We start from the raw sequence: 54,773 nt of genomic DNA, 5'->3' as shown, positions 1-54,773 counted from the left end.
CGGCAGAAGGGTCACACCGAGCTGTATCGCGGTGCGGAGTATGTGGTGGATTTCCTGCCCAAGGTGAAGATCGATGTCGCCATTGACGACAAGGATCTTGACCGGGTTATCGAGGCGATAACCAAGGCCGCCAACACCGGCAAGATCGGTGACGGCAAGATCTTCGTGGTCAATCTGGAACAGGCTATTCGCATCCGTACCGGCGAAACCGATACCGACGCAATCTAAGCCGCCAAACCCAACGCCCCAGGAGAAAACAATATGACTCTGCGTAAATTCGCAGGGCTAGGAGCCCTTTTGTCCCTCGTAATGCCTGGCCTGGCCATGGCGGCAGACGAAGTGGCGGCTCCAGTCCTCAATTCCGGCGACACCGCCTGGATGCTGACTTCCACAGCCTTGGTGCTGTTCATGACCATTCCTGGCCTGGCGCTGTTCTACGGCGGCATGGTGCGGTCGAAAAACATTCTTTCGGTGCTGATGCAGTGCTTTGCCATTACCGGCCTGATCAGCATTCTGTGGGTCATCTATGGCTACAGCATTGCGTTCGACACGACGGGCATGGAACAGGGCGTCGTCAACTTCAACTCCTTCTTCGGTGGCATGGGCAAGGCCTTCCTGGCGGGCGTGACCCCAGCCAGCGTAACCGGCCCAGCGGCGCTGTTCCCTGAAGCGGTGTTCATCACCTTCCAGATGACTTTCGCCATCATCACTCCGGCGTTGATTGTCGGTGCCTTCGCCGAGCGGATGAAGTTCTCCGCCATGCTGATCTTCATGGGCGTCTGGTTCACCCTGGTGTATGCACCGATCGCGCACATGGTCTGGTCCGGCAACGGCGGCCTGATGTGGGACTGGGGCGTGCTGGATTTCGCCGGCGGCACCGTGGTCCACATCAATGCCGGTATCGCAGGCCTGGTGGCGTGCCTGGTACTGGGCAAGCGCAAAGGCTTCCCTACCACGCCGATGGCTCCCCACAACCTGGGCTATACCCTGATGGGCGCGGCCATGCTGTGGGTCGGTTGGTTCGGCTTTAACGCCGGTTCCGCCGCTGCGGCCAACGGTACTGCCGGCATGGCCATGCTGGTGACGCAGATCGCTACTGCCGCCGCGGCCCTGGGCTGGATGTTTGCCGAGTGGATCACCCACGGCAAGCCAAGCGCGCTGGGTATCGCTTCGGGCGTGGTCGCCGGCCTGGTAGCCATCACTCCGGCAGCGGGCACCGTTGGCCCGATGGGCGCCCTGATCATCGGCCTGGCCGCTGGCGTGGTGTGCTTCTTCTGTGCCACCAGCCTCAAGCGCAAGCTGGGTTATGACGACTCCCTGGATGCCTTCGGCGTTCACGGCATCGGCGGTATTCTTGGCGCGATCCTCACCGGTGTGTTCGCCGCTCCATCTCTGGGCGGCTTCGGCACCGTGACCGACATCGCCGCGCAAGTCTGGATTCAGTGCAAAGGTGTGGGCTTTACCGTGATCTACACCGCGATCGTGACCTACATCATTCTCAAGGTCCTGGATGCCATCATCGGGCTTCGGGTTACCGAGGAAGAAGAAGCGGTCGGCCTCGATCTGGCACAACACAACGAGCGGGGTTACAACCTGTAATCGCGCCTGAAAAAACGCCCGGCTCCGGCCGGGCATTTTTTTGCCTGGCATTTGTCATTGAGAAAGGCTGAATGGATTTACTGACAAGCATTGGCGTGTATGCCGTGGCGATTTCCAGCAGGACAAATGCTTACACTAAAGCAGGATTATTCGGCGCTTTGTTTTTTCCCTGAGCGCGCTAGAATGCGCGCCGAAGCGTGGAGATCGGTATGTGGCAACAGACCCTGATTACCCTGCGGGCCAGGCCCCGGGGCTTTCATCTGGTGACGGACGAGTTGCTCGCCGGCCTGCCTGAGTTGAGGGCATGTCGGGTTGGTCTGCTGCATTTATGGCTGCAACATACCTCGGCCTCGTTGACCATCAACGAGAACGCCGATCCGGCGGTACGGCGTGACTTCGAGCGTTTCTTCAACACCCTGGTGCCTCAAGGCATGGCCGGGTACGAACATGACGACGAGGGCGCGGACGACCTTCCGGCGCACTTCAAAGCCAGTTTGCTAGGCTGTCAGCTGACTTTGCCGGTAGCGGCGGGGCGCTTGGCGCTAGGCACCTGGCAAGGTGTTTATCTGGGCGAGCATCGCGATCACGGCGGTGCTCGCAAAGTCCTTGCCACCCTGCAGGGTGATCGGGCATAAGCCGCTGAGTATCAGTGGACGTTGATTTTTTTCCGGCAGCCTTCGACAGTCGGCGCAGCTGGGCTATAACTAATCTGCTTTTCGCAAGTCATGAGGTAGAACATGAGCGACGATGATCTGGAAAACGACGACCTCGAAGTAGGTGACGAAGACGAAACCGAAGAAGGTCTTGAAGCGGCCGCCGACGATGTGGCGGAAGACGACGGCAGTGATGTTCCTGCTCCGACCGCCAAAGGCAAGGCCAAGGCCGCCGTCTCGGTAGACGAGCTGCCGAGTGTCGAAGCCAAGAACAAGGAGCGTGATGCACTGGCGCGTGCCATGGAAGAGTTCCTGGCCCGTGGCGGTAAAGTGCAGGAAGTCGAGGCCAATGTGGTCGCCGATCCGCCCAAGAAGCCTGATAACAAGTACGGCAGCCGGCCTATCTGAGCCTTGTTACTTGCTTGCTGAAAAAGCCCGCCGTCGCTGCGGGCTTTTTCATGGGCGCGTGCCGGGTAAATGGCGCCGCGTGGCGGCGATCGCGAGCAAGCTCGCTCCTACAGAACGAGCCGCATCAACTGCCGCTGTGCCAGCGACCCAGCAGTGCTGGCAGTTCTTTGAGGCTGCGAATCTCGGCATCAGGGGCGCGCTCGGCTTCCCAGGCCTTGCCCGCAGGATTGAACCAGATGGCCCGCAGGCCCGCCTGCTGGGCGCCGGCAATGTCGTCGCCCGGGTGATCGCCGATATGCACGGCGGTTTCGGCCGTTGCGCCACCGCGTTGCAGGGCTTCATGGAACAGCCGGGCATCCGGCTTGGCGACCCCGATGTCTTCGGCGCACAGGGCGAACTTGAAGTAGTCCGCCAGACCCAGGCGACGCACGTCGGCATTGCCGTTGGTGACGACCCCTAGGGCGAAATGATTGGCCAGGGCCTCCAGGGTCGGCTGAACCTCGGGGAAGATGTCCAGCTGATGCCTGGCATGCAGGAACACTTCGAAGCTCTGGTCGGCTAGCTGGCTGGCTTGGCTGTGCTCATACCCGGCCTCTTCCAGGGCATGGAACAGCACCCGGCGGCGCAGGGCGCTGATCCGGTACTTGAGCGTCGGCTCGTCCTGCAGCACCCGTTCGCGAATGGCCCACAGATGCTCCACCGGCACGCCGCCGAGATTCGGTGCGTGCTCGGTCAGCCACTGGCGCAGGGTGGCTTCGGCGCTGACGATCACCGGCGCGGTATCCCACAGGGTGTCGTCGAGGTCGAAGGTGATCAGCTTGATGGTCATTACTCACCGCCTTTGTTGCGTTTGGCCCGTGGATGGGCGCTGTCGTAGACCGCTGCCAGGTGCTGGAAGTCCAGGTGGGTATAGATCTGTGTGGTCTTGATGTCCGAATGCCCCAGCAACTCTTGCACGGCTCGCAGGTCCTGGGAGGACTCCAGCAAATGGCTGGCAAAGGAATGGCGCAGCATGTGCGGGTGCAGGTTCTGTCCCAGTTCCCGCTCGCCGGCGGCCTTGACCCGCAACTGAATGGCTCGTGGCCCCAGGCGGCGCCCCTTCTGGCTGACGAACAGGGCGCCGTCCGGCGGGTTGCTCAGGGCTCGCAGCGGCAGCCACAGCGTCAGGGCTTCCCGGGCCTTCTTGCCCACCGGCAGCACACGGGTCTTGCTGCCTTTGCCCAGCACCTGCACCAGGCCGTCGGCCAGATCCAGCTGTTCGAGGTTCAGGCTGGTCAGCTCGGAGAGACGCAAGCCGCAGGAGTAGAACAGTTCCAGGATCGCCTGGTCGCGATGGGCCAGGAAGTCGTCTTCTACCGCGCCGTCGAGCAGTTGCAGGGCGCGGTCGGTATCCAGGGTCTTGGGCAGGCGACGTTCGCCCTTTGGCGGTGCCAGGCCGTTGGCCGGGTCGTGATCGCACAGCCCTTCGCGGTTCAGGTAGTGATAGAGCCCGCGCACGGCGGACAGAAGGCGTGCCAGGCTGCGTGATGACTGACCTTGCTGGTGCAGGCGGGCAATCATGCTGCGCAAGCCCTGGATATCCAGGTCGGTCCAGCTGCGCACCTGCTGCTTTTCACAGAATCCCAACACCTTGTCGAGATCGCGCCGGTAGGCCAGCAGGGTATGGGGCGACACCTGGCGCTCACTGCGCAGGTGTGCGCAGTAGGCATCCAGTTGCTGCTGCATGGTCAGCGTACCGAGCGCAGCGAGTGGGTGAAGCGCGGCAGCACGCGGCCGGTGACTTCAGCAATGTAATTGAGGAACAGGGTGCCTACCGAGCTCTTGTAGTGCTGCGGGTCACGGCTGGCGATGGCCAGTACACCGTGCATGCCCTGGTGCGCCAGGGCGACTACCGCAGTGGAGCCGATCTGCTTGCGCTGTTCTTCGCCGAAGAGAAAGTCCAGTTCGTGCTCGCGCAGGCTGCCACTGACACTCTTGCCTTCTGAAAGCAGGCCGCCGATGGCGCCCTGGGCTTCGGCGGCGGAGACCCAGCGGCCTACCGGCATGGGGCTGTCGCTGAACAGAATCAGGCTGACGAAGGGCACCTGGAAATCCTGGCGCAGGCTGTCTTCGACACTCATCACCACCTCTTCCAGGCTGGTGGCGTCCATCAGGGCCAGGATCAGGCGTCGGGTTTTGTCGAACAGCCGGTCGTTGTCCCGGGCCACGTCCATCAATTGCGACAGGCGATGGCGCATCTCGATGTTGCGCTCGCGCAGGATCTTCATCTGCCGCTCCACCAGCGATACGGTGTCGCCGCGCTGGTGCGGAATGCGCAAGGCCGGGAGCAACTCGTCGTGCTCGACGAAGAAGTCCGGATGGGCCTCCAGGTACGCGGCAACGGCTGCTGCGTCCAGGTCGGCAGAAGGCGTTGGGTCGGGCTTTGCGGCGGGAGCCTGCGGCTGATCAGTCATGGATTTCGCTCACTTAAAGACGCACCTGTCCTTCGTATACGCGCACTGCCGGACCGGTCATCATCACCGGTTGGCCAGGGCCTGCCCATTCAATGGACAGGCGCCCGCCCGGCAGGTCGATCAATAGGGGCGAATCCATCCACCCCTGGCTGATCGCGGCCACTGCGGCTGCGCAGGCGCCGGTACCGCAGGCCTGGGTTTCCCCGGCGCCACGTTCCCAGACCCGCAATTGCGCGCGTTGACGGTCCAGCACCTGGATAAAACCGACATTGACCCGCGCCGGGAAGCGCGGGTGATGCTCGATCTTCGGCCCCAGTTCGTGTACCGGCGCGCTGTTGATGTCATCCACCCGCAACACGGCGTGAGGGTTGCCCATGGACACGGCGGCCAGCTCGACCTGCAGGCCGTCGACGTCCAGCGTGTAGCTGTCGGCCTGGGCCGGGGCCTGGAACGGAATGTCCGCCGGCACCAGGCGCGGAGCCCCCATGTTGACGCTGATCTGTCCGTCGTTGCGTACATCCAGTTCGATGACGCCGCTCTTGGTCTCGACGCGGATCTGACGCTTGGTGGTCAGGCGCTTGTCCAGTACGAAACGGGCGAAGCAGCGGGCGCCGTTGCCGCACTGTTCCACTTCGGAGCCGTCGGAGTTGAAGATCCGGTAGCGGAAGTCCACGTCCGGGTTGCTCGGGGCCTCGACGATCAGCAGTTGATCGAAGCCGATTCCGGTATGGCGATCACCCCATTGTTTGGCGTGCTTGGGCAGAATATGCGCGTGCTGGCTGACCAGGTCGAGAACCATGAAGTCATTGCCCAGGCCATGCATCTTGGTAAAACGCAGCAGCATGGTCTTACTCCGGCAGCAGGCTTTCGCCAGCGAATAACTCGGCTACCGTCTCGCGGCGACGCACTTCAACAGCCTGGTCACCATCGACCAGTACTTCAGCGGCACGGCCGCGGGTGTTGTAGTTCGAGCTCATGACGAAACCATAGGCACCAGCAGAATGCACCGCCAGCAGATCGCCCTCGGCCAGGGCCAGGTTGCGTTCCTTGGCGAGGAAGTCGCCGGTTTCGCAGATCGGTCCGACGATGTCGTAGGTGCGGGGTTCGGCATCCCGCGGCTGGACGGCACTGACATCCATCCAGGCCTGGTACAGCGCTGGGCGGATCAGGTCGTTCATGGCGCCGTCGACGATGGCGAAATCCTTGTGTTCGGTGTGCTTGAGGTACTCGACACGGGTCAGCAGTACACCGGCGTTGGCCACGATGAAGCGGCCCGGTTCGAACACCAGGGCCAGGTCGCGGCCATCCAGGCGTTCACGCACGGCCTTGATGTAGTCGGCGGCCAGTGGCGGCTCTTCGTCGCGATAACGCACGCCCAGACCGCCACCCAGATCGATGTGGCGCAGGTAGATGCCGCATTCTCCAAGACGGTCCACCAGATCCAGCAGGCGGTCGAGGGCGTCGATGAAAGGGGCCAGGGTGGTGAGTTGCGAGCCGATGTGGCAGTCGACCCCGACGATATCCAGGTTCGGCAGCTGCGCGGCGCGGATGTACACGTCCTCGGCAGTCGCAATGTCGATGCCGAACTTGTTTTCCTTGAGCCCGGTGGAGATATACGGGTGAGTGCCGGCATCGACGTCGGGATTGACTCGCAGCGAGATTGGCGCGCGAACACCCAGTTCGGCGGCCACCAGCTGCAGGCGCTCAAGCTCTTCTGCGGACTCGACGTTGAAGCAATGGACGCCCACTTCCAGGGCTCGGCGCATGTCGTCACGGGTCTTGCCGACACCGGAAAAGACAATCTTGTCGGCTTGGCCGCCAGCCGCCAGGACGCGCTCCAGCTCGCCCCGGGAGACGATGTCGAAGCCTGCGCCCAAGCGCGCCAGGACATTCAGCACACCCAGGTTGGAGTTGGCTTTTACCGCGAAGCAGACCAGGTGCGGCATGCCGGCAAGCGCCTCGGCATAGGCCAGGTACTGGGCCTCGATGTGCGATCGGGAGTAGACGTAGGTCGGCGTGCCGAAACGCTCGGCAATGGCGGACAGGGCTACGCCTTCCGCGAACAGCTCACCGTCGCGGTAGTTGAAAGCGTCCATGGTGAGCCCTTAGTAGGTGTCGTGCTTGTGCGACTTCGACTGCGATTTCGCCTGTTCTTCTGGGGATTTGCTGTCATCGGGCAGATACAGCGGGCCTTTCTGGCCGCAGGCGGTAACAAGGCAGGCAACCGCGACGAGCGCAGCAAGGGAAGAGATCAGGCGCTTCATGGCGAAATCCTTGAGAATGCGTAAATTGCGCCCGAGTATACCGGCCACCCGGCAGCTTGCCTATGCAGCGTAACTCCCGTCCAGCGGGCCTTTGCCAGGGGCTGCTCAGAGGCTTTGGTCGGCTTCCGACACAATGGGCGTCGCATTTATCCACCTGTTCGGTATCCTTTGCATTCGCCGGGGAGCGTCCGTATCTTGCGGCGCTTGAGCGTGAGTAGACACTTTTTGAGGTTCCTGCAATGAGTTTGACCGAAGCCCGTTTTCACGACCTGGTGGACGCCACCCAGCAGACGCTGGAGGATATTTTCGATGAGAGCGACCTGGACATTGACCTGGAAAGCTCCGCCGGAGTGCTCACCGTCAAGTTCGACAACGGCAGCCAGGTGATCTTCAGTCGCCAGGAACCTTTGCGCCAGCTGTGGCTGGCCGCCCGCTCCGGTGGTTTCCACTTCGACTACGACGAGGAAAGCGAGCGCTGGATGTGCGACAAGAGTGAAGAGCAGCTGGGGGAGATGCTGGAACGCATCGTTCTCGAACAGGCGGATATCAAGCTCGATTTCGAAGGGCTCTGAGGTCGTGACTCAGCCCGCCGCAGCCCGACCGCCCAAGCCGCTCTACAGTAATGTCAGCCCGGCGGTCAGTTCGCCGTGCATCAGTCTGTGCCGTCTCGATGAGGAGAAGGTCTGCCGCGGCTGTTTCCGCCATGTGGAGGATATTCGCGAGTGGCGTTCGGCCGATGACGAGCGGCGGCGAGTGATCTGCGCACAAGCGCTGCAGCGCAAACAGAGCGGTACAGCCGGGGGACTTTAGGTTCGTACTGGTACGGTTTGTTTATTCAGTGTGCTGTGATAGTGTCCGACTTCGCCTCGCTACATCGAGGCCGGTGAGAACCCCGTCTTATTTGGCGGGGTTTTGCTTTTTTGTGCAGAAAAAATAGGAGTCAGCCAGGATCATGAGTACTGCACCATCCATCATCCTTACCCGCCTTGACGTGCAACGTCTGGAGCGCCTGATCGACAGCCTGGACGACTCGCTGCCAGGCGTCATTGCACTGCAAACCGAGTTGGATCGTGCCGAAACGCTGGTGGGTCACGATGAAGTACCGGCCGGTGTCGTAACCATGAACTCGCGTGTGCATTGCCGTGAGGAAAGCAGTGGCAAGGACTATCACCTGACCCTGGTTTATCCACAGGACGCCAACGCCGACGAAGGCAAGATTTCGATCCTTGCACCCGTGGGCAGTGCCTTGCTGGGCTTGCAGGTGGGTCAATACATCGACTGGCCGGCGCCGGGTGGCAAGACCCTGAAGCTGACTCTGCTGGAAGTGGAATACCAGCCGGAAGCCGCGGGCGACTACCACCTCTGATTTGCGGCTAGACCTGCTCGAGCGCGTCGTTCAGTGCGCGCTCCAGGCTGGCCTTGTAGCGCAGATACACAATGCTCGAACTTTGCATATCACCGAGCAGGCCGGACAGGTCCAGGTCGGTGATGTAGCAGCGATAGCGTTCCGGTTCACGGCGCTGTCCGACGATTTCCTGGGCCACCGCGCTGAATAGCTGGTTGCCATATTCCAGTTCGGAAAACTCCCGTTGATTGCAGTACAGCGAGACTTGCACCTGGCCAGGTGCAGCCTTGCCGATGATCGCCTGCACGTCATAAAAGGCCTTGTTCACCGGGGTCGCAGGTGCTGGTCGCGGCTCTACCCGGCGCGCCCGACCGGTGCCTGAGGGCAGTATCTGCAAGTAGAGTGTGTCCAAAGGTTTCTCGCCCTGGCTACTGTCCATCGACTGTAGCGCTTCACGGCGGTAGAGGATCGACTGCAGGAAGCGCTGCAGGGGCACCAGCAGGCTTTGTTCGTCGTGGTACGCCAGGGTCTGCTGCCACAGGGCGTTGTGCTCATCGAGGATATAGAGTTCGGCGTGCTGCTCGATGATCCGATAGAACACCTGAATGCAGTCTGGCTGGCCCATGGGCAGGATCAGCGCCAGGTCGTGATCTTCCAGGGCCATGGGATCGAGGTGCAGGGGGCTATAGCGGGCTTGCTCCTGGCTCAGGTATTCAAGCAGTGCGGCGGGTGTCGCCATGGCCCGATGCCGAACCTGGCCGGGTACCAGTTCGAGGACGTGAAAGTGCTGCTGGACCTGGATCAGGTAGCGGTAGTTGAGCTGACTGAGCAGGAGGTGGTGCGCGGTTTCGAACAGCTCCTCCACCCGCCGAGCGATGAACTGTGCGCGGTTGTGGCAGAAGCAGCGGACCCGCAACCGTGGTTGTGAGTCGGACGGCAGGTTGTTGAGGTAGTCCCGCAGGCATTCGAGCAAGGCATGTTCAGCGTCATAGCGCCCGACCATGACCTCGTTCCAGCTATTGAGGGTGACCTGATCCAGGGTCAGCACCAGGTTTTCCCGCACCCCGGCGTAGCTCAGGGAGTCGGTGCGCTCGGTGGTCATGAGAATGTTCAGGTCGCGGTGATGCTTGAGCGGGTCGACTCCGACGTTTACCAGGATCAGCACTTCGCCGGGTACGCTGGCATGCAGCAGCTGTTCTTCGTCGACGGTGGTCAGTGGCAGGGCCACCGTCTGTTGCAGGCTGCCAAGCAAGTTGAACAGCTCGAACTCGCTCAGGTCGCTGCTGCCAGGGTGCAGGGCCAGGCGCGTGCTGCTATCGATCACCCCATTGCGATGGCACCAGGTCAGTAGCTCAAGCAATTCACGGCTGCGCTTGATAGGCGCGAAGTGCTCCCACTCCAGGGCGGTCAGATTGCCGTTGTACAGGCCCCAATGAGTCTGCCCTGGTTCTTTCTTGTTCGGCGATTGCACCAGGGTCAGGGTGTCTTCCGCGAGGTCCGGGGCGATGCCGGGATTGATGAACTCGATTTTCCCCGCCTTGCGTTCGAATGCCGCGTACAGGCGTCGGCCCAGCACGTTCAAGTCGCGTTTATTGATCAGGCTGGCGGCCTGTTCGGTGCGGGCGAACTGGGTCAGGAAGCGGTAGCTGTAGTTGAGCTCGTTGACCAGCGCCCGGCGCTCGCTGCTGACTTGGCGCACTTTCCATTGGCTGCGACTGTCCAGCAGGGCCAACTGGCGCTGATCCCAGCCCCATTCGCTGGCCAGGCGCTCAAGCAGTGCCCGCTGCCAGCTCGGGCTGCGAGCGCCATTGCCGCTGGAAAGCTTGCGGTTGACCTTGAGGTACAGGCTGCGCCGTACCAGTTCCAGACGCTCGGGCTCGCCACGGGCCTTGAGGTATTCCTCGATGCGTCGGTAAACCACGATATAGGGGTCGAGCTCGTCCAGGTCCAGGCGGTTGGCGAACACCGCCTGCTTGAAGCGCAGGCTCAGGCACTGGACCCTGGGATGCTCACTGGCGTAGACCTCGATCAGCAGCAGCTTGAGTACTGATTTGTAGGGGGACTCGATGCCCTTGAACAGCTGCCAGAGTCCGGCTCCGATGAACTCGCCGGGCGGAATGCGTGCCATGTGGCCCAGGTCCAGATTCTCTTCGGCGGGTACGAAGCGCTTGGAGAGCAGGGTGTGGAGGTAGCGCTCGTAGCGGGACTCCTCGTACACCGGCACCAGCCACCACAACGGCGTGCGTCCGGCCAACCAGATGGCGGTGCGGTAGAACTCGTCGAGCAGCAGGTAGTGCTGGGTGGTGCCGCAATCATCCGAACTCAGCTGTGTATCCCGCTCACCGCGGACAAAGCGGTTGGGGTCGATCAGGAAAAAATGCGCCTCGGCGCCCTGGCCCGCGGCCCAGGCTTCCAGCAACTGGCATTTCTTCTGCAGTTCGGCCAGCTCGGTTTCGCTCAGGTCCGGCGCATGGCACACCCAGACATCCATGTCGCTCTGGTCCGCCTGGGCCAGGGTGCCCAGGCTGCCCATGAGAAACAGGCCGTGGATAGGACGAGGTGGATTGCCATGACGAGGCTTGTAGGAAAAGGAACGGGTCAGGCGCTGGGCTTCAGCCAGGGCTTGCGGGTCGGGCTCGTAGTTGGACAGTCCCGCCGGGGTAGCGCCGGAAACGTAGCCAGGCAGCAGGGGGTGATTGACGTGAAAGAACAGTGGCAGCAGGTTGAGGACCAGCTGCTGGCGTGCCGACAACCCTTCCATTGCCCGAGCCATGCGTCCGGCATTGAGGGTGAGAAAACGCGCGCGCAGTTGACTGAGAACCTTGCGATCGATTCCTTCATCCAGATCGGGACGGATTTCATGGGTATGGGGCATTTCAAGCTGAGCTCGAACGTGGCGGTTTGAGGACGGCAGCAGTTTATCGTCAGACAAGACCGAGCCTTAAGCTGATTTTGTTTTTTGACGCCAGATTTCTAGCGTATTGGCGGGAGGGTGCCTACGGAATCCGACAGACGGGAACCCCGCAGGCCGAGGAACGGTGTTCAGGCGGTTTCTTTGACGCTCAGGATGGTCAGCAGGCCTTGGGCATGTTCAGCAGCATCCCGGCCAAGGCTGGTCAGGTAGCCCCCATCGGGCTGGGTAATCAGTTCTTTGTCAAACAGGCGTTGGGCGGCGGCGATGGCAGAAGGGGCGGCGGTCTGATGGATTTTCAGGCCTTCCTGGGAGTTGTCCAGGTTGAAGAGTGCAAGGATTTCCAGTTCGGCAACCAACTCAGGGGTATACGACATAAGGACTCCAGACTTTCTAGGAATGAGAGGTCAGCGTTCTTAAGGTGACCGCAGAACGGCGGCGTGTCCAGCATTCGCTGAGGACTTTTGTACCTGGGGGCAGCGGTCTTTGGCCGCAGGGTGCCTGCAGTGTAGTCAGGTCGGGAGTGGCGTGCCGGAGCGTTGCTGCGGGCAGCGCTCCGGTGGTAGCGGCTTACTGCTTCTCTGGAGGCAGTTCCGGCAGGGCGCGCAGCGCGGCTTCGTACCATTGGGTATCGAAGGCGCGGTCTTCCTCGAGGATCGCATCGATCTCGACAGCCAGGACGTGGGCCATCAGGTTGAGGATTTCTTCCCGCTCGTAACCCACCAGAGTCAGCTTATTGAAGGTGGCCTTGGCTGCTGGCGGATTGTCGCTTTCGATCTGGTTCTCGATCGCTTCGATCAGGGTGTTTTCGGCGAACTCTTCTTCGTCGTTGTCGATATCGGTTGGCTCGCTCATGGCAGGCTCCTCAAGGAAAGGTCGCCAGTTTACTCGTATTCAGAGGCTGGATGCTGCTGGTCAGAAGTGGATTAACCTTCTATAAAAAGTCCTGCCGACCCCCTGCACGGCCTGGAGGCTATGGGATGTTCAAGCTTTATGGGTTCGCCATCAGCAACTACTACAACATGGTCAAACTGGCCCTGCTGGAAAAGGGCCTGCCCTTCGAGGAGGTGTTGTTCTACGCCGGCCAGAGCCCCGAGGCGCTGGCCATCAGTCCTCGGGGCAAGGTTCCGGTGCTGGAAGTGGAGCAGGGCTTTATCAGTGAAACCAGCGTGATTCTCGATTACCTGGAGCAGGTCCATCCCGAGCCGGCGTTGCTACCGGGAGATGCCTTCGAGAGGGCACAGGTGCTGGCACTGGCCAAGGAGATCGAACTCTATATCGAGCTGCCGGCCCGAGCCTGTTTCCCCGAAGTGTTCTTCGGTGCAACGCTGCCCGAGGCCATCAAGGAAAAGGCTGGAGTTGAATTGCTGCAGGGGTTTGCCGCATTGCGCCGGCATGCTCGGTTCGCGCCTTATGTGGCGGGTACCAGCCTGAGCGTGGCGGACCTGTATTTCCAGTACAGCGTGAACCTGGCCCTGGTCGTTGGGGACAAGCTGTTCGGGATCGATTTTCTGGCCGATATGCCAGAGGCCAGGGCCCTGTTGGAGCGCCTGGAGCAGACGCCCAACGCCAGGCGGATTGCCGCTGACAAGGCTGCGCTCATTACCGCCAGGCGATCGGGGCGCTAGCGTCGGGTAGCCCGCTTGTAGGGACCGGCAGAAGGGTTGCCGGCCCCTAAGGGCAGGGGCTTAGCGGCTGGCCAGCAACGCCTGGCCGCGAGCCACGGCAGCCCGGACCTGGGCTGGAGCGGTGCCGCCGATGTGATTACGGGCATTCACCGAACCTTCCAGGGTCAGCACGGCAAACACGTCCTGCTCGATCTGGTCGCTGAATTTGCGCAGTTCTTCCAGGCTCATTTCTGCCAGGTCCTTGCCGGTCTCCACACCGTACTTCACGGCGTGGCCGACGATTTCGTGGCAGTCACGGAACGGCAGGCCACGGCGCACCAGGTAGTCCGCCAGGTCGGTAGCGGTGGAGAAGCCACGCAGGGCCGCTTCACGCATGATGGCGTGCTTGGGCTTGATGGCCGGGATCATGTCGGCGAAGGCCCGCAGTGAGTCGCGCAGAGTGTCGGCGGCGTCGAACAGCGGTTCCTTGTCTTCCTGATTGTCCTTGTTGTACGCCAGGGGCTGGCCCTTCATCAGGGTCAGCAGGCCCATCAGTGCGCCAAACACTCGGCCGCTCTTGCCCCGCACCAGCTCTGGTACGTCGGGGTTTTTCTTTTGCGGCATGATCGAGCTGCCGGTGCAGAAGCGGTCCGGCAGATCGATGAACTGGAACTGCGCGCTGGTCCACAGCACCAGCTCTTCGGAGAAGCGCGACAGGTGCATCACTGCCACGCTGGCGGCGGCGCAGAATTCGATGGCGAAGTCACGGTCGGAGACGCTGTCCAGGGAGTTGCCACCCACGGCTTCGAAGCCCAGCAGCTGGCAGGTCAGCTCGCGGTCGATGGGGTAGGTGGTGCCGGCCAGCGCAGCGCTGCCCAGAGGCATGCGGTTGGTGCGCTTGCGGCAGTCCACCAGGCGCTCGTAGTCGCGGCTGAGCATTTCGAACCAGGCCAGCATGTGGTGCCCGAAGGTCACGGGCTGGGCGGTCTGCAGGTGAGTGAAGCCCGGCATGATGCTTTCGGCTTCGCGCTCGGCCAGCTCCAGCAGGCCTTTTTGCAGGCGGGTGATCTCGGCCAGGATCAGGTCGATTTCGTCCCGCAGCCACAGGCGGATGTCGGTGGCCACCTGATCATTGCGGCTGCGTCCGGTGTGCAGCTTCTTGCCGGTGATGCCGATGCGGTCGGTCAGGCGCGCTTCGATGTTCATGTGCACGTCTTCAAGGTCCACGCGCCAGTCGAAGCTGCCGGCCTCGATCTCGCCCTGGATGGTCTTCAGGCCGTCGATGATGCTGTCACGCTCGGCGTCAGTGAGCACGCCAACCTTGGCCAGCATGGTGGCATGAGCGATGGAGCCCATGATGTCGTGGCGATACAGGCGCTGGTCGAAAGTGACAGAGGCGGTGAAGCGGGCGACGAAGGCGTCGACGGGTTCACTGAAGCGGCCGCCCCAGGACTGATTGGTCTTGTCAGTGCTCATGAATTCGCTCGTGATCTGCTGAAGGAAGATGGCGTAAAAAACAGGCGCCGATAATAACAGGGTTGCCTGGGCTGTCGCTGGCACTGGTCGGCAGCTTTTTTCTCCGGGCCTGTCTGCGTGGCTTGTCGCCGGTCCCGAGGGCGCAGAGACTGAGGTCGGCACAATCCGGAGTGGATCAGGACAGGGGGGCTTGAGTGCGCAAGGTGATATCGATCAAACGATATTTATCGATTGAGCAATATCGTCTTGGCAACCGTCTACAGTTGGACAGGAGGACCGGCACAATTGCGTAACACCCCTCGCGTGTTCGCAGTGAGTCTGTCCATCGAGTTCACTCCGCGCAGGTCCATGCAACCCGCCCACGAAACGAGGCAGGTGCGGCCAGGGTGGACACCGACCACAGTAACGAGGGGGGCTTTGTGTTGAATACCAGCATTCCCTGCAACGCCGTCGCGCATCCACCGACCTTGGGCGGTATCGGGCAGGTCCGGGTAAATATTGGTGCCCGACTTGCGGCACTTTTTGGCCTTCGCACTAGTCTTATCGTGGATCGCCGTGACGGACGTCACTCCACCTGTCTACGCTATCCTTGTGCGAGACTCACGCAGGAATCCAGCGCAATATGAATGTCCTGATCGTTGATGACGAACCCCTAGCCCGCGAGCGCCTGAGCCGGATGGTCAGTGAGCTTGAGGGATACAGTGTCCTGGAGCCCAGCGCCACCAATGGCGAAGAGGCACTGAGCCTGATCGACAGCCTGAAGCCGGATATCGTCTTGCTCGATGTCCGCATGCCGGGTCTGGACGGTCTGCAGGTCGCCGGAAAATTGTGCGAACGCGAGACGCCTCCGGCGCTGGTGTTTTGCGCGGCCTCGGACGAATTCGCCTTAGAGGCCTTCGATGCCAGTGGGGTCGGGCACCTGGTCAAGCCCGTGCGCCCAGAACTGCTGCTGGAGGCGCTGAAAAAGGCCGAGAAGCCCAATCGTGTGCAGTTGGCGGCCCTGACCCGGCCGGCGGCGGAAAGCGGCAATGGCCCGCGTAGTCACATCAGCGCCCGCACCCGTAAGGGTATCGAGCTGATTCCTCTGGCTCAGGTGGTGTATTTCATTGCTGACCACAAGTATGTGACCTTGCGCCACGAAAGCGGCGAGGTGCTTCTGGATGAGCCATTGAAGGCATTGGAAGACGAATTTGGTGAGCGCTTTGTGCGTATTCATCGCAATGCGCTGGTGGCGCGAGAGCGGATCGAACGACTGCAGCGTACGCCCCTGGGACATTTCCAACTGTACCTCAAGGGGCTCAATGGTGATGCCCTGATCGTTAGCCGACGTCATGTGGCGGGTGTACGCAAGATGATGCAGCAGCTCTAGAACGCGACTCAAGGCCCACAAAAAGGCAAGCCTGGCGTCGGGAGGGCGCTGCGTTTCTGATACAAGTCAAAGCTGCTTTGGCTGAGCTGTTATTATCTGCCGTATCTATTCAGTACGGATTGATCCATGTCCTCTCGCGAAATCCGCATCGCTACCCGCAAAAGTGCACTGGCCTTGTGGCAGGCCGAATACGTCAAAGCCCGTCTGCAAGAGGCCCATCCGGGCCTCGTCGTGACCCTGGTGCCCATGGTCAGTCGCGGTGACAAACTGCTGGACTCGCCCCTGTCGAAAATCGGCGGCAAGGGCCTGTTCGTCAAAGAGCTGGAAACCGCACTGCTGGAAAACCAGGCCGACATCGCTGTGCATTCGATGAAAGATGTGCCCATGGACTTTCCCGAAGGCCTGGGGTTGTTCTGCATCTGCGAGCGTGAAGATCCACGTGACGCCTTTGTTTCCAATACCTACGCCAGCCTTGAGCAATTGCCGGAAGGCAGCGTGGTGGGTACCTCCAGCCTGCGCCGCCAGGCCCAACTGCTGACCCGTCGCCCTGACCTGCAGATTCGTTTTCTGCGGGGCAACGTCAATACTCGGCTGGCCAAGTTGGATGCCGGTGAGTACGACGCCATTATCCTGGCCGCCGCCGGCCTGATCCGTCTGGGCTTCGAAGACCGCATCAGTTCGTCCATCAGTGTCGATGAGAGTCTGCCCGCCGGTGGCCAAGGCGCAGTCGGCATCGAGTGCCGTAGTGCCGATACTGAAATTCACGCGTTGCTGGCGCCTCTGCATCATGCCGACACAGCCAGCCGGGTGACTGCCGAGCGAGCGCTGAACAAGCATTTGAACGGTGGCTGCCAGGTTCCGATTGCCTGCTACGCGGTGCTCGAAGGCGATCAGATCTGGCTGCGAGGCCTGGTCGGCGAGCCTAGCGGTGGCCTGTTGTTGAGCGCGCAAGCGCGTGGCCCGCGAGCGTCGGCCACTGAGCTGGGGGTGAAGGTGGCAGACGACCTGCTGGCCCAGGGCGCCGATGACATCCTGCGCGCGGTCTACGGCGAGGTGGGCGAAGAGTGATCGGGTGGCGCCTGCTGCTGACCCGGCCGAGCGAGGATAGTGCTGCATTGGCAGCGACCCTGGCCGAGGTCGGTGTCTTCAGCAGCAGCCTGCCGCTACTGGAGATTCAAGCCTTGCCTGTCAGCGATTCGCAGCGGGCGATCCTGCTGGAACTGGATCGTTACTGTGCGCTGATCGTGGTCAGCAAGCCTGCCGCGCACCTTGGCCTTGGCTTGCTGCGAGCCTATTGGCCTCAGCCTCCCGCTCAAAGCTGGTTCAGTGTCGGTGCCGGTACCGGGCAGATCCTTGCGGATGCCGGTTTGCAAGTTTTCTACCCTCAAACAGGTGATGACAGCGAAGCCTTGCTTGAGCTTCCCCAATTGCGCGAGGCTATCCGGCGACCTGAGCCACGGGTGCTGATCGTCCGCGGAGAGGGCGGTCGCGAGCTGCTCTCTGAGCGCTTGCGTGACCTAGGTGCTAGTGTCGATTATCTGGAACTCTACCGCCGGTGCCTGCCGCATTACGCCAAGGATGCGCTGCTTGAGCGGATTGAGGGGGAACGCTTGAACGGCCTGGTGGTCAGCAGTGGACAGGGTTTCAGCCACTTGCAGCAGTTGGCCGGCCCAGCCTGGTCGCAGTTGGCGAAGATGCCGTTGTTTGTTCCAAGTCCCCGGGTCGCCGAAATGGCACGTGCCGCCGGGGCGGAAAAAGTTGTGGATTGTCGCGGCGCCAGTGCCGCGGCTTTGCTAACGGCGTTACGGGAGCAACCCGTGCCCGTTCTCTAAACGCAAAGGATGGATACGTGAGCGAAACAGCCTTGCCTAAAGATGAAGTGCGGCCGGTGCCTGAAGCACCTGCCGAGCCCACGACCCCAACCGTTGAGCGTCGTGGCAACGGGTTGGCGATACTGGCCCTGCTGCTGGGGGCGGCGGGTGTCGCCGCTGGCGGTTGGGGGATCTGGCAGGTGCGCAGCCTGCAAGCCAACAACCAGCAGCAACTGAGCCAGCTGCAGGCCCTGGGGGATCAGGCGCAGAGTTTCAAACTCAGTGAACAGCGCCTGAGTGCACGCCTGGAACAACTGCCGGCAGCCGATGAGCTGGAGGACCGGCGGCGGCTGGTGGCCCAGTTGCAAGGTGATCAGCAGCGCTTGAGTCAGCGCTTGGAAACCGTGCTCGGCGCCAGCCGCAAGGACTGGCGCCTGGCCGAGGCCGAGCATCTGCTGCGTCTGGCCAGTCTGCGTCTGTCTGCACTGCAAGACATCAGCAGTGCTCAGGCACTGGTCCAGGGCGCAGACGATATCCTGCGGGAGCAGAACGACCCGGGCTCTTTCGCTGCACGCGAGCAGTTGGCCAAGAGCCTGGCGGCCTTGCGCAGTACCGAGCAACCAGATCGCACCGGCCTGTTCCTGCAACTGGGAGCCCTGCGTGATCAGGTCCTTGAGCTCAGCGCCGTGGCTCCGGAGTACAAGGACCGCGGCGAGTCACTGCTGGGGCTGACCGCCGACGGTGACGGCGCGAGCCGCTGGGCGCAGTGGTGGGATCAGATCTCCCGCTATTTCCGCATCGATTTCAATGCCGACAAGAACATCCGTCCGTTGCTGGCCGGCCAGGGGCTGACTCAGGTGCGCCTGGCCCTGAGCCTGACGTTGGAGCAGGCACAGTGGGCCGCCTTGAATGGTCAGGCGGCGGTCTATACCCAGGCACTGACCGAGGCACGTGATGTACTGACCAGCAACTTCAATCAGGACAATCCGCAAAGCAAGATCATGCTTGAGCGCTTGTCCGAACTGAGCAAGCAGCCCGTGACCGTTGTCACCCCGGATCTGGCCAAGACCCTGAGCACGGTCCAGGCCTATCTCGAGCGGCGCAATCTGAACGCTGAAGATTCAGTCAAGCCTCTGGCCAAACCTGCGGCGAGCACCGCCCAGGAGACGAGCCCATGAAGCGCGTCTATGTGATCGTTCTACTGCTCATCGCAGCCATCGGCCTGTTGGGGTTGGCCATTGCCGAGCATCCCGGGTACGTGCTGATCGCCTACAGCAACTTCCGCTACGAATCGAGCCTGTGGGCAACCCTGGCCCTGGTGGCGCTGATCTGGTTGGTGATCTGGGGTATCAAGCTGCTGATCGAATTGGTGATGGTCTCTGGTGGTGTGGTCAATCCCTGGTCGCGGCGCAATCGGAGTCGCCGGGTACAAATCGCCATCGAGCAGGGCCAGATGGACCTTGCCGAAGGTCGTTGGGCCAGCGCGCAAAAACACCTGCACCGTGCTGCAGAGGCCGAACGTCAACCACTGTTGTATTACCTCGGTGCGGCCCGCGCCGCCAACGAGCAAGGCCACTATGAGGAGTGCGACCAGTTGCTGGAGCGGGCACTGACTCGCCAGCCCCAGGCCGAGCTGGCGGTCGCCTTGAGTCATGCCCAGTTGCAGACCGACCGCGGTGATACCGAAGGTGCCCTGAGCACCCTGCAAGCGATGCATGAGCGCCATCCCCATAGCGTTCAGGTCCTGCGCCAGTTGCAGCGCCTGCATCAACAGCGTGGTGACTGGTCGGCGCTGATCCGTTTGCTGCCCGAGTTGCGCAAGGACAAGGCCCTGCCGGCCGGCGAGCTGCAGGAGCTGGAGCGTCGCGCCTGGGGTGAGAACCTGACCTTGGCGGCACGGCGCGAAGAGGATCAGGTGGCAGGCCTGCAGTCTCTCAATCGAGCCTGGCAGCAACTGACTTCGGCCCAACGCCAGGAGCCACAGCTGGTGCTGGCCTACGCCGAACAACTGCGTCAGTTGGGGGCAGGAGCCGAGGCTGAAGAGGCCCTGCGCACAGCCCTCAAGCGCAAATATGAAAGCCACCTGGTACGGCTCTACGGATTGGTGCGCGGCAGCGATCCATCGCGCCAGTTGCAGACTGCCGAGCATTGGTTGAAGGAGCATGCGGACGACCCGAGTTTGCTACTGACCCTGGGCCGTCTGTGTCTGCAGAACAGTCTGTGGGGCAAGGCCCGGGACTACCTGGAAAGCAGCCTGCGACTGCAGCGCAATCCTGAAGCCTGTGCCGAGCTGGCTCGTTTGCTGGCTCAGTTGGGCGATACCGAGCGCAGCAACCAGCTGTTCCAGGAAGGCCTGGGAATGCTCGACGAGCGCCTGCTGGCGTCACCGTTGCCGGTTCCGGTACGGATCTGAAGCGTCTTCAGGGCCGGTTGCCGGTTGCAGGCAACCGGCCTGTTTTTATTTGGGGTTGATGGCTCATTCACGGTTGATTGTCGATCCGCTGCGGCATAGCGCTTCTTGAAAGGAGCGAGCGCTTTCTCTACCTTGGCTGCCTGTTTCTCTCCGTTACGGATATCTCATGTCGCTGGCCGGCTCTCGCTTGCTGTTCTCCCTGGTGTTCCTGGTGGGGGCTTTTGCCTCGTGGGCGGCGTTCAACCTGCAATCCGGTGGTGGCCTGGAATCCTGCACCTTGTGGGGCGTGCAACGCTTGCTGCTGATGATGTTCGCTGGCGTCAATCTACTGGCTGTGGTGCAGGGGCCGGGGCGCATGGGACGAGCTGTCTACTGGGCGCTCAACCTGATACTGGGCCTGTTCGGAGTGATCACTGCCGGGCGTCATGTGTTGTTGCAGAACATTCCTTCCGAGCAACTCCTGGCCTGCCTGCCGGACATGCCGTTCATGCTGCGCAACCTGTCCTGGTGGCAGGCACTGCAATTGACCTTCGTGGGGACATCGGACTGCGCGGAGGTCACCTGGACCCTGCTCGACATGAGTCTGCCCGAGTGGAGCCTGCTGTTTTTCGTGATCATGCTGATCTTCAGCGGCTACCGTCTGCTGCGCCTGTCTCGAGCCAGTCGCAAGGCTGCAGCGTTGCCCTGAGTCATGGTTTGGTGGGAGGGCGCGGATTAAACGCTTGTATGAACTTTATCTCCTGCGTACCTTGATGCTGTTGTCGAGCGGGCATAATCTGGCCCGCACGCGTCACTGGAATTATGTTGCTCGATGCTGTTGCGCCTGACCGGATCCAGAGTCTCCAGAAGGGGGGCGGCGGGCAAGCGGCATGACCCATAAGGGAAGAGAGATCACCATGCTCGAAAGTTGTCAGAATGCTCAGGAACGCTGGGGTGGAGTGCATCTGCTGATCGACCGTTGGTTGCAGGAGCGTCACGAACTGGTTCGAGCCTATGATGCGTTGGGTGCCGAGCCCGAAGCCCTGAGCGAGAGCAAGAAATCGCTGCAGGAATTCTGCGGGATTCTGGTGGACTACGTTTCCGCCGGTCATTTTGAAATCTACGAGCAGCTCACCAGCGAGGCCAAGGCCTTTGGCGACAAGCGCGGGCTTGAGCTGGCCGATACCCTCTATCCGCGTATCGATGTGATCACTGAAAAGCTCCTGGCGTTCAACGACCTGTGTGATGCGGGTCAGTGTGTGGCGCAGAAGTTCAAGGAGCTGGGCGGCCTGTTGCACGAACGCTTCGAACTGGAAGATTGCCTGATCGAAGTGCTGCATAACGCCCACAAGCAGGACGCGGTGGCTCAGGCCTGAAAACAGGGCGGAGCAATACAGGAACGGCACGCCTTGGCGTGCCGTTTTTCGTTCCTGAGCCTTAGTCAGCAACGCCCAGCAGTTCGATCTCGAATACCAGGGGGGTGTAAGGCGCGATCAGGTCGCCTGCGCCTTCGGTGCCGTAGGCCTGATTCGAAGGAATCACCAGTCGCCATTTGGCGCCGGTGGGCATCTGCGACAAGGCGCTGCGCCAGCCTTCGATCACACTGTCCAGGCGAAACCACTGCGGTTGCTGGGTCTGGTCGAACACGGTGCCATCGGGCAGGCGTCCGGTGTAGCGCACCTGGACTGAACCGTTGGGGCGGGCCTTGTTGCCACTGCCAGGTGCCAGCTCGGTCAGGAGAATGCCATCGGCCAGTTGGCGCACGCCGGGCTTGGCCTTTTCCTGGTCGAGAAAACGTCGTTCGTTTTCCAGGGCCGCTTCAGTTTTCGACTGGCTCGACTGCTCGCTGATCCGTGCATCGTGCTGAGCCAGGATCTGTTCGATGCGTTCGGTTTTTAGGGTCAGTGGCTTGCCTTGATAAGCGGCTTTCAAACCCTCGACCAATGCCTGGATCTGCAGATCGGGCACTTCGTCACGCAGTCGTTCACCGAGGCTTGCGCCCAGGCTGTAGGCAAGGTCGTGAGCGTCATTGGGCGGCGCTTCGGCAGCAGCCTGAGCCAGTGGCAAGAACAGGCTCAGGGATAAAAACAGGTAACGCGACATGGGCACTCTCCGGCCTGAGTAGCGGTGGATTATGCCAGCGACAAAGCACGGGTTGGTGAGCAACTTCGATGACGGCGAAGAACATTTTCAATCCGCTGCAACGCCGGGCTTTCGATACTGTCAACATGCCCTAGCGGCGGTAGCAGCAGAGGTCTAGTATGAGCCGCAACTCACGTCAGCCAGGAGGTAAACCATGTCGGCCAATAAGAAGCCTGTAAATACTCCGTTGCATTTGCTCCAACAGCTGTCGGGCAGCCTGCTCGAACATTTGGAAAACGCTTGTTCCCAAGCCTTGGCTGATGCTGAAAAACTGCTCGCCAAGCTGGAAAAACAACGGGGTAAGGCGCAGGAAAAACTGCACAAATCGCGCACCAAATTGCAGGACGCTGCGGCGGCCGGCAAGGCCAAGGCACAAGCCAAGGCCAAGACCGCGGTGAAAGAACTCGAAGACTTGCTGGACGCATTGAAAGAGCGCCAGGCACAAACCCGCAGCTACATTCTGCAACTCAAGCGCGATGCCCAGGAAAGCCTGAAACTGGCTCAAGGCGTTGGTCGTGTGAAGGAAGCAGTGGCCAAGGCATTGAGCACTCGTGATGCCAAGCCGGTAGCTGTCGCAGCGAAGAAACCAGCGGCCAAGCCTGCAGCTAAAGCACCTGCCAAATCTGCCGCCAAACCAGTGGCGAAAAAAGCGTCTGCCAGCGCAGCTAAACCCGCGGCGAGCAAACCCGCAGCGGCTAAACCTGCCGCCAAGCCTGCGCCTGCCAAACCTGTTGCCGCCAAGACCGCTGCCGCCAAGCCAGCAGCCAAAGCCGCCGCAGCCAAGCCTGCCGCCGCCAAGCCAGTGGCCAAACCTGCCGCCAAATCTGTAGCAGCCAAACCTGCCGCTAAACCAGCAGCCAAGCCTGCGGCCAAACCCGCAGCGGCTAAAACAGCTGCCGCTAAACCTGTCGCAGCCAAATCCGCAGCCAAACCTGCCGCCGCAAAAGCGCCGGCCAAACCTGCTGCCAAACCCGCCAGCAAACCTGCAGTAGCTGCCAAGCCAGCAGCATCGTCGGCTGCTAAACCAGCAGCCAAGCCGGCCGCCAAACCGGCTGCGAAAAAGCCGGTGGCCAAGCCTGCAGCAGCCAAACCTGCTGTGGCCAAACCCGCCACTCCGGCAGCCAAGCCAGCGGCTCCAGCACCGGCTGCGGCCAAGCCAGCTGCACCCGCGCCAGCAGCCTCGCCAGCAGCGGCTGCGAGCACAGCTCCTGCCGCTCCCGCTCCGGTAACTGCCGGTACTCCTTCCAGCGCTTCTTAAGCGCCGGTCGCCGCGACGCGCAGCACCTGCAGCGCGTCGCGGTTGCGTTCGGCGGCTCCGGCCGCCAATCCTTCAAGCCAGTCTTCCAGGCTCTTCGCTTGAACCTCCGGCCATTCCCGTACCCGCTCCTGCAAACGCAACAGCAATTGCCGTTCGGCTTCCAGTTCCAGGGTCTTGACCTGTTCGCGCAAGGCGCTCAACTCAAGGTCTTCGCGGGCCGCATCGCGCCAGCCAATGCGCAAGTCGCGCAAGGGTTGAACCACGTCCCGGTGCCAGGGCGCCGCGAGCTCATTCAACTGCTCCAGGCGCTGGCTATCGCAGCGGACGCCACGCTGGCCAAGCCAGGCTCCACAGAGCAGCAGGCAGACATTGGCCCCTTCGTCCTGGAGTTGCAGGCAGGCTTCCTGCACGCCGGAAAGGGCATAAGTGGTCAGGGAAAAATTCCACAGGTCAGAGGACATAGTGCTACTCGCGCCAGTTGCGAGCGAAGCTGGTAGACTCCGCCGCCATTATGATTCGACTTCAGAACCTGACTTTACAGCGTGGCCCGCAACGTCTGCTAGAAGACGCCGAGCTGACCCTGCACGCCGGCCAGAAAGCCGGCCTGATCGGTGCCAACGGCGCCGGCAAATCCAGCCTGTTCGCCTTGCTGCGCGGCGAGTTGCATCCGGATTCGGGTGACTGCTTCCTGCCCGCCGATTGGCGCATTGCCCACATGCGTCAGGAGGTCGACACCCTCGAGCGCCTGGCCGTGGACTATGTGCTCGACGGCGACCTGCGTCTGCGCCAGGTGCAGCGTGAACTGGCCGCCGCCGAAGCGGCCCATGACGGTGGCGCGCAAGCGCGCCTGCATGCCGAGCTGGATAGCGCCGACGGCTACACCGCTGACGCGAGGGCGCGCAAGCTGCTGGCCGGACTGGGCTTCACCAACGAACAGATGGACCGCCAGGTCGGCGATTTCTCCGGGGGCTGGCGGATGCGCCTGAACCTGGCCCAGGCGCTGATGTGCCCGTCGGACCTCTTGCTGCTCGACGAACCCACCAACCACTTGGACCTCGATGCCATCATCTGGCTCGAAGACTGGCTCAAGGGTTATCCCGGCACCTTGCTGTTGATCTCCCACGATCGGGATTTCCTCGATGCCGTGGTCGATCACGTGGCTCACGTCGACCAGCGCAAGATCACCCTCTATCGCGGTGGCTACAGCGCCTTCGAGCGGGCCCGTGCCGAGCGACTGGCCCAGCAACAGCAGGCCTACGAGAAGCAGCAGGCGCAACGGGCGCACATGGAAAGCTACATTGCCCGCTTCAAGGCCCAGGCCACCAAGGCTCGCCAGGCCCAGAGCCGGATCAAGGCCCTGGAACGGATGGAAGAGCTGTCGGCGGCCCATGTGGACTCGCCGTTCGACTTCACCTTCCGCGAGTCGACGAAGATCTCCAGCCCGCTGATCGACCTCTCTGATGCCCGTCTGGGGTATGGCGAGCGCGCGGTGCTGGAGAAGGTCAAGCTGCAACTGACGCCGGGCGCACGGATCGGCCTTCTGGGCCCCAACGGCGCCGGCAAGTCGACCCTGATCAAGAACCTCTCCGGTGAGCTGCAGCCGTTGTCCGGCCGCCTGACCCGGGGCGAGAACACCGTTGTCGGCTACTTCGCCCAGCATCAGCTTGACTCCCTGGATTCCAAGGCCAGCCCCTTGCTGCACCTGCAGCGGCTGGCGCCCACCGAGCGCGAGCAGACCCTGCGCGACTTCCTCGGCGGTTTCGACTTCCGCGGCGCGCGGATCGACGAGCCGGTGCTGAATTTCTCCGGCGGTGAAAAGGCTCGCCTGGCCCTGGCCCTGATCGCCTGGGAGCGGCCGAACCTGTTGCTGCTCGACGAACCCACCAACCACCTGGACCTGGAGATGCGCCTGGCCCTGACCATGGCCCTGCAAGAGTTCAGCGGCGCGGTATTGGTGGTCTCCCACGATCGCCATCTGCTCAAGAGCACCACGGACAACTTCTTCCTGGTGGCCGACGGCAAGGTCGAGGAGTTCGACGGCGACCTGGATGACTACACCCGTTGGCTGGTGGACTACCGCCAGCGCAATGCCCCGGTCAGCAACACGCCGGTCAACCCGGACAAGACCGACAAGAAAGCCCAGCGCCAGGCCGCGGCGGCTTTGCGTCAGCAGTTGGCACCGCACAAGCGCGAGGCCGACAAGTTGGAAGCCGAACTGGGCAAGGTCCATGAGCGCCTGGCCAAGATCGAGACCAGCCTGGGTGACAGCGGTCTTTACGAAGCGGCGCGCAAGGACGAGCTGCGGGACCTGTTGGCTGAGCAAGCCAAGCTCAAGACCCGCGAGTCCGAACTGGAAGAGGCCTGGATGGAAGCCCTGGAGTTGCTGGAAAGCATGCAGGCAGAACTCGAGACACTGTCCTGATGGAAGCGTTGCAACTGCCATTGCCGGCGCAGTGGGTCGCTCCGTTGTGGGTGGGCGTGCAGATCCTGCTGATTCTCCTGGCGGGCTATCTGGCCCAGCGTTTTGTCGCCCGTGGCCTGACCCGCCTGGGCGAGCGTTACCCGTTCCCGCCGCAGTTGCTGATGCCCCTGCGGGGCGGTCTGCGCTGGCTGATCATGGGCAGCGCGGTGATCTTCGTCCTGGAGCGCCTGGGGGTTTCCGCCACGGTGTTGTGGACAGCCCTGTCCGGCTTTGTCGCCGTGGCGGCGGTGGCCTTCTTCGCCATGTGGAGTGTGCTCTCCAACCTGCTGTGCGCGATCCTGATCTTCACCGTTGGCCCCTTCCGCCTGGGTGACGTGGTGGAGTTGGTGGACACCGTCGACAAGCCTGGCGTCAAGGGCCGGGTCGTGGCGATCAACCTGCTGTACACCACCCTGATCGAGTCCGAAGAGGCCGGCACCGGCAGCGCCATGGTCCAGGTGCCCAACAGCCTGTTCTTCCAGCGCTCGGTGCGTCGCTGGCGCGGCAGCGATGTGCTGCCGGTAGGAGCTGGCGAAAAGTAATCCCTTCCTCTGTAGCCGCTGCCGCAGGCCGCGAACGGCTGTGCAGCTATTGCCCCGTCCTGCGGACCTATCGCAGCCTGCAGCAGCGGCTACAGGACCGTGCATCACCTTTGGGCGAAAAAAATATAGTCAGCCGCGGGTCGGAGGATTAGCTTAGGCAGTCACGACCAATCCGATCCGAGGTGTGCGATGGTGCTTGAAACATGGTTGGCGTTCTTTGCCGCCAGTTGGGTAATCAGTCTTTCTCCGGGCGCCGGCGCCATTGCGTCGATGTCCTGTGGCTTGCAATACGGTTTCTGGCGCGGCTACTGGAACGCCCTGGGCCTGCAACTGGGCCTGGCCCTGCAGATTGCCATTGTCGCCGCCGGTGTTGGCGCCATCCTTGCTGCTTCTGCCACCGCCTTCTATGCAATCAAGTGGTTTGGTGTGGCCTACCTGGTGTACCTGGCGGTCAAGCAATGGCGCGCGCTACCCAGTGATCTCAGCGATGACGCGGCCATCCGTCCCCTTGGCAAGCCTCTGGCCCTGGTGTTTCGCGGCTTCCTGGTGAACATCAGCAACCCCAAGGCCCTGGTGTTCATGCTGGCGGTACTGCCGCAGTTCATCGACCCCCATGCGCCCCTGGTCAAGCAGTACCTGATTCTCGGCGCCACCATGATCGTGGTCGACCTGATCGTGATGGCCGGCTACACCGGGCTGGCGTCCAGGGTCCTGCGTCTGTTGCGTACCCCGGTTCAGCAGCGGCGCATGAACCGTACCTTCGCCGGTTTGTTCCTCGGCGCGGCGGGCTTCCTGGCGACCATTCGCAAAGCCGCGGCCTAGGTTTTCCAGAGACAAAAAAAGGCGACCCCACGGGTCGCCTTTTTCGTTTGCGTACGGCTTAGCGCAGGATTACCGGCGCTGTGTCCGGCGGCAGGTTGTTGCGCATCGGCGCTTGCCCCGGTTGCTCGTAGCCACCGCGACCCAGCTGCTCGGCCATCTGCCGGGTAACGTCTTCGCCCAGGGCCTTGGAGACTTCGCGTACCACCCGTGGCCGGTTCAGCGAGACACGGATGTCGCGGCTGTTCACCAGCTTGGTGTCCTGGCCTTCGCCCATGGCGGTGAACGCCGAGGTGATCTCGAAGGTGCGGGTGTTGATCAGGCTGAAGTCCGCCACCAGGGTCAGGCCCAGCACCGCCGAGTAGCTGTTGGTATTGGCCAGCTCGTTGATGTCCTGGGTGAAGTCGATGTCCGACACCGTGCCGAACAGCACGTAGTCGGCACCCTTGAAGTTGCCCGCCTTGATGCGCTTGATGATGTCGTAGACGTTGGTCTTGGACGCGTCGGTGTGGGGCGAACCCTGCACCAGCTGGAACATCCCGGACTTGAGAATCCCGCCCTTGATATCACCGGTGAACTTGCGCAGTTCGCCTTCTTCGATGTAGCTGGTGCTGGCTTCCAGTTCGTTGTAGCTGGCCGAACCGCTGGAGCTGTAGTAGCCCTCGCGGTAGTTCTGCTGGGCCGAAACCACGTGAATGTATTCCTGCACACGTTCCTGGTAGGCCAGGTCCATGACTGCGACTTTCGGGGCCGCCTGGGCGCTGAACGCACAGGCCAGGGCCAGGATGCCAATCCATGCACGCATTGCTTAGCGCTCCGTGGTCTTGCGGATCTCTTTCTCGTCCATCCACTCGGCCAGACCGCTCTCGACGTCGATCAGTTGCAGGCTGAATTTGTAGAAGACGTCCTTGTAGTCGCTGCTGCGCTTGACGATGGAGCTGATGGAGCCCTCAAGACGGTACTTGGCGGCGACCATGTTGCCGGTCTTGGCCACGGTGGACTTCTTGTACAGGCCGCTCTGGTTCTGCAGCTTGAGCTGGTCGACCTGGCTCTGCATGGCGGTGTTGTCGCTGGCGAAGCGGGCGGTGCCGGATTTCATCAGCTGGGTCTTGATCGAGGTGGTGATCTCGCGAGTATCGATGTACTCGCTGGTCTTGTTCTTCACGTCGTAGACCTGCACCACCGGGCGGCCCTGGAGGATGCCGGACTGGGCCAGGGAGCGGGTCATGGATTCGGCGATCATCTGCAGGTCGGTGGAACCGAACTCGTTGGTCACCAGTTCCACGGCCTTGCTGTCGCCGTAGCTGATGTTCTTGCCGCCCAGGACCGGGGAGTTGTTGGCGCAGCCGCTGGCCAGCAGGGCGACCACGGCGAGGAAGGAAAAGCGTGCAAACATGGAAGTGCTCTCTTGATCGGGTTCAGGAACGGCTTATTGGGTTTTGACTTCCAGGCGGAAGTCAGTGGCCTTGGGTACCGGCGCGATGGCCGGCAGGAAGGTGGCCTGGGCCGCGTACAGGTTGAAGACTTTCCAGCTTTCTTCATCGGCAACCGGGAAACCGTCGTCACCCAGCCAGACAAAGCGGTAGTACATGGTCATGTTGGTGTGGCTGGTGTTGTTCAGTGCCACCTTGACCGTCAGGAAGCCGTTTTCACGGGCGACCCGCATCGCGCCGATGGCGATGTTGTTGAACTTGTTCATCACCACTACCTTGCTCGCGGCGCTGCCGGGAGCAGGAGGTGGCGGGGTGGCGCAACCGGCCAGAAGGGCCAGTGCGGCAACAGCGAGGAGTTTCAGGCGCATGGGGGGCTCCGCTTAAGGACGTTGGTTGCTGGCCATGTTCTGGCCGGCGTTGTTCGGGATGACATGAGCGGCCAGGCCGCTGCTGAACACCTGGTTGCCCACCACGCGCAGGGCGATCACCTGATAGCGCTGATCAACCTTGACCTGCACTTGAGTGCCGCCCTGGGCGTTAGGCAGGCTGAGGCTGTGCTCGCCCTGCTTGAGACGCAGGCGGGCGACCTGGGTGTTGTCCGGCAGGGTGCGCCAGGTGCGGGTATCGGCCCCTTCGGTCACCGCCGAAGCCAGGCCCACGGCCAGGCCGGCCAGGGGGTTGACCTCGTTGAGGTTCTTTTGCGCCACGCCACGGGTCACTGCACGCACAGTGGTGCGCAGGATGATCCCCGGCATGTCGTCACGCAGGGCGCGGCGGGACATGGCGGTGGTGCTGTTGAGCAGGGTCAGGTTCTGCTGCTGACCATCGATGCCGATCTGGGTGAAGGTCTGGGTCGAGGTATCGGCCTTGATCACCGGGAACGACAGTGGAGTGATGACCAGGTTGCCGTTGATTGGCAGCGGCAAGGGAATGCGCACCGAGTCCCGGGCCGGGGCCAGGCCGCTTTGCACCACGATCAGCACGTCGCTCTCATCGGCCGCCAGGGCCGCTACCACCGGAGCCTTGACCGGAGCCTTGGCGGGCGTCTTGCGTTTGGACTTGGTCGAGGATTTGCCCGGGGCTTCGACTTTCACCGGTTCCACGGGGGCGTCCAGGTTCAGCAGGGCCTGTTCCAGCAAGGGCGTGTTGGGACGCAGTTCCGCAGCCTTGCGGTAGCCGGGAGCCGCCAGGTCCTTCTCGCCCAGGGCTTCATAGACGAAGCCGGCCAGGTAGTGGCTGAACGCACTCTGGTAGCTGTTCTTCAGGTTGACCACATCGGGAGCGTCGAGGGCTTCCACGGGATAGCCCTTGAGGTCCTTGTACTCGGTTTTAACCCCTTGCTTCTCGGCTTCGTCCTCGCGCTTGAGGTATTCCTTGTCCCGCAGTTCGGCGATCACCGCTTCGCGTTCGTGGGTCTTCTTGATCGCCATGCGGGCGCCGTCGAAGTCGTTGCTGGCCAGCAGGTTCATGGCCATCTGGGTCGTCAGCATGACCTTTTCGTAGTCATAGCCTTCGTAGCGACGGACTTTGTCGTTGACCAGGAAACTGCCGAACTGGGCCAGGTACTTGTCGGTGTCGAGCTTGACCGAGTCTTCCCAGTTGCCCACGACCTGATCGGCATGGCCCCAGGCGGCCTGGCTGCCATTGAGGTCGCCCTTGGCCCGCAGCAACTCGCCCTTTTCGAAGTAATAGAGCAGGTCCTTGTCTTCACCCTTGTTGTTTTTTTCCAGCAGGGTCAGGGCGGCATCTAGATTGCCGGCACGCAGTTGCTGGTTGGTTTCCTGAAGCTCGTTGTCGTAGCTGCGGAAGGCCGAACAGCCTGCGAGCAGGGTGACTGCGCCGAGCGCAATCGAGGTGAGGACGCGGGATGCCATGGGTACTTCTTCTTCCCTGAATGAGACAGCCTGGCGTGCGGGTCGGGCTGGACGAACCCATTGGCAGGAACTGCGGCTACGCTGCCAATTCCTCATAAAAAGAGGAGCTTAAATGCCGTCTCGCTATAACGAGGGCGCGGCATTATAAACGTGGATTCTGGCGCTGTAATGGCTTTTTAACTTCAATTTGATTGGTGTTTGCCACTATGTGAGCGGCTGCTCATTGGTGGTCGAACCAGGCTGCCAGCGGGCTCTTTTCCAGGGTCGCGGGGCGATGACGAACAGCTCATCGCCCACGCGCCTCAGGCTGATGACCTGGTAGCGCTGGTCCAGCTTGAAGCGCAGTTCGCCGGTCTTGCCCAGGGGCAGTCGGTGTTGGCCTTTTCTCAGGCGCAGGCGGGTCACCTGGGTGGTGTCGGGCAGGCGCTGGTCGGCGCAAGTGTTGCAACAGGCGGATAAGCCTTGAGTGAAACTCATTGGGAGTGAACAATATGTTACTTCGTATTTCCATTTGAGATTCGTTCATGACTGGCCCTTCCCGTTTACTGGCATTGCTGGTGCTGCCGCTGCTCGCGCTCTGCAGCTTCAACCTGCTGGCCGATACCGTCGATGGCGCGCCCAAGGCCCTGCATCTGCTGGATTACATTGGCGCCGACTACCCGCCCACGGTTGAAGCCGGCAAGGTCATCGACGAGTCCGAATACCGCGAGCAGGTGGAGTTTCTCGGGGTCCTGCAGGGGCTGATCGCCGACCTGCCGGCCAAGCCGGAGAAAGCCGAGCTGGAGCAGGGCATCGTCAACTTGCGCAAGGCGGTGGACGACCGCGTCGAGGGCAGCCAAGTGGCACGCCTGGCGCGGCAGATGGGGGCCAAGCTGGCGGTGGCCTATGAGGTCAGCCAGGCGCCGGTCATCACCCCGGACCCTGCTCGCGGTGCGCCGCTGTATGCCCAGCATTGCTCGGTCTGCCATGGGGAGAAAGGCGCAGGCGATGGTCCGGCAGGTGTGGGCATGACCCCACCGCCGGCCAATCTGCGGGATGCCGAGCGCCTTGATCGCCTGAGCCTGTACGCGGTCTACAACACCCTGGGGCTGGGTGTCGAAGGCACCGACATGCCGGCTTTCGCCGATCAGTTGGATGACCGGCAGCGCTGGGACCTGGCCACCTACATCGCCGGGTTCAGCGCCGATCCTGCGGCGGCCAAGGGCGAGCAGAGCTTCAATCTGGCCGACCTGGCCCGGCAGACGCCTGCTGAAGTGCTGGCTGCTCAGGGGCCGCAGGCAGCGGCCACTTTCCGTGCCCAGCGGGCCCAGCCGCCTCAGGTCAAGCGTGGCCCGGCGCAGTTGCTGGACTACACCGCTTCGACCCTGGACAAGAGTCTCGCGGCTTATCGCAACGGCGAGCATGAGCAAGCCTACGATCTTTCGGTAGCGGCTTACCTGGAAGGTTTCGAACTGGTGGAAAGCTCCCTGGACAACGTCGATGCCACGGTGCGCAAGGACACGGAGAAGGCCCTGATGGCCTACCGGCAGTCGTTGCAGGACGGATTGCCGGTGGCCCAGGCCGAACAGCGCCTGGACGCCGCCAAGGCCAAGCTCAAGGCGTCCGCCGAGTTGTTGGGTGGCGACAGCCTGAGCTGGTCCCTGAGTTTTATCTCCGGTTTGCTGATCCTCCTGCGCGAAGGCCTGGAAGCCATTCTGGTGCTGGCGGCGATCCTTGCGTTCCTGCGTAATACCGGCCAGCAATCGGCGGTGCGCAGTGTCAACGTCGGCTGGGGCCTGGCGCTGTTGGCCGGCCTGGCCACCTGGGCCCTGGCGGCTTATGTGATCGACGTCAGCGGTTCCCAGCGGGAGCTGCTGGAGGGGGCCACGGCGTTGTTCGCCAGTGTCATGGTGCTGTGGCTCGGGGTATGGATGCACGATCGTCGGCATGCGGCGGCCTGGCAGGATTACATCAAGAGCAGCCTGGTGGGCGGCGGCGGGCGTTTCGGTTTTGCCGTGCTGGCGTTCTTCTCGGTGTACCGCGAGCTGTTCGAGGTGATCCTGTTCTACGAGACCCTGTGGCTGCAGGCAGGCCCAGCCGGGCATAACGCGGTCATGGCGGGTGGTGCCACCGCTCTGGTGTTGCTGGTGGGCCTGGCGTGGGTGATCCTGCGGGGCTCGGCCAAGCTGCCTTTGGCGCTGTTCTTCGGCATCAACGCGGCGTTGCTGTGTGCCTTGTCGGTGGTATTTGCCGGGCACGGGGTCAAGGCGTTGCAGGAAGCGGGCATCTTCGGCACCCGGCCAGTAGCCTTCTTCGATTTCGACTGGCTGGGCATTCATGCCGATGCCTACTCGCTGGGGGCTCAGGCTGTGGCGATCCTGGCGATCGTGGTGCTGTACAGTCGCAGCCGCATGAGTGAGAAGCAGCGACTGCGCGCGTCTTGAGTCGACAGCGTCGCTGATCGCGGGCGAGCCCGCTCCTGCGGGGGCTGGCTTGCCCGTTTTGCATTTTGTGAGGAGAACATCAATGCGTGTCTGGATCGATGCCGACGCTTGCCCCAAGGCGGCCAAGGATCAGGTGGTGCGCTTTGCCTTGAAGCGCCAGTTCGAGGTGGTGCTGGTGGCCGGGCAAGCGCAGATCAAGCCGGCTTTCGCCTGCGTCAAACTGATTGTGGTGCCCAGCGGTCCGGATGCTGCCGACGATTATCTGGTGGAGCATGCCGTGCCCGGTGAGCTGGTGATCTGCAGTGATGTGCCCTTGGCCGACCGCTTGGTGAAAAAGGGTGTGTCGGCCCTGGACCCGCGTGGCAAGGAATTCGATGCACAGAACATGGGGGAGCGCCTGGCGGTGCGTAATCTGTTCACCGATCTGCGGGAGCAGGGGCAGGTCAGTGGCGGACAGGCGCCTTATGGCGAGCGGGAGAAGCAGGCCTTCGCCAATGCCCTGGACCGGATTCTGACCCGGCTGGCGCGTCAGGCCTGAGGGAGGAACCAGCGGCTCCTCCTGAAGCGGGGTGTCAGGGAGTCACTGCTCGCCTTCGTGGGTCAGTTCCAGCACCCGGTCGACCAGTTTGTTGATCCCGGAGGCGGCTTCGCTGATGGATTGCGCCAGCATATAGGCCGGGGTGCTCACCAGTTTGCGTGCTTTGTCTTCGACGATGTCGCCTACTGCGCATTCGGTGTGGCTGGCGCCCATCTTGCCCAGGGCCGCTGCGGTATCGGCATCGTTGCCGATGGTGCAGGTCACGCCAGGACCATAGATCTTCGCCGCCAGGGCCGGAGCGATGCACATCAGGCCCACCGGTTTGCCCGCTTCGGCAAAGGCTTCGGCCAGAGCCAGGACGTCCGCCTGGACTGTGCAGGCCGCGCCTTCGGTGGCGAAGCTGGAGAGGTTCTTGGCTGCCCCGAAACCGCCGGGCATGATCAGCGCGTCGAAGTCTTCGACATTGGCCTCGCGCAGGTCCTTGACCTGGCCACGAGCAATGCGCGCCGATTCCACCAGCACGTTGCGGGTCTCGTGCATGGCTTCGCCGGTCAGGTGGTTGAGCACATGCATCTGCGGGATGTTCGGGGCAAAGCACTGCACCTGGGCGCCGCGTTGGTCGAGGCGCAGCAGGGTCATCACGCTTTCGTGGATCTCGGCACCGTCGAACACGCCGCAACCGGAAAGGATCACTGCAACTTTTTTGCTCATGGTTTTTCTCCAGGTTCAGGGTGCTGACAGCATGCCAATGACCGGCGCGTTACTCCACTGATGTCGTCGAAGCCTTGGCCTGTTCGGCGGCTTGTTCGGCGTCATAGATCTGCTTGGCCAGACGGGCGTTCTTGAAGCGTCGGCGCAGCCACAGGCCGAAACCCAGCACCAGCAACGCGCCCAGCACCCACAGCTCGTACTTCTTGATGCTGCCGAGCATGCCTTCCATGACCGCGCCGAAATGGTAGGCGGCCTGGGCCAGGGCCACGGCCCAGACGGCCGCGCCGATGCCGTTGAGCAGCAGGTAGCGGCCCGGCGGATAGCCTGACAGACCAATGGCCACTGGCATCACGGTGCGCAGGCCATAGACGAAGCGGAAGCTCAGCACCCAGATATCTGGATGCTTGCGGATATGTTCCAGCGCCCGATCGCCCATCATTTGCCAGCGCGGTTTGCGCGCCAGCAACTTGCGGCCATGCTTGCGCCCCAGGAAGTACCACAGCTGGTCACCGGCGTAGCTGCCGAAGAAGGCAACCACCATCACCAGGTTGATATCCATGTATCCGCGGAACGCTAGAAACCCGGCTAGAACCAGAATGGTTTCGCCTTCGAAAAACGTACCGAGAAAGAGGGCGAAATAGCCGAAATCCTGAAGAAATTGTTGGAGCATTGTCTGGATGCTGGCGAAATGAACGCGCAGCCTACCCCTTCGACGACGTTGGGGAAAGTATCGAAATGTGTCTCGACGTGAACAATTGGGCCAATGACAATGAGTGTTGCTGCCGGTCAACAGCTTGAGCACAACTGTCATCTGTTCGTCATAATGCCCGCTTATAACTGTCACGCTCGCCCGCCAGCGCGGGCCCTGGAGTCCGCCGTGAGCTTTACCCCTGCCAGCCGCCTGTTCCCTGCCACTCGTCTGCGGCGTAACCGCCGTGATGATTTCTCGCGCCGTCTGGTTCGCGAAAACCGGCTGAGCGTGGACGACCTGATCCTGCCGGTGTTTGTGCTCGACGGTGAGAATCGCCGTGAGGCGGTGGCTTCGATGCCGGGCGTGGAGCGCTTGACCATCGACCTGTTGCTGGAAGAGGCGGCGCATTGGGTCGAGCTGGGGATTCCGGCCCTGGCGCTGTTCCCGGTGACGCCGGCCGGGCTCAAGTCCCTGGATGCGGCCGAGGCCTGGAACCCTGAAGGGATTGCCCAGCGTGCCACCCGCGCCTTGCGCGAGCGCTTCCCGGCGCTGGGCGTCATCACCGATGTGGCCCTGGACCCGTTCACCACCCATGGCCAGGACGGCATTCTCGACGAGCAGGGTTATGTACAGAACGACATCACTGTCGATGCCCTGGTGCGTCAGGCCCTGTCCCACGCCGAGGCCGGCGCCCAGGTGGTGGCGCCGTCGGACATGATGGACGGGCGGGTCCAGGCGATCCGCGAAGCCCTGGAACTGGCGGGACACGTCAACGTGCGGATCATGGCCTACTCGGCCAAGTACGCCAGCGCCTATTACGGCCCCTTCCGCGATGCGGTGGGTTCGGCGCTGAACCTGGGCAAGGCCGACAAGGCCTCGTACCAGATGGACCCGGCCAATGGTGACGAAGCCCTGCATGAAGTGGCGGCGGACCTGGCGGAAGGGGCGGACATGGTCATGGTCAAGCCGGGCATGCCGTACCTGGATATCCTTTTTCGGGTCAAGGATGAATTCAAGGTGCCGACCTTTGTCTATCAGGTCAGCGGCGAATACGCCATGCACATGGCGGCGATCCAGAATGGCTGGTTGGGTGAAGGGGTTATTCTTGAATCCCTGACCGCTTTTAAACGTGCAGGTGCTGATGGCATCCTGACTTACTTTGCCGTTCGTGCTGCTCAATTGTTACGAGAGCAAAAATAGCCCTCCCAGGAACACGCGATGAATACTGAAGGACTCTCAGAAGTTGCCGTAAAAGACGCTCAGCCGGTGGTCGAGCCAGTGGTTGAAACCTCGCCGGAGCTCGAGCCCGTGCCCGTAGTGGCCGAGGTGCAACCGACGCCGGCCATTGTCATCCCCAACCTGGATGACAGCAGCCTGTACATTCACCGCGAACTCTCGCAACTGCAGTTCAATATCCGCGTGCTGGAACAGGCGCTGGACGAATCCTACCCGCTGCTGGAGCGCCTGAAGTTCCTGCTGATCTTCTCCAGCAACCTGGACGAGTTCTTCGAGATCCGTGTCGCGGGCCTGAAGAAGCAGATCACCTTTGCCCGGGAACAGGCCGGTGCCGACGGCCTGCAACCGCACCAGGCCCTGGCCCGCATCAGCGAGCTGGTGCATGGTCATGTCGATCGCCAGTACGCGATCCTCAACGACATTCTGCTGCCGGAACTGGAGAAGCATCAGATTCGCTTCATCCGTCGCCGTCACTGGACCACCAAGCTCAAGACCTGGGTCCGGCGCTTCTTCCGCGACGAGATCGCGCCGATCATCACCCCCATCGGCCTCGACCCGACGCACCCGTTCCCGCTGCTGGTGAACAAGAGCCTGAACTTCATCGTCGAGCTGGAAGGCATCGATGCCTTCGGTCGCGATTCGGGCCTTGCGATCATCCCGGCGCCGCGTCTGTTGCCGCGCATCATCAAGGTGCCGGAAGAGGTCGGCGGCCCTGGCGACAACTATGTGTTCCTTTCGTCGATGATCCACGCCCACGCCGACGACCTGTTCCAGGGCATGAAGGTCAAAGGCTGCTATCAATTCCGCCTGACCCGTAACGCCGACCTGGCGGTGGACACCGAGGACGTCGAAGACCTGGCCCGCGCCCTGCGCGGCGAGTTGTTCTCCCGTCGCTACGGTGACGCGGTGCGTCTGGAAGTGGCCGACACCTGTCCGAAACATCTGTCGGACTACCTGCTCAAGCAGTTCAACCTGCACGAGACCGAGCTCTATCAGGTCAACGGTCCGGTGAACCTGACGCGACTGTTCAGCATCACCGGTCTGGACAGTCATCCGGAGCTGCAATACACCCCGTTCACCCCGCAGATCCCCAAGCTGCTGCAGAACAGCGAGAACATCTTCAGCGTCATCAGCAAGCAGGACATCCTGCTGCTGCACCCGTTCGAGTCCTTCACCCCGGTGGTGGACCTGCTGCGCCAGGCCGCCAAGGACCCGCATGTGCTGGCGGTGCGCCAGACCCTGTACCGCAGCGGCGCCAACTCGGAGATCGTCGACGCCCTGGTGGACGCGGCGCGCAACGGCAAGGAAGTCACCGCGGTGATCGAACTGCGTGCGCGGTTTGACGAAGAGTCCAACCTGCAGATGGCCAGCCGCCTGCAAGCGGCCGGCGCGGTGGTGATCTACGGCGTGGTGGGCTTCAAGACCCACGCCAAGATGATGCTGATCCTGCGTCGCGAGGCCGGTGAGATCGTGCGCTATGCGCATTTGGGCACCGGTAACTACCACGCGGCCAACGCCCGCCTGTACACCGACTACAGCCTGCTGACCTCCGACGATGCCTTGTGCGAAGACGTCGGCAAACTGTTCAGTCAGCTGATCGGCATGGGCAAGACCCTGCGTATGAAGAAACTGCTGCATGCGCCGTTCACCCTGAAAAAGGGCATGCTCGACATGATCGCCCGGGAGACCCAGTTCGCCCTGGACGGCAAGCCGGCGCACATCATCGCCAAGTTCAACTCGCTGACCGATCCGAAAATCATCCGCGCGCTGTACAAGGCCAGCCAGTCCGGTGTGCGCATCGATCTGGTGGTGCGCGGCATGTGCTGCCTGCGTCCGGGGATTGCCGGGGTGTCGCACAACATCCATGTGCGCTCCATCATCGGTCGCTTCCTGGAACACACTCGGGTGTTCTACTTCCTCAACGGCGGCGAGGAGCAGATGTTCCTTTCCAGTGCCGACTGGATGGAGCGCAACCTCGACAAGCGGGTCGAGACTTGCTTCCCGGTGGAAGGCAAGAAGCTGATCCTGCGGGTCAAGAAAGAGCTGGAGAGTTATCTCACCGACAACACCCACAGCTGGAGCCTGCAGTCCGACGGCCGTTACATCCGCAACACGCCGACCGGCAACCAGAACCCGCGCAGCGCCCAGGCGACTTTGCTGGAGCGTCTTGGCAGCCCGGTGTTGCCAGTGCGCTAAGCGCCACAGGCGCCGTAGACAAAAAGGCCAGCCCGTTTACCGGGCTGGCCTTTTTTATTGGCTTGCGTTGGGTGTTTGGTAGGAGCTGGCAAGCCGGCTCCTAAGGTCGGCTTGTTCAGGTCTCAGCGAACGTTGAGCACGATGCCGACCCGGGTCAGCCATTCGGCTTCCAGGGCGAAGTCGGCCTGGGTCAGCTGGTTTTCATCCAGCCAGTTTTCCGGGAACTCCACATCCAGATGGTCGCCTTCGGCGCTCAGGCTCACCTGAGGCATCTGCTGGGTGCCACGGATGTGATGGAACAGGATGGCGAAGCGCAGCAGCACGCACAGGCGGATCAGCTTGATGCCGTCATCGCCGAACTCGGCGAATTTTTCCTTGGGAATGTTGCGGCGGTGGCCGCGCACCAGCAGCGCCAGCATCTGCTGGTCTTCCCGGGAGAAGCCGGCCAGGTCCGAGTGCTCGATCAGGTAGGCGCCATGCTTGTGGTAGTGGTAGTGAGCGATATCCAGTCCCACTTCGTGGACCTTGGCGGCCCAGCCCAGCAGCTCGCGCCAGACACCGTCCTCCAGGTCCCAGTCCGCCGCCACCTGGTCGAAGGCGCGCAGGGCCTTGCCTTCGACTCGCGAGGCCTGCTCCAGGTCCACGTGGTAGCGCTCCATCAGCGAGCTGAGGGTACGTTCACGGACGTCCTCGTGATGATGGCGGCCCAGCAGGTCGTAGAGCACGCCTTCACGCAGGGCGCCTTCGCAGTGGTCCATGCGCTGCAGTTCCAGGGCGTCGAAGATGGCTTCGAGAATCGCCAGGCCCGCCGGGAAGATCGCCCGCCGATCGGGCTTGATGCCTTCGAAGTCGATTTTCTCGGCATCCCCCAGCTTGAACAGCTTGCGCTTGAGCCAGGCCAGCCCCTCGGCGTTGACCTCGCCACTGCCCTGGCCGCCGGCCTTGAGGGCCAGGCCGATGGCGCGGATGGTTCCGGAAGAGCCGATGGCTTCGTCCCAGGTCAGGCGATGCAGGGCATGTTCGATGCTCATGATCTCCAGCCGCGCGGCGGTGTAGGCCTGGGCGTAGCGGGCTGGGGTGATCTTGCCATCGCGGAAATAGCGCTGGGTGAAGCTGACGCAGCCCATCTGCAGGCTTTCCCGCAGCAGGGGTTCGAAGCGCTGGCCAATGATGAATTCGGTACTGCCGCCACCGATGTCGGCGACCAGGCGCTTGCCCGGGGTATCGGCGAGGGTGTGGGACACCCCGAGGTAGATCAGTCGGGCCTCTTCACGGCCGGAGATGACCTCCACCGGGTGGCCGAGGATCTCCTCGGCGCGGCGAATGAACTCGCCACGGTTGCGGGCTTCACGCAGGGCGTTGGTGCCGACGATGCGTACGGTGCCCGGTGGCATGCCGTTGATCAGTTGGGCGAAGCGCTTGAGGCAGTCGAGCCCGCGCTGCATGGATTCTTCGTTGAGCTGGCGTTCTTCGTTGATTCCGGCGGCCAGTTGAACCTTTTCACCGAGCCGCTCGAGAATGCGGATTTCACCGTTCCGGGCCTTGGCCACGACCATGTGAAAGCTGTTGGAGCCCAGATCGATCGCGGCGATCAGGGACAGATTCTTGGCTTGGGATTGGGGCATGGTTGGGGGTCTCGGTCGATAACCTCGCCATCCTGCCACGATCAACGGCTCGCGCCAACGCGCAGTGTCCAATGCGTTGATTCAACGCATAAAACCCTCGGCAGGCTGTGCTGTCGCTGTACGCCGGCCAGCCGGCTCCTACGACACGGGAGCCTCAAGCCTGCTCGGTGCTGCCAATGAAGTTCGCCAGCTCGGCGGTCTGCGGATGAGCGAACAGGTGCTTGGGATCTCCTACTTCATGCACCTTGCCCTGGTGCATGAACACCAGCTTGTCGCCCACTTCCCGGGCAAAGCGCATCTCATGGGTGACCATGATCAGGGTCATGCCGTCCCGGGCCAGTTGGCGCACCACGCTGAGCACTTCATTGACCAGTTCCGGGTCCAGGGCCGAGGTGATCTCATCGCACAACAGCACCTTGGGCGACATCGCCAGGGCTCGGGCAATGGCGACCCGTTGCTGCTGGCCGCCGGACAGTCGATCCGGAAACGCATCGAACTTCTCCGCCAGGCCAACCCGGGCCAGCATCTGCCGCGCCAGCTCGGCAGCCCGGGCCTTGGGCACCTTCTGCACCACTTGCGGGGCCAGCATCACGTTCTCGCCCACGGTCAGGTGAGGGAACAGGTTGAACTGCTGGAACACCATGCCGACCTTCTGTCGCAGGCTGCGCAGATCGGCGCGGGCGGCGTCCAGGTACTCGCCGTCAACCTCGATCACCCCGTCGTTGATCGACTCCAGGCCGTTGAGGGTGCGCAGCAGGGTGCTCTTGCCCGAGCCACTGCGACCGATGATTGCCACTACCTGGCCCTCCTCGATGCTCAGGTCGATGCCTTTGAGCACATGGTGCTCGCCGTAATATTTATGCAGGGCGGAGATTCTAAGCAGAGGCATGCAGTTTCCTTTCCAGGTAGCGCGCGCTGAGGGACAGGGGGTAGCAGAGCAGGAAGTAACCGAGGGCCACCAGGCCGTAGACCATGAAGGGCTCGAAGGTGGCATTGGCCAGCATGCCGCCGGTCTTGGTCAGCTCGGTGAAACCGATGATCGAGGTCACCGCGGTGCCTTTGACCACTTGCACCGAGAAACCCACGGTGGGCGCCACGGCGATACGCAGAGCTTGCGGCAGGATCACGTAGCGCAGTTGCTCATAGGGATTGAGCGCCAGGCTCGACGAGGCTTCCCACTGCCCGTGGGGGATCGACTCGACGCAACCGCGCCAGATCTCTGCCAGGTAGGCGCTGGTGAACAGGGTCAGGGCGATAGCGGCCGCCAGCCAGGGCGAGATATCCACACCCAGCAAGGCAATACCGAAGAACACCAGGAACAACTGCATCAACAGCGGTGTGCCCTGGAACAGCTCTATATAGGTGCGGGCGAAGGCGCGGGCAAAGGTCTTGTCGGAGATCCTCAGGGTCATGACCAGGAGGCCGATCACACCGCCGCCAACAAAGGCCACCAGGGACAGCAACAGGGTCCACTGCAGGCCGCTGAGCAGGTTGCGCAGGATGTCCCAGAAGGTGAAGTCGCTCATCGGCCGTTCCTCAGGATGTAGCGTTGGCCGAACCAGTTCAGTAGTTGGCGGATCAGCAGGGCCATGCACAGGTAGATCAGGGTGGTCAGGGCGTAGGTTTCAAAAGCGCGGAAGTTGCGCGACTGGATGAAGTTGGCGGCGAAGCTCAGCTCCTCGGTGGCGATCTGCGAGCACACCGCCGAGCCCAGCATGACGATGATGATCTGGCTGCACAGGGCCGGCCAGACCTTGCCCAGGGCCGGCAGCAGCACCACGTGCCGAAAGGCTTCGAAGCGGCTCATGGCCAGGGCTGCGGCGGCTTCCAGCTGGCCCTTGGGAATGGCCTGGATGCCGGCGCGGATGATTTCCGTGGAGTAGGCGCCGAGGTTGATCACCATCGCCAGCACCGCCGCCTGCCACTCGGAGATCTGCAGGCCCAGGGATGGCAGGCCGAAGAAGATGAAAAACAACTGCACCAGGAACGGCGTGTTGCGGATCAGCTCGACGTAGACGCCGAAGATCGCCGCCAGGGGCTGCATCTTCCAGGCCCGCACCAGAGCCCCGACTATCCCCAGGCTGACCCCCAGCAGGGTGCCTATGGCGGTCAACTCCAGGGTGAACAGGGCGCCGCGTAGCAGCAGGCCGGTATTTTCCAGCACCGGCAGGAAGTCGAACTGATAAGCCATGCTCAAGCTCCGGGGCGCCGATCAGAGGTCAGCCGGCAGCGGCTCTTTGAGCCACAACTGGGAGTTCTTCTCCAGGGCGCCGTCAGCCTTGGCGGCACTGAGGATCTGGTTGACCTTGTCCAGCAACTCCGGCTGGTTTTTGTTGACGCCGACGTAGACTGGGGAGTCCTTGAGCTTGATCTTCATCGCCGGGATGCGTTTCGGGTTGCGCTGGCTGATGGCGACCATCACCACGTTACCGCTGGCGATCAGGTCGACCTGGCCGGCGAGGTAGGCGGCGATGGTGGAGTTGTTGTCCTCGAAACGCTTGATGGTCGCACCTTGTGGGGCCACGGCGCTCAGCTCGATGTCTTCGATGGCGCCTCGGGTGACGCTGATGGTCTTGCCCTTGAGGTCGTCAAGGCCGGCGATGGCTGCCTCGGGCGGGCCGAAGACTGCGAGGTAGAAGGGTGCGTATGCCTTGGAGAAGTCGATGACCTTTTCCCGTTCCGGGTTCTTGCCGAGGCTGGAGATCACCAGATCCACCTTGCCGGTGGTGAGGAACGGAATGCGGTTGGTGCTGTTGACCGGGGTCAGCTCCAGCTTGACCTTGAGCTGCTCGGCCAGCAGGCGCGCGGTGTCGATGTCCAGGCCCCGGGGCTGCATATCCGGGCCCACCGAGCCGAAGGGCGGGAAGTCCTGAGGCACGGCGACCTTGAGGGTGCCGCGGGCCACCACGTCGTCCAGGGCATTGGCCTGGGCTGGGGCCTGGGCCAGCAGCAGGCTGGCAAACAGGGCAGAGAGCAGGGCGCTACAGCGTTTGGTCATGGCGAATCTCCGCAAGTCGTGGGAAGTGGTTTCTGTGTGGCGACAGAGCACAGGCCATGCCAACACGCGGAAAAGGCCCTGGAAATATGGGTTTTATTGGCTTTGGTCGGTCTTACTGGTCTGAACAGTTGGGTGTTTTTTCGCACTCGGATCGGGCATGGGGTCGTACCCTCGAACCCCCTTGGGGCACGACTTGCCGGGTTCGGCGAATAGCTTTACAAGGGAGCTTTTCCTGCACTGGCCAGCCTCAAGCCCATGAATTCGATTACTCGTGCCGTACCCGAAGTGGCGCTGCAAGCCATTCGCCAGTTGATCAGCGAGCAGGGCTTCGGCCCCGGTGATGCGCTGCCTTCGCAGCGGGATCTGGCGCTGCAGTTGGGGGTCAGTCGGGCGTCGCTGCGTGAGGCGTTGTCATCCTTGAGCGCGCTGGGGGTGATCAGTGTGCAGCCGGGCAAGGGGGTGTTCGTCCAGGCTCCCGAGGCAGCGGCAGCCGGTGCCGGCTTGAGTTGGCCGTTCGCCGCTCAGGCTTCGCCTGTGGATATCTTTCAGTTGCGCTATGCCCTGGAGGGGTTTGCCGCGGGGTTGGCGGCAGTGACCCTGACCGCCGATGAGCTGGATGCCCTGGAAGACAATGTCGAGGCCATGCGTCGCCAATTGCGGGTCGGGGATTTCGAGGCGGCGGCGCGGCTGGATTTCGAGTTCCACCAGAAGATTCTCCTGGCCAGTGGCAACCAGGCGATGTTGAGCATCCTCAGCACCAGCGCCGAGATCTTCCTGGAAAGTCAGAAACTACCGTTCATCCGACCCGAGCGGGCCATGGAGACGTGGCAGGAGCACCGCAAGATCCTCCGCGCGCTGGCCCGGCACGCTTCGGGGGCGGCACAAAAGGCCATGCAGGAGCATGTGCGCAATGCCGCTCTGCGCACTGGAATCGCCTTTGTCACCCCCACATCTTCGTGAGCTGAGCTATACCCAAACTCATGGGGCACCATAGTTAGAGTCAATCATCTCCGGCTTCCTGAACGCGGGAAGGGCGGATATGATGGGCCACGTTTTTTTGCTTACAACCTGGAGAATTCCATGAGCAGCGATCTTATCAAACACGTCAGCGATGCCAGCTTCGAGGCCGACGTACTCAAAGCCGAAGGCGCTGTACTGGTCGACTACTGGGCTGAGTGGTGCGGCCCATGCAAAATGATCGCTCCGGTTCTGGACGAAATTGCTGAAACCTACAAAGGCAAACTGACCGTTGCCAAGCTGAACATCGACGAAAACTCGGAAACCCCGGCCAAGCATGGCGTGCGTGGTATTCCGACCCTGATGCTGTTCAAGAACGGCAACGTCGAAGCCACCAAGGTCGGCGCACTGTCCAAGTCGCAGTTGGCAGCGTTCCTCGACGCCAACATCTAAGCGTCGATTTTCAGTGCCCTGGAAAAGCCCCGCAAAGCGCGGGGCTTTTTCGTAATTGAGGGCTAGACGCTCCGAAACTCAGGTGTTACATTCGGCCCCGCACTGGTTTCTCCAGTGCCCCCTGCAAGCCGTCGCCGACGCTCTCCTTTTCGAATAAGTACGCGATCCTGTCGCCTTCTCTGCGGCGCGGCCTCATTAAGCCAAAAGCTTAATTTCCCCCCTCTATAAATGATTACGTCATTCCTATATGAATCTGACTGAACTCAAGCAAAAGCCGATTACCGAACTGCTCGAATTGGCCGAACAGATGGGCATAGAAAATATGGCCCGTTCGCGCAAGCAGGACGTGATTTTCTCCCTGCTGAAAAAGCACGCGAAAAGCGGTGAGGAAATCTCCGGTGATGGCGTGCTGGAGATCCTCCAGGACGGCTTCGGCTTCCTCCGCTCCTCCGACGCCTCCTACCTGGCCGGCCCGGACGATATCTACGTCTCGCCAAGCCAGATCCGTCGCTTCAACTTGCGTACCGGTGACACCATCGTTGGCAAGATCCGCCCTCCGAAGGAAGGCGAGCGGTACTTCGCGCTGCTCAAGGTCGATACCATCAACTACGACCGTCCCGAGAACGCCAAGAACAAGATTCTGTTCGAAAACCTGACGCCGCTGTTCCCGACCGTGCGCATGAAGATGGAAGCCGGCAACGGTTCCACCGAAGACCTGACCGGTCGTGTCATCGACCTGTGCGCTCCGATCGGTAAAGGCCAGCGTGGTCTGATCGTTGCTCCGCCAAAGGCGGGCAAGACCATCATGCTGCAGAACATTGCTGCGAACATCACCCGCAACAACCCTGAAGTTCATCTGATCGTGTTGCTGATCGACGAGCGTCCGGAAGAAGTGACCGAGATGCAGCGCACTGTGCGCGGCGAAGTGGTTGCCTCCACCTTCGACGAGCCGCCAACCCGTCACGTGCAAGTGGCCGAGATGGTGATCGAGAAGGCCAAGCGCCTGGTCGAACACAAGAAGGACGTGGTGATCCTGCTGGACTCCATCACCCGTCTGGCCCGTGCCTACAACACCGTGATCCCGAGCTCCGGCAAGGTCCTGACTGGTGGTGTGGATGCCCACGCCCTGGAGAAACCGAAGCGTTTCTTCGGCGCCGCGCGGAACATCGAAGAAGGCGGCTCGTTGACCATCATCGCCACCGCGCTGGTTGAAACCGGCTCGAAGATGGACGAAGTGATCTACGAAGAGTTCAAGGGTACCGGCAACATGGAACTGCCCCTGGATCGCAAGATCGCTGAAAAGCGCGTCTTCCCGGCCATCAACATCAACCGTTCCGGCACCCGCCGCGAAGAGTTGCTTACGGCCGACGACGAACTGCAGCGCATGTGGATCCTGCGCAAGCTCCTGCATCCCATGGATGAAGTCGCTGCCATTGAGTTCCTGGTCGACAAGCTGAAACAGACCAAGACCAACGATGAGTTCTTCCTGTCGATGAAACGCAAGTAAATCGATCAGGCCAGCAAGAGCCGGGGAAACCCGGCTTTTTGCTATCTGACATTCTCTATTCTGAACCTGTGGGTTCGGCGCTAAACTGCCTGCCCCGAATGCCACGGCGAAAACGAGGCTCACGCATGCAGTATCGCGACTTGCGCGACTTTATCAGCGGCCTGGAACAGCGCTCCGAACTCAAGCGCATCCAGGTTCCGGTGTCCCCAGTGCTGGAAATGACCGAGGTCTGCGATCGCACCTTGCGTGCCAAAGGCCCGGCCCTGTTGTTTGAAAACCCCACCGGTTATGACATCCCCGTGCTCGGCAACCTGTTCGGTACCCCCGAGCGTGTGGCCCTGGGCATGGGCGCCGAAGCCGTCAGCGAACTGCGCGAGATCGGCAAGCTGCTGGCGTTCCTCAAGGAGCCGGAGCCGCCCAAGGGCTTGAAGGATGCCTGGTCCAAGCTGCCGATCTTCCGCAAGATCATTTCCATGGCGCCCAAGGTGGTCAAGGATGCGGTCTGCCAGGAAGTGGTGATCGAAGGCGACGACGTCGACCTCGGCATGCTGCCGGTGCAGACCTGCTGGCCAGGCGACGTCGGTCCGCTGATCACTTGGGGCCTGACGGTGACCAAGGGGCCGAACAAGGACCGGCAAAACCTGGGCATCTATCGTCAGCAGGTAATCGGCCGCAACAAGGTGATCATGCGCTGGTTGAGCCATCGTGGTGGCGCCCTGGATTACCGCGAGTGGTGCGAGAAGCACCCGGGCCAGCCGTTCCCGGTGTCCGTGGCCCTGGGCGCGGACCCGGCAACTATCTTGGGCGCCGTGACCCCGGTGCCGGACAGCCTCTCCGAATACGCTTTCGCCGGCCTGCTGCGGGGCAACCGCACCGAACTGGTGAAGTGCCGTGGCAACGACCTGCAAGTCCCGGCCACCGCCGAAATCATCCTTGAAGGGGTGATCCATCCCGGCGAGATGGCCGACGAAGGCCCGTACGGCGACCACACTGGCTACTACAACGAAGTCGACAGCTTCCCGGTGTTCACCGTGGAGCGCATCACCCATCGCATCAAGCCGATCTATCACAGCACCTACACCGGCCGGCCGCCGGATGAGCCAGCGATTCTCGGCGTGGCGCTGAACGAAGTCTTCGTGCCGATCCTGCAGAAGCAGTTCCCGGAAATCACCGACTTCTACCTGCCGCCAGAAGGCTGCTCGTACCGCATGGCGGTGGTGACCATGAAGAAGCAGTACCCGGGCCACGCCAAGCGGGTAATGCTGGGGGTCTGGTCGTTTTTGCGACAGTTCATGTACACCAAGTTCGTTATCGTCACCGACGACGATATCAATGCCCGGGACTGGAACGATGTGATCTGGGCCATCACCACGCGCATGGACCCCAAGCGCGACACGGTGATGATCGACAACACCCCGATCGACTACCTCGACTTCGCCTCGCCGGTGTCCGGCCTGGGCTCGAAGATGGGGCTCGATGCCACCCACAAGTGGCCCGGAGAAACCACCCGAGAGTGGGGCCGGGTCATCGTCAAGGATGAGGCGGTCACCCGCCGGATCGATGCCATCTGGAATCAGTTAGGAATAGATTGATGCGTGTAACCTTGCAGCCCTCCGGAGCGGTGCTTGAGACGCTGCCCGGCGAGCGGATTCTCGATGCGGCGCGGCGCTTGGGCTATGAATGCCCGCAGAGCTGCCGCAATGGCAACTGTCACGTGTGCGCGGCCCTGCTGGTGGAGGGCAGTGTGCAGCAAGCCGGCGATGTGCGTGATCATGGTGAGTTCTACACTTGCATTGCAGAGCCGCTGGAAGACTGCATTGTGCTGTGGGATGGCGTCCTTGCGCTGGGAGAGTTGCCGGTGCGCAGCTTGTCGTGTCAGCTCACTGAGTGCCTTGAGGTCGGCGGCGATGTCTGGCGGGTCAGGCTGCGAGCGCCGGCCGGCAAGCCACCCCGCTATCATGCGGGCCAGTACCTGATGCTGGAGCGGGATAACGGCGAGAAGTCGGCCTTCTCCCTGGCATCAGCGCCCCATTGCGGGCGTGATCTGGAGCTGCATGTGCTGGTGCGCGAAAACAGTGCGCAGAGCTTGATGGAGCAGTTGCAGCGCAACCGCATGGCTCGGGTCGAATTGCCTTTTGGCGACACTCACCTGGCCGAGTTGCCGCAGGGCCCGCTGGTGCTGATCGCTGCCGGTACCGGTATGGCGCAGATGCACAGCCTGATCGAGCACTGCCGAGCCAAAGGCTTCAAGTATCCGGTGCACCTGTATTGGGGCGTACGCCGGCCGGAAGATTTCTATCAGTTGGAACACTGGGATGAGTGGCAGCAACTGCCTAATCTCTATCTGCACAAGGTGGTCAGCGACCTGTGCGGTTGGGAGGGGCGCTGCGGCATGCTGCATGAGGCCGTTTGCGAGGACATCACCGACCTGTCGTCGGTGCATGTCTACGCCAGCGGCTCGCCAGCCATGATCTACGCCACCCTGGACGCTCTGGTGAATGCCGGGATGGATGCCCATCAGATGCGTGCGGACGTGTTCGCCTACGCCCCGCGGCCCTGACTGCATCGGGTCCGTGTCCTTCGTTATAACTCTGTATATAGCCCATCGGTATTTATCTAATTAAATAAATGCCGGTAGGTTATATATAAGCCTTCAACTTGAGTGCTGCTCTAGTGGCACTTAACTTGCCTTGAAACTTATGTGTCTTGTAGTTACTGCCAAGCGTTCTATTAAGTAACTTCTTTTACGCGGGGAGCCGAACGCTATTCGCCATGACAGCCCTTGAATCCAGTTATCTGAATCTGGCTTACCCTCCGCGGCTCGATCTGGGGCCGCAGCTGACCCACGAACAACTTCTCAGCTCCATGCAGTCCACCATGGCCCGGCACAAGGGCGGCCCGGTCTGGCTGTTTGCCTACGGTTCATTGATCTGGCGCCCGGAGTGTTCGGCGGTCGAGCGCATGCGTGGCCGGGTGCATGGTTATCATCGCGGTCTGTACCTGTGGTCCCACGAGCATCGCGGCACGCCTGAACTGCCGGGGCTGGTGTTTGGCCTGGATCGTGGCGGCTCCTGCAGCGGCTTCGCCTACCGGCTGCCGGAGGAGCATCTGGATGCCTCGTTGTATGCCCTGTGGCAGCGTGAAATGCCTTATCCCTCTTACCGTCCGCACTGGCTCAACTGCCGTCTCGAGGATGGCAGTCAGGTCCAGGCCCTGGGTTTTGTGCTGGAGCGGCACCTGCCCAGCTATGCCGGCAATCTGCCGGATCATGTACTGAGCCAGGTGTTCGAAAGCGCTTGCGGGCGTTATGGCACCACCCGCGATTATGTTGAACAGACCATTCAAGCCCTGCGCAGCCACGCCATGCCGGATCGCAACCTGGAGGCACGGCTCAAGCGCTGCAAGGGTGCTGTGGCCTATTGACGGAAGCCGGCCTCAGCGGACCTGCACCACCACTTTGCCCACTGCCTTGCGCTGCCCCAGATCATCGATGGCCCGGGCGGCTGCCGTCAGAGGATAGACCTGGGACACCAGCGGCTTGAGCTTGCCTTCGGCGAACCAGCCGAACAGCTGCTGGAAGTTCGCCGCGTTGTCCTGAGGCTGGCGCTGAGCGAAGGAGCCCCAGAACACCCCCACCACCGCCGCGCCCTTGAGCAGCGCCAGGTTCACCGGCAATTCGGGAATGCGCCCGCTGGCGAAGCCCACCACCAGCAGGCGACCGTTCCAGGCAATGGAGCGGATGGCCTGGTCGAACAGATCACCGCCCACCGGATCGTAGATCACGTCGGCACCGTTGCCATCGGTCAGGCGCTTGATCTCGTCCTTCAGGTTGCTTTCGCTGTAGTTGATCAACTCATCGGCACCGGCGGCCTTGGCCACGGCGAGCTTTTCTGCGCTGCTGGCGGCGGCGATCACCCGGGCGCCCATGGCCTTGCCGATTTCCACCGCCGCCAGCCCGACCCCGCCCGAGGCACCGAGCACCAGCAGGGTCTCACCGGGCTGCAGGTTGCCCCGTTGCTTGAGGGCGTGCATCGAGGTGCCGTAGGTCATGCTGAAGGCGGCAGCGGTGTTGAAGTCCATGGCGGCGGGAATGGGCAATACGTTGTAGCCCGGCACCGCCACCTGTTCGGCAAAACTGCCCCAGCCGGTCAGGGCCATGACCCGATCGCCGACCTTGAGATGGCTGACTTTCTCGCCCACTGCGCTGATGACACCGGCCGCTTCGCCGCCCGGGGAGAAGGGGAAGGGTGGCTTGAACTGGTATTTGCCCTCGATGATCAGGGTGTCCGGAAAATTCACCCCTGCGGCATGCACGTCCAGCAGGACCTCGTTCTTCTTCGGCACGGGACTTGCGACCTCTTCCAGCACCAGCGTTTCGGCGGGGCCGAAGGCTTTGCACAGCACGGCTTTCATCAGGGCTATTCCTTTGGGAGTGGTGGCCGATAAGTGTAGGAGTGTGAATCAGGCGGTCAACGAGCATGCCCGGCCCTGATGGTCAGCCATAAGCTTGTGCTTGGGCTCAGGCGGGCGGGCCTTTATGCTAGGCCGCAAACCGGATTAAGGAGCGAATTGTGAAAGCGTGGATCATGTTGCTGCTGGCCCTCTCCCTGCCGATGGCAGCCGGGGCTGAAGAGGCTAAAGAAGGCGAAGCACCGAAAGTCAGTTACATCAGCCTGAGCCCGCCCTTTGTCGGTAACTACGGCCTGGATGGCGGCCCCAAGCTCAAGGTCTACAAGGCTGACGTGGCCCTGCGGGTGACCGGAGACGCTTCGGCCCAGGCGGTCAAGGCCAATGAGCCGCTGATCCGCAACCAGTTGGTGGCGCTGTTTGCCCAGCAGACCGTCGACACCATGAACAACGTCGAGGCCAAGGAAAAGCTGCGCCAGGAAGCCCTCAAGCAGGTGCAGCAAGTCATGAATGACGAAACCGGCAAGCCGGTGGTGGAAGACCTGTTGTTCAACAACCTGATCATCCAGTAACGCTCAGCTGTTGGAGCTGGCTGGCCAGCGAAGGCGTCCGAGAGGGCGACGTGGGGCTTGAGGGCCCTTTCGGCGGCCAGTCGGCTCCTACAGCGTGTGGCTCATGAGGCGAGGCTTTTGCGAAAGCGCGCCAGGGCAATGGCGAAGAACAGCAGACCGATCGTCGCCAGGGCCAGCAGGTCGGGCCAGACCACACTCACGCCCGCATCACGAAACAGGATCGCTGCGCTGAGGCTGACGAAGTGCGTTGATGGCGAGCCCTGCATCACCCATTGCAGCCATTGCGGCATGCTGTCCAGCGGTGTGCTGCCACCGGACAGTAGCAGCATCGGGATGATCACCGGGATCGCCAGCAGGCCGAACTGCGGGGTGGAGCGGGCCAGGGTGGCAAGGAAGATCCCCAGTGCGGTGCTGGCGAACAGATACAACGCGGTGACCATCAGGAACAGCCCCATCGAGCCCGCCAGCGGCACGCCCAGCACGCCTTTGACTATCACTTCCAGCGATATCCAGGTGCACAGCACCACCACCAGCATATTGCTCCAGATTTTCGCCAGCATGATCTCCAGGGCCGTCAGCGGCAGTACCAGCAAGTGGTCGAGGGTACCGTGCTCGCGCTCGCGCAGCAGCGCGGTTCCGGTGAGCACGATGGCCAGGATGGTGATGTTGTTGACGATCTGGATCACCGCAAGAAACCAGCCTCCCTCCAGGTTGGTATTGAACAGCGCGCGGGTGGTCAGCAGGGCCGGGGCCTTGCTCGCGGCATCCGCCTGGTTGGCATAGTTGAGCAACTCGCGCTGGAAGATTCGGCCAATGTAGCCGGCGCCCATGAACGCCTGGCTCATGGCGGTGGCGTCGACGTTGACCTGCACCGCCGGCTGACGGCCGGCCAGCAGGTCGCTCTGGAAGTTGGCAGGGATGTTGATCACGAAGGTGTACTGGCCGCTGTCCATCACCTTGTCCAGTTGGTCGTAGGGCAGGGCGACCGGGTTCTGGAACTCCGGCGGTTGCAGGGCCTCTGCCAATTGTCGTGACAGTGCGCTGTGGTCTTCATCCACCAGGGCCACGCTGGCGTTGTGTACGCCAATGACCGAGCCGGCCGCCGGCAGGTAGATGGCCACGGTGAAGGCGTAGAACAGGAACAACAGCAAGACACTGTCGTGACGCAGGCTGGTGAGCTCCTTCAGACCCAGGCGCAGGATATGGGCGAGCCTGTTCATCAGACCTCCTGCTTTTTCAACATGACCAGGCTAAGCCCGGTGAAACCGAGGAAGAACCCGATCAGTGCCAGGCACTGAGGCCATAGCTCCCGCAGGTCCAGGGCCTTGGTGAAGGTGCCGACGGCGATGTCAAGGAAGTGCCCGGCGGGGAACAACTGCCCCATGATCGCCGCCGAGCCTTCCAGGGACGAGCGCGGCACGATCAACCCGGAGAACTGGATGGTCGGCAGGCTGGTGATGATCATGGTGCCGAGGATCGCCGCGATCTGGGTGCGGGTGAAGGCCGAGATCAACAGGCCCATGCTGGTGGTGGCCAGCACGTAGAGGACGCCGCCCAGGGCCAGGGTCAGTCCGCTGCCCTTGAAGGGCACGCCGAACAGCCAGCGGTTCATGGCCACCAGCAATCCCAGGTTGATCAGGCTCACGGCCAGGTAGGGCGCCTGCTTGCCCAGGAGGAACTCCAGGCGGGTCAGGGGCGTGGCATAGAAGTTGGTGATCGAGCCCAGCTCCTTCTCGCGAACGATGCCCAGGGCGGTGAGCATGGCCGGAATGAACGCCAGGATCAGCGCCATGACCCCGGGCCCGATGGCGTTGACGCTGACCACGTCCTGGTTGTAGCGAAAGCGTGTTTCCAGCTTGGCGGCGGATCTTGTGTTCAGTGCCGGGCTGCTGTGTTCGGCCAGGAGTTCGAGGTTGGCCTGGTGTACCGCCTCGACATAGTTGCGGCTGGTTTCCGCGCGAAACGGCATGCCGCCGTCCAGCCAGGCGGCCACCGTCGGTTGGCGCCCGGCATACAGATCGCGGCCAAAGCCGGAAGGGATTTCCAGGGCCAGCTTGATCTCCGAGCGCTGCAGGCGCCGATGCAGTTCGGCGGAGCTGCGGATGGTGGGTTTTTCCTCGAAGTAGCGTGAGCTGCGAAAAGCCTCCAGATAGGCGCGGCTTTGCGGCGTCTGATCCTGGTCGTAGACGGCGAAGGCGAGCTTTTCCACATCCAGGGAAATGCCGTAGCCAAAGATCACCATCATGAAGATCGCCCCCAGCAGGGCAAAGCCCAAGCGCACCTTGTCCCGCAATAGCTCCTTGCCTTCCCGGGTGGCCACTGCCAGCAGCCGGGCCAGGCTCAGGCCCGAGCGCGGAGGCGCGATGGCGTGGCTGGCGGCAGCCGCCGGAGGTGGCGCTGTATCCGCGGCTCCTTGGGCTTCTTCCAGGCAGCGGACGAAGGCGGCTTCCAGGGTGTCGCCGGAAAACTGCTGTTGCAGCGCCGCTGGTGTGTCACAGGCCAATACCTTGCCGGCGTGCATCAACGAAATGCGGTCGCAGCGCTGGGCTTCGTTCATGAAATGAGTGGACAGGAAGATGGTCACGCCCTGTTCCCGGGACAGTTCGATCAGCAGTCGCCAGAAATCGTCACGGGCTGCCGGATCAACCCCTGACGTGGGTTCGTCGAGGATCAGCACTTCCGGGCGGTGCAGCACCGCCACGGCCAGGGACAGGCGCTGGCGCAGCCCCAGGGGCAGGGCGCCGGATTGCTGCTCGGCGATTGCGCCCAGGTCGAAGCGCTGGATCAGTTCCTCGATGCGTGGGCCGCTCTCGGCTTTCGGCAGGTCGAACAGGCGGGCATGCAGCTCCAGGTTCTGGCGCACGCTGAGTTCGCCGTACAGGGAAAAGCTCTGGGACATGAAGCCGACCCGCTTGCGGGTGGCCAGGTCCTTGGCGTCCACCGGATTGCCCAGCAACTTGGCGCTGCCTTCAGTGGCGGGCATCAGCCCGGTGAGGACCTTCATGGTGGTGGTCTTGCCGCAGCCGTTGGAGCCGAGGAAGCCGAAGATCTCCCCGCGACCGATGGCGAAGCTGACTTTGTTGACGGCGGTGAAGTCGCCGAAGCGCAGGGTCAGCTCGTGGGCCTCGATGGCGATGTCCTGGTTATCGCCAGAACGTGGCGGGATCACCAGTGGCTGATTGTCATGGCCGCTGTCGCCCTGGTAGTGAGTGAAGGCATCGTCCAGCTTGCCGCTGCCCGTTACCTGCGCCAACTCCCGGCTCAGGCCCTGGGCGATCAACTTGCCTTGGTCGAGCATCAGGCAATGCTCGAACTGTTCGGCTTCTTCCATGTAGGCGGTGGCCACCAACAGGGTCAGTTGTGGTCGTTGCTGGCGCACATCCTCCACCAGTTCCCAGAAGCGTCGGCGGGAAAGCGGGTCGACCCCGGTGGTGGGCTCGTCAAGGATCAACAGATCCGGTTCGTGGATCAGCGCGCAGCACAGGCCGAGTTTCTGTTTCATCCCACCGGACAGCTTGCCCGCCGGGCGTTCGGCAAAGCGCAGCAGGTCGGTGGCCAGCAACAGGCTGTGCATGCGCTGGTCGCATTCGTCACGTGGCAGGCCGAACAGGGTGGCGAAGAAGCGGATGTTCTCGCTAATGG

The 54,773-nt window shown here is 62.2% G+C and carries 57 protein-coding genes (2 of these 57 only partly in view); 30 read left to right on the top strand and 27 right to left on the bottom strand.

The features are described from left to right. From glnK to sutA, 4 genes are all read left to right on the top strand, one after another. A protein-coding gene (gene glnK, locus DWF74_RS14755) for a P-II family nitrogen regulator (protein WP_002555808.1) crosses the window boundary here: on the top strand, window positions 1-228 show its 3' portion. The gene continues 111 nt to the left of window position 1, outside the view; the window shows 228 of its 339 coding nt (coding positions 112-339); its start codon lies beyond the left edge, outside the window; its stop codon occupies window positions 226-228. A 33-nt stretch (window positions 229-261) separates the two neighbouring features. Further along, window positions 262-1,599, top strand: a complete 1,338-nt coding sequence (locus DWF74_RS14750; protein ID WP_115581197.1) for an ammonium transporter — start codon at window positions 262-264, stop codon at window positions 1,597-1,599. A 209-nt stretch (window positions 1,600-1,808) separates the two neighbouring features. Next, a complete protein-coding gene (locus DWF74_RS14745) occupies window positions 1,809-2,234 on the top strand; it encodes a secondary thiamine-phosphate synthase enzyme YjbQ (RefSeq protein ID WP_102862235.1) in 426 nt (141 codons plus the stop codon). A gap of 102 nt (window positions 2,235-2,336) precedes the next feature. Continuing rightward, window positions 2,337-2,660, top strand: coding sequence for a transcriptional regulator SutA (gene sutA / locus DWF74_RS14740; RefSeq protein WP_007926654.1), 324 nt, complete (start codon window positions 2,337-2,339; stop codon window positions 2,658-2,660). A gap of 124 nt (window positions 2,661-2,784) precedes the next feature. Here the strand turns inward: sutA and DWF74_RS14735 are convergent, their stop codons facing one another. The 6 genes from DWF74_RS14735 to lptM are packed head-to-tail and all read right to left on the bottom strand — an operon-like array spanning window position 2,785 to window position 7,377. Beyond that, entirely contained in the window at window positions 2,785-3,489 is a 705-nt protein-coding gene (locus DWF74_RS14735; protein WP_102881267.1) for an HAD family hydrolase, read from the bottom strand. Further along, window positions 3,489-4,385 (bottom strand): tyrosine recombinase XerC, encoded by an 897-nt coding sequence (xerC, locus tag DWF74_RS14730; protein ID WP_110594241.1) that lies wholly within the window; start codon window positions 4,383-4,385, stop codon window positions 3,489-3,491. The genes DWF74_RS14735 and xerC overlap by 1 nt, the downstream gene beginning before the upstream one ends. Before the next feature lie 2 nt (window positions 4,386-4,387). Then, window positions 4,388-5,113, bottom strand: coding sequence for a DUF484 family protein (locus tag DWF74_RS14725; RefSeq protein WP_102881265.1), 726 nt, complete (start codon window positions 5,111-5,113; stop codon window positions 4,388-4,390). A gap of 13 nt (window positions 5,114-5,126) precedes the next feature. Then, the gene (dapF, locus tag DWF74_RS14720) at window positions 5,127-5,957 is read right to left on the bottom strand and encodes a diaminopimelate epimerase (RefSeq protein ID WP_115581196.1); all 831 of its coding nucleotides are present in this window, start codon (window positions 5,955-5,957) and stop codon (window positions 5,127-5,129) included. A gap of 4 nt (window positions 5,958-5,961) precedes the next feature. Then, a complete protein-coding gene (gene lysA, locus DWF74_RS14715; RefSeq protein WP_115581195.1) occupies window positions 5,962-7,209 on the bottom strand; it encodes a diaminopimelate decarboxylase in 1,248 nt (415 codons plus the stop codon). Between the two features lie 9 nt (window positions 7,210-7,218). Continuing rightward, on the bottom strand, window positions 7,219-7,377 hold the full coding sequence (gene lptM / locus DWF74_RS14710; RefSeq protein ID WP_082729310.1) for an LPS translocon maturation chaperone LptM: 159 nt from the start codon (window positions 7,375-7,377) through the stop codon (window positions 7,219-7,221). Between the two features lie 239 nt (window positions 7,378-7,616). Between lptM and cyaY the strand changes: the two genes are divergently transcribed. From cyaY to rnk, 3 genes are all read left to right on the top strand, one after another. Then, window positions 7,617-7,949 (top strand): iron donor protein CyaY, encoded by a 333-nt coding sequence (cyaY, locus tag DWF74_RS14705; RefSeq protein WP_102862229.1) that lies wholly within the window; start codon window positions 7,617-7,619, stop codon window positions 7,947-7,949. A gap of 4 nt (window positions 7,950-7,953) precedes the next feature. Beyond that, window positions 7,954-8,187: a DUF1289 domain-containing protein gene (locus DWF74_RS14700; RefSeq protein WP_102862228.1), complete on the top strand. Its 234-nt coding sequence runs from the start codon at window positions 7,954-7,956 to the stop codon at window positions 8,185-8,187. Between the two features lie 142 nt (window positions 8,188-8,329). After that, window positions 8,330-8,743 (top strand): nucleoside diphosphate kinase regulator, encoded by a 414-nt coding sequence (rnk, locus tag DWF74_RS14695; RefSeq protein WP_011064182.1) that lies wholly within the window; start codon window positions 8,330-8,332, stop codon window positions 8,741-8,743. Window positions 8,744-8,750: 7 nt separating this feature from the next. Here the strand turns inward: rnk and DWF74_RS14690 are convergent, their stop codons facing one another. The 3 genes from DWF74_RS14690 to DWF74_RS14680 form a co-directional block, all read right to left on the bottom strand. Beyond that, entirely contained in the window at window positions 8,751-11,597 is a 2,847-nt protein-coding gene (locus DWF74_RS14690; RefSeq protein WP_115581194.1) for a class I adenylate cyclase, read from the bottom strand. A gap of 167 nt (window positions 11,598-11,764) precedes the next feature. Next, window positions 11,765-12,010, bottom strand: coding sequence for a TIGR02647 family protein (locus DWF74_RS14685; RefSeq protein WP_025130885.1), 246 nt, complete (start codon window positions 12,008-12,010; stop codon window positions 11,765-11,767). 193 nt (window positions 12,011-12,203) lie between these two features. Next, window positions 12,204-12,488, bottom strand: a complete 285-nt coding sequence (locus tag DWF74_RS14680; protein WP_102862226.1) for a hypothetical protein — start codon at window positions 12,486-12,488, stop codon at window positions 12,204-12,206. A gap of 125 nt (window positions 12,489-12,613) precedes the next feature. On the opposite strand from DWF74_RS14680, the gene DWF74_RS14675 reads away from it, so the two are divergent. Further along, a complete protein-coding gene (locus DWF74_RS14675) occupies window positions 12,614-13,261 on the top strand; it encodes a glutathione S-transferase (RefSeq protein WP_102862225.1) in 648 nt (215 codons plus the stop codon). Window positions 13,262-13,321: 60 nt separating this feature from the next. Here DWF74_RS14675 and argH read toward each other — a convergent pair whose 3' ends face one another. Further along, window positions 13,322-14,716, bottom strand: a complete 1,395-nt coding sequence (gene argH / locus DWF74_RS14670; RefSeq protein WP_115581193.1) for an argininosuccinate lyase — start codon at window positions 14,714-14,716, stop codon at window positions 13,322-13,324. A gap of 622 nt (window positions 14,717-15,338) precedes the next feature. Between argH and DWF74_RS14665 the strand changes: the two genes are divergently transcribed. The 7 genes from DWF74_RS14665 to rsd all read left to right on the top strand — a co-directional run bounded on the left by DWF74_RS14665 (window position 15,339) and on the right by rsd (window position 21,664). Then, window positions 15,339-16,085, top strand: coding sequence for a LytR/AlgR family response regulator transcription factor (locus tag DWF74_RS14665; protein ID WP_115581192.1), 747 nt, complete (start codon window positions 15,339-15,341; stop codon window positions 16,083-16,085). 126 nt (window positions 16,086-16,211) lie between these two features. Further along, window positions 16,212-17,153 carry a hydroxymethylbilane synthase gene (gene hemC / locus DWF74_RS14660; RefSeq protein WP_115581191.1) on the top strand — a complete coding sequence of 314 codons (942 nt, stop codon included), beginning with the start codon at window positions 16,212-16,214 and terminating at the stop codon, window positions 17,151-17,153. Continuing rightward, the gene (locus DWF74_RS14655; protein ID WP_102862221.1) at window positions 17,150-17,917 is read left to right on the top strand and encodes a uroporphyrinogen-III synthase; all 768 of its coding nucleotides are present in this window, start codon (window positions 17,150-17,152) and stop codon (window positions 17,915-17,917) included. Before hemC ends, DWF74_RS14655 begins: the two co-directional genes overlap by 4 nt. A gap of 17 nt (window positions 17,918-17,934) precedes the next feature. Next, the gene (locus DWF74_RS14650) at window positions 17,935-19,074 is read left to right on the top strand and encodes a uroporphyrinogen-III C-methyltransferase (RefSeq protein WP_115581190.1); all 1,140 of its coding nucleotides are present in this window, start codon (window positions 17,935-17,937) and stop codon (window positions 19,072-19,074) included. Beyond that, window positions 19,071-20,309, top strand: a complete 1,239-nt coding sequence (locus DWF74_RS14645; RefSeq protein ID WP_115581189.1) for a heme biosynthesis protein HemY — start codon at window positions 19,071-19,073, stop codon at window positions 20,307-20,309. Before DWF74_RS14650 ends, DWF74_RS14645 begins: the two co-directional genes overlap by 4 nt. A 166-nt stretch (window positions 20,310-20,475) precedes the next feature. Continuing rightward, window positions 20,476-20,997 carry a disulfide bond formation protein B gene (locus DWF74_RS14640; RefSeq protein WP_102862218.1) on the top strand — a complete coding sequence of 174 codons (522 nt, stop codon included), beginning with the start codon at window positions 20,476-20,478 and terminating at the stop codon, window positions 20,995-20,997. 208 nt (window positions 20,998-21,205) lie between these two features. Beyond that, window positions 21,206-21,664, top strand: a complete 459-nt coding sequence (gene rsd, locus DWF74_RS14635; RefSeq protein ID WP_102862217.1) for a sigma D regulator — start codon at window positions 21,206-21,208, stop codon at window positions 21,662-21,664. A gap of 61 nt (window positions 21,665-21,725) precedes the next feature. Here the strand turns inward: rsd and DWF74_RS14630 are convergent, their stop codons facing one another. Beyond that, window positions 21,726-22,391: an FKBP-type peptidyl-prolyl cis-trans isomerase gene (locus DWF74_RS14630; protein WP_115581188.1), complete on the bottom strand. Its 666-nt coding sequence runs from the start codon at window positions 22,389-22,391 to the stop codon at window positions 21,726-21,728. A 193-nt stretch (window positions 22,392-22,584) separates the two neighbouring features. On the opposite strand from DWF74_RS14630, the gene DWF74_RS14625 reads away from it, so the two are divergent. Beyond that, the gene (locus tag DWF74_RS14625) at window positions 22,585-23,688 is read left to right on the top strand and encodes an AlgP family protein (RefSeq protein ID WP_102862215.1); all 1,104 of its coding nucleotides are present in this window, start codon (window positions 22,585-22,587) and stop codon (window positions 23,686-23,688) included. Here DWF74_RS14625 and DWF74_RS14620 read toward each other — a convergent pair. Next, window positions 23,685-24,149 carry a TIGR02444 family protein gene (locus DWF74_RS14620; RefSeq protein WP_102862214.1) on the bottom strand — a complete coding sequence of 155 codons (465 nt, stop codon included), beginning with the start codon at window positions 24,147-24,149 and terminating at the stop codon, window positions 23,685-23,687. The two genes, DWF74_RS14625 and DWF74_RS14620, sit on opposite strands and share 4 nt — an antisense overlap. 50 nt (window positions 24,150-24,199) lie before the next feature. Here DWF74_RS14620 and DWF74_RS14615 point away from each other — a divergent pair, with 50 nt between their 5' ends. The 3 genes from DWF74_RS14615 to DWF74_RS14605 all read left to right on the top strand — a co-directional run bounded on the left by DWF74_RS14615 (window position 24,200) and on the right by DWF74_RS14605 (window position 27,513). After that, window positions 24,200-26,110: an ATP-binding cassette domain-containing protein gene (locus DWF74_RS14615; RefSeq protein WP_115581187.1), complete on the top strand. Its 1,911-nt coding sequence runs from the start codon at window positions 24,200-24,202 to the stop codon at window positions 26,108-26,110. Beyond that, window positions 26,110-26,691, top strand: coding sequence for a mechanosensitive ion channel family protein (locus DWF74_RS14610; RefSeq protein ID WP_102862212.1), 582 nt, complete (start codon window positions 26,110-26,112; stop codon window positions 26,689-26,691). Before DWF74_RS14615 ends, DWF74_RS14610 begins: the two co-directional genes overlap by 1 nt. Before the next feature lie 189 nt (window positions 26,692-26,880). Further along, on the top strand, window positions 26,881-27,513 hold the full coding sequence (locus DWF74_RS14605; protein WP_102862211.1) for a LysE family transporter: 633 nt from the start codon (window positions 26,881-26,883) through the stop codon (window positions 27,511-27,513). 58 nt (window positions 27,514-27,571) lie between these two features. On the opposite strand, the gene DWF74_RS14600 is transcribed toward DWF74_RS14605, so the two are convergent. The 5 genes from DWF74_RS14600 to DWF74_RS14580 all read right to left on the bottom strand — a co-directional run bounded on the left by DWF74_RS14600 (window position 27,572) and on the right by DWF74_RS14580 (window position 31,294). Further along, a complete protein-coding gene (locus DWF74_RS14600) occupies window positions 27,572-28,315 on the bottom strand; it encodes a penicillin-binding protein activator LpoB (protein ID WP_102881252.1) in 744 nt (247 codons plus the stop codon). Window positions 28,316-28,318: 3 nt separating this feature from the next. Then, window positions 28,319-28,906 carry a penicillin-binding protein activator LpoB gene (gene lpoB, locus DWF74_RS14595; RefSeq protein ID WP_060841666.1) on the bottom strand — a complete coding sequence of 196 codons (588 nt, stop codon included), beginning with the start codon at window positions 28,904-28,906 and terminating at the stop codon, window positions 28,319-28,321. A 33-nt stretch (window positions 28,907-28,939) separates the two neighbouring features. Further along, window positions 28,940-29,311, bottom strand: coding sequence for a YcfL family protein (locus DWF74_RS14590; protein ID WP_060841665.1), 372 nt, complete (start codon window positions 29,309-29,311; stop codon window positions 28,940-28,942). 12 nt (window positions 29,312-29,323) lie between these two features. Next, on the bottom strand, window positions 29,324-30,817 hold the full coding sequence (locus DWF74_RS14585; RefSeq protein ID WP_102862209.1) for a COG3014 family protein: 1,494 nt from the start codon (window positions 30,815-30,817) through the stop codon (window positions 29,324-29,326). A gap of 204 nt (window positions 30,818-31,021) precedes the next feature. Then, a complete protein-coding gene (locus tag DWF74_RS14580; protein ID WP_115581186.1) occupies window positions 31,022-31,294 on the bottom strand; it encodes a hypothetical protein in 273 nt (90 codons plus the stop codon). A 47-nt stretch (window positions 31,295-31,341) separates the two neighbouring features. On the opposite strand from DWF74_RS14580, the gene DWF74_RS14575 reads away from it, so the two are divergent. Both DWF74_RS14575 and DWF74_RS14570 read left to right on the top strand, forming a co-directional pair. Further along, window positions 31,342-33,240, top strand: coding sequence for a cytochrome c/FTR1 family iron permease (locus tag DWF74_RS14575; protein ID WP_102862207.1), 1,899 nt, complete (start codon window positions 31,342-31,344; stop codon window positions 33,238-33,240). Between the two features lie 82 nt (window positions 33,241-33,322). Next, window positions 33,323-33,778, top strand: a complete 456-nt coding sequence (locus tag DWF74_RS14570) for a YaiI/YqxD family protein (protein ID WP_102881247.1) — start codon at window positions 33,323-33,325, stop codon at window positions 33,776-33,778. 42 nt (window positions 33,779-33,820) lie between these two features. On the opposite strand, the gene elbB is transcribed toward DWF74_RS14570, so the two are convergent. Next, window positions 33,821-34,489 carry an isoprenoid biosynthesis glyoxalase ElbB gene (elbB, locus tag DWF74_RS14565; RefSeq protein WP_115581185.1) on the bottom strand — a complete coding sequence of 223 codons (669 nt, stop codon included), beginning with the start codon at window positions 34,487-34,489 and terminating at the stop codon, window positions 33,821-33,823. Between the two features lie 49 nt (window positions 34,490-34,538). Further along, complete coding sequence (locus DWF74_RS14560; protein ID WP_115581184.1) at window positions 34,539-35,159, bottom strand: DedA family protein; 621 nt, start codon at window positions 35,157-35,159, stop codon at window positions 34,539-34,541. A gap of 207 nt (window positions 35,160-35,366) precedes the next feature. Between DWF74_RS14560 and hemB the strand changes: the two genes are divergently transcribed. Both hemB and ppk1 read left to right on the top strand, forming a co-directional pair. Beyond that, window positions 35,367-36,380, top strand: coding sequence for a porphobilinogen synthase (hemB, locus tag DWF74_RS14555; protein WP_060841658.1), 1,014 nt, complete (start codon window positions 35,367-35,369; stop codon window positions 36,378-36,380). A gap of 18 nt (window positions 36,381-36,398) precedes the next feature. Further along, window positions 36,399-38,612, top strand: coding sequence for a polyphosphate kinase 1 (gene ppk1 / locus DWF74_RS14550; RefSeq protein ID WP_102862203.1), 2,214 nt, complete (start codon window positions 36,399-36,401; stop codon window positions 38,610-38,612). Between the two features lie 122 nt (window positions 38,613-38,734). On the opposite strand, the gene ppx is transcribed toward ppk1, so the two are convergent. The 5 genes from ppx to DWF74_RS14525 form a co-directional block, all read right to left on the bottom strand. Continuing rightward, complete coding sequence (ppx, locus tag DWF74_RS14545; protein WP_102881245.1) at window positions 38,735-40,237, bottom strand: exopolyphosphatase; 1,503 nt, start codon at window positions 40,235-40,237, stop codon at window positions 38,735-38,737. A 154-nt stretch (window positions 40,238-40,391) separates the two neighbouring features. Beyond that, entirely contained in the window at window positions 40,392-41,126 is a 735-nt protein-coding gene (locus DWF74_RS14540) for an amino acid ABC transporter ATP-binding protein (protein WP_115581183.1), read from the bottom strand. Then, window positions 41,113-41,763, bottom strand: a complete 651-nt coding sequence (locus DWF74_RS14535; RefSeq protein WP_102862200.1) for an amino acid ABC transporter permease — start codon at window positions 41,761-41,763, stop codon at window positions 41,113-41,115. The genes DWF74_RS14540 and DWF74_RS14535 overlap by 14 nt, the downstream gene beginning before the upstream one ends. Next, entirely contained in the window at window positions 41,760-42,428 is a 669-nt protein-coding gene (locus DWF74_RS14530; RefSeq protein WP_115581182.1) for an amino acid ABC transporter permease, read from the bottom strand. The genes DWF74_RS14535 and DWF74_RS14530 overlap by 4 nt, the downstream gene beginning before the upstream one ends. Window positions 42,429-42,449: 21 nt before the next feature. Next, window positions 42,450-43,235, bottom strand: a complete 786-nt coding sequence (locus tag DWF74_RS14525; protein WP_102862198.1) for a transporter substrate-binding domain-containing protein — start codon at window positions 43,233-43,235, stop codon at window positions 42,450-42,452. A gap of 255 nt (window positions 43,236-43,490) precedes the next feature. Here DWF74_RS14525 and DWF74_RS14520 point away from each other — a divergent pair, with 255 nt between their 5' ends. The 6 genes from DWF74_RS14520 to DWF74_RS14495 all read left to right on the top strand — a co-directional run bounded on the left by DWF74_RS14520 (window position 43,491) and on the right by DWF74_RS14495 (window position 49,575). Further along, window positions 43,491-44,195 carry a FadR/GntR family transcriptional regulator gene (locus tag DWF74_RS14520; protein ID WP_110652930.1) on the top strand — a complete coding sequence of 235 codons (705 nt, stop codon included), beginning with the start codon at window positions 43,491-43,493 and terminating at the stop codon, window positions 44,193-44,195. A 120-nt stretch (window positions 44,196-44,315) separates the two neighbouring features. Then, on the top strand, window positions 44,316-44,645 hold the full coding sequence (trxA, locus tag DWF74_RS14515; RefSeq protein WP_016967174.1) for a thioredoxin TrxA: 330 nt from the start codon (window positions 44,316-44,318) through the stop codon (window positions 44,643-44,645). Between the two features lie 247 nt (window positions 44,646-44,892). Next, complete coding sequence (rho, locus tag DWF74_RS14510; RefSeq protein ID WP_017125454.1) at window positions 44,893-46,152, top strand: transcription termination factor Rho; 1,260 nt, start codon at window positions 44,893-44,895, stop codon at window positions 46,150-46,152. Window positions 46,153-46,277: 125 nt separating this feature from the next. Continuing rightward, window positions 46,278-47,744, top strand: coding sequence for a 4-hydroxy-3-polyprenylbenzoate decarboxylase (ubiD, locus tag DWF74_RS14505; RefSeq protein ID WP_011064155.1), 1,467 nt, complete (start codon window positions 46,278-46,280; stop codon window positions 47,742-47,744). Further along, window positions 47,744-48,712 (top strand): CDP-6-deoxy-delta-3,4-glucoseen reductase, encoded by a 969-nt coding sequence (locus DWF74_RS14500; RefSeq protein ID WP_102862196.1) that lies wholly within the window; start codon window positions 47,744-47,746, stop codon window positions 48,710-48,712. The genes ubiD and DWF74_RS14500 overlap by 1 nt, the downstream gene beginning before the upstream one ends. Window positions 48,713-48,924: 212 nt before the next feature. Continuing rightward, on the top strand, window positions 48,925-49,575 hold the full coding sequence (locus DWF74_RS14495; protein ID WP_102862195.1) for a gamma-glutamylcyclotransferase: 651 nt from the start codon (window positions 48,925-48,927) through the stop codon (window positions 49,573-49,575). A 12-nt stretch (window positions 49,576-49,587) separates the two neighbouring features. Here DWF74_RS14495 and DWF74_RS14490 read toward each other — a convergent pair whose 3' ends face one another. Continuing rightward, a complete protein-coding gene (locus DWF74_RS14490; protein WP_115581181.1) occupies window positions 49,588-50,565 on the bottom strand; it encodes an NADPH:quinone oxidoreductase family protein in 978 nt (325 codons plus the stop codon). 158 nt (window positions 50,566-50,723) lie between these two features. Here DWF74_RS14490 and DWF74_RS14485 point away from each other — a divergent pair, with 158 nt between their 5' ends. Beyond that, a complete protein-coding gene (locus DWF74_RS14485) occupies window positions 50,724-51,131 on the top strand; it encodes a flagellar basal body-associated protein FliL (RefSeq protein WP_102862193.1) in 408 nt (135 codons plus the stop codon). Window positions 51,132-51,232: 101 nt separating this feature from the next. Here the strand turns inward: DWF74_RS14485 and DWF74_RS14480 are convergent, their stop codons facing one another. Both DWF74_RS14480 and rbbA read right to left on the bottom strand, forming a co-directional pair. Then, window positions 51,233-52,351: an ABC transporter permease gene (locus DWF74_RS14480; protein WP_115581180.1), complete on the bottom strand. Its 1,119-nt coding sequence runs from the start codon at window positions 52,349-52,351 to the stop codon at window positions 51,233-51,235. Further along, window positions 52,351-54,773: the 3' portion of a ribosome-associated ATPase/putative transporter RbbA gene (gene rbbA / locus DWF74_RS14475; RefSeq protein WP_115581179.1), read on the bottom strand. 292 nt of this gene lie beyond the right edge of the window; only the last 2,423 of its 2,715 coding nucleotides appear in the window; the start codon falls outside the window, past its right edge — the gene reads right to left on this strand; the stop codon is at window positions 52,351-52,353. Before rbbA ends, DWF74_RS14480 begins: the two co-directional genes overlap by 1 nt.

The organism is Pseudomonas protegens, from assembly GCF_003363755.1.
Classification (GTDB): Bacteria; Pseudomonadota; Gammaproteobacteria; order Pseudomonadales; family Pseudomonadaceae; genus Aquipseudomonas; species Aquipseudomonas danubii.
The sequence above is the reverse complement of the archived record's forward strand: the minus strand, read 5'-3'. Positions and strand labels throughout refer to the sequence as shown.

Coding starts and splice junctions, on each gene's coding strand:
- DWF74_RS14750 (WP_115581197.1), top strand. CDS start 262: ATGACTCTGCGTAAATTCGCAGGGCTAGGAGCCCTTTTGTCCCTCGTA.
- DWF74_RS14745 (WP_102862235.1), top strand. CDS start 1,809: ATGTGGCAACAGACCCTGATTACCCTGCGGGCCAGGCCCCGGGGCTTT.
- sutA (WP_007926654.1), top strand. CDS start 2,337: ATGAGCGACGATGATCTGGAAAACGACGACCTCGAAGTAGGTGACGAA.
- DWF74_RS14735 (WP_102881267.1), bottom strand. CDS start 3,489: ATGACCATCAAGCTGATCACCTTCGACCTCGACGACACCCTGTGGGAT.
- xerC (WP_110594241.1), bottom strand. CDS start 4,385: ATGCAGCAGCAACTGGATGCCTACTGCGCACACCTGCGCAGTGAGCGC.
- DWF74_RS14725 (WP_102881265.1), bottom strand. CDS start 5,113: ATGACTGATCAGCCGCAGGCTCCCGCCGCAAAGCCCGACCCAACGCCT.
- dapF (WP_115581196.1), bottom strand. CDS start 5,957: ATGCTGCTGCGTTTTACCAAGATGCATGGCCTGGGCAATGACTTCATG.
- lysA (WP_115581195.1), bottom strand. CDS start 7,209: ATGGACGCTTTCAACTACCGCGACGGTGAGCTGTTCGCGGAAGGCGTA.
- lptM (WP_082729310.1), bottom strand. CDS start 7,377: ATGAAGCGCCTGATCTCTTCCCTTGCTGCGCTCGTCGCGGTTGCCTGC.
- cyaY (WP_102862229.1), top strand. CDS start 7,617: ATGAGTTTGACCGAAGCCCGTTTTCACGACCTGGTGGACGCCACCCAG.
- rnk (WP_011064182.1), top strand. CDS start 8,330: ATGAGTACTGCACCATCCATCATCCTTACCCGCCTTGACGTGCAACGT.
- DWF74_RS14690 (WP_115581194.1), bottom strand. CDS start 11,597: ATGCCCCATACCCATGAAATCCGTCCCGATCTGGATGAAGGAATCGAT.
- DWF74_RS14685 (WP_025130885.1), bottom strand. CDS start 12,010: ATGTCGTATACCCCTGAGTTGGTTGCCGAACTGGAAATCCTTGCACTC.
- DWF74_RS14680 (WP_102862226.1), bottom strand. CDS start 12,488: ATGAGCGAGCCAACCGATATCGACAACGACGAAGAAGAGTTCGCCGAA.
- DWF74_RS14675 (WP_102862225.1), top strand. CDS start 12,614: ATGTTCAAGCTTTATGGGTTCGCCATCAGCAACTACTACAACATGGTC.
- argH (WP_115581193.1), bottom strand. CDS start 14,716: ATGAGCACTGACAAGACCAATCAGTCCTGGGGCGGCCGCTTCAGTGAA.
- DWF74_RS14665 (WP_115581192.1), top strand. CDS start 15,339: ATGAATGTCCTGATCGTTGATGACGAACCCCTAGCCCGCGAGCGCCTG.
- hemC (WP_115581191.1), top strand. CDS start 16,212: ATGTCCTCTCGCGAAATCCGCATCGCTACCCGCAAAAGTGCACTGGCC.
- DWF74_RS14645 (WP_115581189.1), top strand. CDS start 19,071: ATGAAGCGCGTCTATGTGATCGTTCTACTGCTCATCGCAGCCATCGGC.
- DWF74_RS14640 (WP_102862218.1), top strand. CDS start 20,476: ATGTCGCTGGCCGGCTCTCGCTTGCTGTTCTCCCTGGTGTTCCTGGTG.
- rsd (WP_102862217.1), top strand. CDS start 21,206: ATGCTCGAAAGTTGTCAGAATGCTCAGGAACGCTGGGGTGGAGTGCAT.
- DWF74_RS14630 (WP_115581188.1), bottom strand. CDS start 22,391: ATGTCGCGTTACCTGTTTTTATCCCTGAGCCTGTTCTTGCCACTGGCT.
- DWF74_RS14625 (WP_102862215.1), top strand. CDS start 22,585: ATGTCGGCCAATAAGAAGCCTGTAAATACTCCGTTGCATTTGCTCCAA.
- DWF74_RS14620 (WP_102862214.1), bottom strand. CDS start 24,149: ATGTCCTCTGACCTGTGGAATTTTTCCCTGACCACTTATGCCCTTTCC.
- DWF74_RS14615 (WP_115581187.1), top strand. CDS start 24,200: ATGATTCGACTTCAGAACCTGACTTTACAGCGTGGCCCGCAACGTCTG.
- DWF74_RS14610 (WP_102862212.1), top strand. CDS start 26,110: ATGGAAGCGTTGCAACTGCCATTGCCGGCGCAGTGGGTCGCTCCGTTG.
- DWF74_RS14605 (WP_102862211.1), top strand. CDS start 26,881: ATGGTGCTTGAAACATGGTTGGCGTTCTTTGCCGCCAGTTGGGTAATC.
- DWF74_RS14600 (WP_102881252.1), bottom strand. CDS start 28,315: ATGCGTGCATGGATTGGCATCCTGGCCCTGGCCTGTGCGTTCAGCGCC.
- lpoB (WP_060841666.1), bottom strand. CDS start 28,906: ATGTTTGCACGCTTTTCCTTCCTCGCCGTGGTCGCCCTGCTGGCCAGC.
- DWF74_RS14590 (WP_060841665.1), bottom strand. CDS start 29,311: ATGCGCCTGAAACTCCTCGCTGTTGCCGCACTGGCCCTTCTGGCCGGT.
- DWF74_RS14585 (WP_102862209.1), bottom strand. CDS start 30,817: ATGGCATCCCGCGTCCTCACCTCGATTGCGCTCGGCGCAGTCACCCTG.
- DWF74_RS14580 (WP_115581186.1), bottom strand. CDS start 31,294: ATGAGTTTCACTCAAGGCTTATCCGCCTGTTGCAACACTTGCGCCGAC.
- DWF74_RS14575 (WP_102862207.1), top strand. CDS start 31,342: ATGACTGGCCCTTCCCGTTTACTGGCATTGCTGGTGCTGCCGCTGCTC.
- DWF74_RS14570 (WP_102881247.1), top strand. CDS start 33,323: ATGCGTGTCTGGATCGATGCCGACGCTTGCCCCAAGGCGGCCAAGGAT.
- elbB (WP_115581185.1), bottom strand. CDS start 34,489: ATGAGCAAAAAAGTTGCAGTGATCCTTTCCGGTTGCGGCGTGTTCGAC.
- DWF74_RS14560 (WP_115581184.1), bottom strand. CDS start 35,159: ATGCTCCAACAATTTCTTCAGGATTTCGGCTATTTCGCCCTCTTTCTC.
- ppk1 (WP_102862203.1), top strand. CDS start 36,399: ATGAATACTGAAGGACTCTCAGAAGTTGCCGTAAAAGACGCTCAGCCG.
- ppx (WP_102881245.1), bottom strand. CDS start 40,237: ATGCCCCAATCCCAAGCCAAGAATCTGTCCCTGATCGCCGCGATCGAT.
- DWF74_RS14540 (WP_115581183.1), bottom strand. CDS start 41,126: ATGCCTCTGCTTAGAATCTCCGCCCTGCATAAATATTACGGCGAGCAC.
- DWF74_RS14535 (WP_102862200.1), bottom strand. CDS start 41,763: ATGAGCGACTTCACCTTCTGGGACATCCTGCGCAACCTGCTCAGCGGC.
- DWF74_RS14530 (WP_115581182.1), bottom strand. CDS start 42,428: ATGGCTTATCAGTTCGACTTCCTGCCGGTGCTGGAAAATACCGGCCTG.
- DWF74_RS14525 (WP_102862198.1), bottom strand. CDS start 43,235: ATGACCAAACGCTGTAGCGCCCTGCTCTCTGCCCTGTTTGCCAGCCTG.
- DWF74_RS14520 (WP_110652930.1), top strand. CDS start 43,491: ATGAATTCGATTACTCGTGCCGTACCCGAAGTGGCGCTGCAAGCCATT.
- trxA (WP_016967174.1), top strand. CDS start 44,316: ATGAGCAGCGATCTTATCAAACACGTCAGCGATGCCAGCTTCGAGGCC.
- rho (WP_017125454.1), top strand. CDS start 44,893: ATGAATCTGACTGAACTCAAGCAAAAGCCGATTACCGAACTGCTCGAA.
- ubiD (WP_011064155.1), top strand. CDS start 46,278: ATGCAGTATCGCGACTTGCGCGACTTTATCAGCGGCCTGGAACAGCGC.
- DWF74_RS14500 (WP_102862196.1), top strand. CDS start 47,744: ATGCGTGTAACCTTGCAGCCCTCCGGAGCGGTGCTTGAGACGCTGCCC.
- DWF74_RS14495 (WP_102862195.1), top strand. CDS start 48,925: ATGACAGCCCTTGAATCCAGTTATCTGAATCTGGCTTACCCTCCGCGG.
- DWF74_RS14490 (WP_115581181.1), bottom strand. CDS start 50,565: ATGAAAGCCGTGCTGTGCAAAGCCTTCGGCCCCGCCGAAACGCTGGTG.
- DWF74_RS14480 (WP_115581180.1), bottom strand. CDS start 52,351: ATGAACAGGCTCGCCCATATCCTGCGCCTGGGTCTGAAGGAGCTCACC.